General features: G+C 60.8%; 53 protein-coding genes and 1 pseudogene (1 of these 54 running past the window's edge). 21 read left to right on the top strand and 33 right to left on the bottom strand.

The annotated features are described in order from the left end of the window. The 5 genes from AC5E6N_RS02310 to AC5E6N_RS02330 all read right to left on the bottom strand — a co-directional run. Positions 1–286, bottom strand: a 286-nt coding sequence (locus tag AC5E6N_RS02310; protein ID WP_491746295.1) for an integration host factor subunit alpha, incomplete at its 3' end; no start/stop codon positions are given. A 144-nt stretch (positions 287–430) separates the two neighbouring features. Further along, the gene (locus AC5E6N_RS02315; RefSeq protein WP_491746296.1) at positions 431–1,402 is read right to left on the bottom strand and encodes a beta-ketoacyl-ACP synthase III; all 972 of its coding nucleotides are present in this window, start codon (positions 1,400–1,402) and stop codon (positions 431–433) included. 2 nt (positions 1,403–1,404) lie between these two features. Next, positions 1,405–2,460, bottom strand: a complete 1,056-nt coding sequence (gene plsX, locus AC5E6N_RS02320) for a phosphate acyltransferase PlsX (protein ID WP_491746297.1) — start codon at positions 2,458–2,460, stop codon at positions 1,405–1,407. Positions 2,461–2,633: 173 nt separating this feature from the next. Continuing rightward, positions 2,634–3,185: a YceD family protein gene (locus AC5E6N_RS02325; RefSeq protein WP_491746298.1), complete on the bottom strand. Its 552-nt coding sequence runs from the start codon at positions 3,183–3,185 to the stop codon at positions 2,634–2,636. After that, a complete protein-coding gene (locus AC5E6N_RS02330) occupies positions 3,178–3,765 on the bottom strand; it encodes a ubiquinol-cytochrome C chaperone family protein (protein ID WP_491746299.1) in 588 nt (195 codons plus the stop codon). The genes AC5E6N_RS02325 and AC5E6N_RS02330 overlap by 8 nt, the downstream gene beginning before the upstream one ends. A gap of 151 nt (positions 3,766–3,916) precedes the next feature. Here AC5E6N_RS02330 and AC5E6N_RS02335 point away from each other — a divergent pair, with 151 nt between their 5' ends. Beyond that, positions 3,917–4,426: an outer membrane protein assembly factor BamE gene (locus tag AC5E6N_RS02335; protein ID WP_491690975.1), complete on the top strand. Its 510-nt coding sequence runs from the start codon at positions 3,917–3,919 to the stop codon at positions 4,424–4,426. A gap of 120 nt (positions 4,427–4,546) precedes the next feature. Here the strand turns inward: AC5E6N_RS02335 and AC5E6N_RS02340 are convergent, their stop codons facing one another. From AC5E6N_RS02340 to AC5E6N_RS02350, 3 genes are all read right to left on the bottom strand, one after another. After that, positions 4,547–6,682, bottom strand: a complete 2,136-nt coding sequence (locus tag AC5E6N_RS02340) for a sodium-translocating pyrophosphatase (RefSeq protein ID WP_491690974.1) — start codon at positions 6,680–6,682, stop codon at positions 4,547–4,549. Positions 6,683–6,859: 177 nt separating this feature from the next. Next, on the bottom strand, positions 6,860–8,104 hold the full coding sequence (locus AC5E6N_RS02345) for an MFS transporter (RefSeq protein ID WP_491746300.1): 1,245 nt from the start codon (positions 8,102–8,104) through the stop codon (positions 6,860–6,862). 186 nt (positions 8,105–8,290) lie between these two features. Further along, the gene (locus AC5E6N_RS02350) at positions 8,291–10,840 is read right to left on the bottom strand and encodes a GcvT family protein (protein WP_491746301.1); all 2,550 of its coding nucleotides are present in this window, start codon (positions 10,838–10,840) and stop codon (positions 8,291–8,293) included. Positions 10,841–11,183: 343 nt separating this feature from the next. Here AC5E6N_RS02350 and AC5E6N_RS02355 point away from each other — a divergent pair, with 343 nt between their 5' ends. Beyond that, positions 11,184–12,059, top strand: coding sequence for a metallophosphoesterase (locus AC5E6N_RS02355; protein ID WP_491746302.1), 876 nt, complete (start codon positions 11,184–11,186; stop codon positions 12,057–12,059). A 6-nt stretch (positions 12,060–12,065) separates the two neighbouring features. On the opposite strand, the gene nusB is transcribed toward AC5E6N_RS02355, so the two are convergent. From nusB to AC5E6N_RS02405, 10 genes are all read right to left on the bottom strand, one after another. Continuing rightward, positions 12,066–12,539 carry a transcription antitermination factor NusB gene (gene nusB / locus AC5E6N_RS02360; RefSeq protein ID WP_491690970.1) on the bottom strand — a complete coding sequence of 158 codons (474 nt, stop codon included), beginning with the start codon at positions 12,537–12,539 and terminating at the stop codon, positions 12,066–12,068. Then, positions 12,536–13,006 (bottom strand): 6,7-dimethyl-8-ribityllumazine synthase, encoded by a 471-nt coding sequence (ribH, locus tag AC5E6N_RS02365; protein WP_491746303.1) that lies wholly within the window; start codon positions 13,004–13,006, stop codon positions 12,536–12,538. The genes nusB and ribH overlap by 4 nt, the downstream gene beginning before the upstream one ends. A 112-nt stretch (positions 13,007–13,118) precedes the next feature. After that, positions 13,119–13,724 carry a riboflavin synthase gene (locus AC5E6N_RS02370; protein ID WP_491746304.1) on the bottom strand — a complete coding sequence of 202 codons (606 nt, stop codon included), beginning with the start codon at positions 13,722–13,724 and terminating at the stop codon, positions 13,119–13,121. Then, positions 13,724–14,830: a bifunctional diaminohydroxyphosphoribosylaminopyrimidine deaminase/5-amino-6-(5-phosphoribosylamino)uracil reductase RibD gene (gene ribD / locus AC5E6N_RS02375; protein WP_491746305.1), complete on the bottom strand. Its 1,107-nt coding sequence runs from the start codon at positions 14,828–14,830 to the stop codon at positions 13,724–13,726. Before ribD ends, AC5E6N_RS02370 begins: the two co-directional genes overlap by 1 nt. A gap of 5 nt (positions 14,831–14,835) precedes the next feature. Continuing rightward, positions 14,836–15,312 carry a transcriptional regulator NrdR gene (gene nrdR / locus AC5E6N_RS02380; protein WP_491746306.1) on the bottom strand — a complete coding sequence of 159 codons (477 nt, stop codon included), beginning with the start codon at positions 15,310–15,312 and terminating at the stop codon, positions 14,836–14,838. Positions 15,313–15,438: 126 nt separating this feature from the next. Next, on the bottom strand, positions 15,439–16,752 hold the full coding sequence (glyA, locus tag AC5E6N_RS02385; RefSeq protein ID WP_491746307.1) for a serine hydroxymethyltransferase: 1,314 nt from the start codon (positions 16,750–16,752) through the stop codon (positions 15,439–15,441). A gap of 209 nt (positions 16,753–16,961) precedes the next feature. After that, positions 16,962–18,242, bottom strand: a complete 1,281-nt coding sequence (locus AC5E6N_RS02390; protein ID WP_491746308.1) for a L,D-transpeptidase family protein — start codon at positions 18,240–18,242, stop codon at positions 16,962–16,964. Positions 18,243–18,591: 349 nt separating this feature from the next. Then, a complete protein-coding gene (ldtR, locus tag AC5E6N_RS02395; RefSeq protein WP_491746309.1) occupies positions 18,592–19,101 on the bottom strand; it encodes a transcriptional regulator LdtR in 510 nt (169 codons plus the stop codon). Positions 19,102–19,242: 141 nt separating this feature from the next. Then, complete coding sequence (locus AC5E6N_RS02400; RefSeq protein WP_491746310.1) at positions 19,243–19,668, bottom strand: DUF6163 family protein; 426 nt, start codon at positions 19,666–19,668, stop codon at positions 19,243–19,245. Then, complete coding sequence (locus AC5E6N_RS02405) at positions 19,665–20,732, bottom strand: enoyl-CoA hydratase/isomerase family protein (protein ID WP_491746311.1); 1,068 nt, start codon at positions 20,730–20,732, stop codon at positions 19,665–19,667. Before AC5E6N_RS02405 ends, AC5E6N_RS02400 begins: the two co-directional genes overlap by 4 nt. A gap of 186 nt (positions 20,733–20,918) precedes the next feature. Here AC5E6N_RS02405 and hemB point away from each other — a divergent pair, with 186 nt between their 5' ends. The 5 genes from hemB to AC5E6N_RS02430 all read left to right on the top strand — a co-directional run bounded on the left by hemB (position 20,919) and on the right by AC5E6N_RS02430 (position 26,783). Next, positions 20,919–21,953, top strand: coding sequence for a porphobilinogen synthase (gene hemB / locus AC5E6N_RS02410; RefSeq protein ID WP_491746312.1), 1,035 nt, complete (start codon positions 20,919–20,921; stop codon positions 21,951–21,953). A 186-nt stretch (positions 21,954–22,139) separates the two neighbouring features. Then, positions 22,140–22,580 carry an RDD family protein gene (locus AC5E6N_RS02415; RefSeq protein ID WP_491746350.1) on the top strand — a complete coding sequence of 147 codons (441 nt, stop codon included), beginning with the start codon at positions 22,140–22,142 and terminating at the stop codon, positions 22,578–22,580. A gap of 199 nt (positions 22,581–22,779) precedes the next feature. After that, positions 22,780–24,597, top strand: coding sequence for an SLC13 family permease (locus tag AC5E6N_RS02420; RefSeq protein WP_491746313.1), 1,818 nt, complete (start codon positions 22,780–22,782; stop codon positions 24,595–24,597). Positions 24,598–24,624: 27 nt separating this feature from the next. Beyond that, complete coding sequence (locus AC5E6N_RS02425) at positions 24,625–25,374, top strand: arginyltransferase (protein WP_491746314.1); 750 nt, start codon at positions 24,625–24,627, stop codon at positions 25,372–25,374. A 233-nt stretch (positions 25,375–25,607) separates the two neighbouring features. Then, entirely contained in the window at positions 25,608–26,783 is a 1,176-nt protein-coding gene (locus AC5E6N_RS02430) for a Fic family protein (RefSeq protein ID WP_491746315.1), read from the top strand. 11 nt (positions 26,784–26,794) lie between these two features. Here AC5E6N_RS02430 and AC5E6N_RS02435 read toward each other — a convergent pair whose 3' ends face one another. The 3 genes from AC5E6N_RS02435 to parC all read right to left on the bottom strand — a co-directional run bounded on the left by AC5E6N_RS02435 (position 26,795) and on the right by parC (position 30,588). Beyond that, the gene (locus AC5E6N_RS02435) at positions 26,795–27,769 is read right to left on the bottom strand and encodes an NADPH:quinone reductase (protein WP_491746316.1); all 975 of its coding nucleotides are present in this window, start codon (positions 27,767–27,769) and stop codon (positions 26,795–26,797) included. 184 nt (positions 27,770–27,953) lie between these two features. Continuing rightward, positions 27,954–28,142 carry a hypothetical protein gene (locus tag AC5E6N_RS02440; protein ID WP_491746317.1) on the bottom strand — a complete coding sequence of 63 codons (189 nt, stop codon included), beginning with the start codon at positions 28,140–28,142 and terminating at the stop codon, positions 27,954–27,956. Positions 28,143–28,335: 193 nt separating this feature from the next. Beyond that, positions 28,336–30,588: a DNA topoisomerase IV subunit A gene (gene parC / locus AC5E6N_RS02445; protein ID WP_491746318.1), complete on the bottom strand. Its 2,253-nt coding sequence runs from the start codon at positions 30,586–30,588 to the stop codon at positions 28,336–28,338. Between the two features lie 224 nt (positions 30,589–30,812). Here parC and AC5E6N_RS02450 point away from each other — a divergent pair, with 224 nt between their 5' ends. Both AC5E6N_RS02450 and AC5E6N_RS02455 read left to right on the top strand, forming a co-directional pair. Continuing rightward, on the top strand, positions 30,813–32,003 hold the full coding sequence (locus AC5E6N_RS02450; RefSeq protein WP_491746319.1) for an aq_1923 C-terminal domain: 1,191 nt from the start codon (positions 30,813–30,815) through the stop codon (positions 32,001–32,003). Between the two features lie 70 nt (positions 32,004–32,073). Continuing rightward, on the top strand, positions 32,074–32,907 hold the full coding sequence (locus AC5E6N_RS02455; RefSeq protein WP_491746320.1) for a class I SAM-dependent methyltransferase: 834 nt from the start codon (positions 32,074–32,076) through the stop codon (positions 32,905–32,907). 189 nt (positions 32,908–33,096) lie between these two features. Here the strand turns inward: AC5E6N_RS02455 and aspS are convergent, their stop codons facing one another. Further along, entirely contained in the window at positions 33,097–34,887 is a 1,791-nt protein-coding gene (gene aspS, locus AC5E6N_RS02460) for an aspartate--tRNA ligase (RefSeq protein WP_491746321.1), read from the bottom strand. 199 nt (positions 34,888–35,086) lie between these two features. Here aspS and rnd point away from each other — a divergent pair, with 199 nt between their 5' ends. Continuing rightward, a complete protein-coding gene (rnd, locus tag AC5E6N_RS02465) occupies positions 35,087–36,238 on the top strand; it encodes a ribonuclease D (RefSeq protein WP_491746351.1) in 1,152 nt (383 codons plus the stop codon). Positions 36,239–36,300: 62 nt separating this feature from the next. Here the strand turns inward: rnd and ppx are convergent, their stop codons facing one another. The 5 genes from ppx to AC5E6N_RS02490 form a co-directional block, all read right to left on the bottom strand. Next, the gene (ppx, locus tag AC5E6N_RS02470; RefSeq protein ID WP_491746322.1) at positions 36,301–37,821 is read right to left on the bottom strand and encodes an exopolyphosphatase; all 1,521 of its coding nucleotides are present in this window, start codon (positions 37,819–37,821) and stop codon (positions 36,301–36,303) included. Positions 37,822–37,835: 14 nt separating this feature from the next. After that, a complete protein-coding gene (locus AC5E6N_RS02475) occupies positions 37,836–40,037 on the bottom strand; it encodes an RNA degradosome polyphosphate kinase (RefSeq protein WP_491746323.1) in 2,202 nt (733 codons plus the stop codon). A gap of 62 nt (positions 40,038–40,099) precedes the next feature. Further along, positions 40,100–40,819 (bottom strand): DnaA regulatory inactivator HdaA, encoded by a 720-nt coding sequence (gene hdaA / locus AC5E6N_RS02480; protein ID WP_491746324.1) that lies wholly within the window; start codon positions 40,817–40,819, stop codon positions 40,100–40,102. Next, positions 40,809–41,936: an AI-2E family transporter gene (locus AC5E6N_RS02485; RefSeq protein ID WP_491746325.1), complete on the bottom strand. Its 1,128-nt coding sequence runs from the start codon at positions 41,934–41,936 to the stop codon at positions 40,809–40,811. Before AC5E6N_RS02485 ends, hdaA begins: the two co-directional genes overlap by 11 nt. 47 nt (positions 41,937–41,983) lie before the next feature. Beyond that, positions 41,984–42,514 carry a CDP-alcohol phosphatidyltransferase family protein gene (locus AC5E6N_RS02490; RefSeq protein WP_491746326.1) on the bottom strand — a complete coding sequence of 177 codons (531 nt, stop codon included), beginning with the start codon at positions 42,512–42,514 and terminating at the stop codon, positions 41,984–41,986. A gap of 328 nt (positions 42,515–42,842) precedes the next feature. On the opposite strand from AC5E6N_RS02490, the gene purM reads away from it, so the two are divergent. Together purM and purN are read left to right on the top strand one after the other, a co-directional pair. After that, entirely contained in the window at positions 42,843–43,910 is a 1,068-nt protein-coding gene (gene purM, locus AC5E6N_RS02495) for a phosphoribosylformylglycinamidine cyclo-ligase (RefSeq protein WP_491746327.1), read from the top strand. Beyond that, positions 43,907–44,578 (top strand): phosphoribosylglycinamide formyltransferase, encoded by a 672-nt coding sequence (gene purN / locus AC5E6N_RS02500; protein ID WP_491746328.1) that lies wholly within the window; start codon positions 43,907–43,909, stop codon positions 44,576–44,578. Before purM ends, purN begins: the two co-directional genes overlap by 4 nt. On the opposite strand, the gene AC5E6N_RS02505 is transcribed toward purN, so the two are convergent. Continuing rightward, positions 44,575–46,677, bottom strand: coding sequence for a molybdopterin oxidoreductase family protein (locus tag AC5E6N_RS02505; RefSeq protein ID WP_491746329.1), 2,103 nt, complete (start codon positions 46,675–46,677; stop codon positions 44,575–44,577). The two genes, purN and AC5E6N_RS02505, sit on opposite strands and share 4 nt — an antisense overlap. Positions 46,678–46,765: 88 nt before the next feature. Between AC5E6N_RS02505 and AC5E6N_RS02510 the strand changes: the two genes are divergently transcribed. From AC5E6N_RS02510 to uvrC, 6 genes and pseudogenes are all read left to right on the top strand, one after another. Beyond that, a complete protein-coding gene (locus tag AC5E6N_RS02510) occupies positions 46,766–47,632 on the top strand; it encodes a 23S rRNA (adenine(2030)-N(6))-methyltransferase RlmJ (protein ID WP_491746330.1) in 867 nt (288 codons plus the stop codon). A 119-nt stretch (positions 47,633–47,751) separates the two neighbouring features. Further along, positions 47,752–48,183 carry a hypothetical protein gene (locus tag AC5E6N_RS02515; protein WP_491746331.1) on the top strand — a complete coding sequence of 144 codons (432 nt, stop codon included), beginning with the start codon at positions 47,752–47,754 and terminating at the stop codon, positions 48,181–48,183. Positions 48,184–48,194: 11 nt separating this feature from the next. Beyond that, complete coding sequence (locus AC5E6N_RS02520; protein WP_491746332.1) at positions 48,195–48,857, top strand: ribonuclease T2 family protein; 663 nt, start codon at positions 48,195–48,197, stop codon at positions 48,855–48,857. Positions 48,858–48,902: 45 nt separating this feature from the next. Next, entirely contained in the window at positions 48,903–49,496 is a 594-nt protein-coding gene (locus AC5E6N_RS02525) for a glutathione S-transferase family protein (RefSeq protein WP_491746333.1), read from the top strand. Positions 49,497–49,628: 132 nt separating this feature from the next. After that, entirely contained in the window at positions 49,629–50,573 is a 945-nt protein-coding gene (locus AC5E6N_RS02530; protein WP_491746334.1) for a calcium/sodium antiporter, read from the top strand. 237 nt (positions 50,574–50,810) lie between these two features. Beyond that, positions 50,811–52,706: pseudogene (uvrC, locus tag AC5E6N_RS02535) on the top strand (excinuclease ABC subunit UvrC); the annotation flags it as partial. 29 nt (positions 52,707–52,735) lie between these two features. On the opposite strand, the gene AC5E6N_RS02540 reads toward uvrC, so the two are convergent. After that, complete coding sequence (locus AC5E6N_RS02540) at positions 52,736–53,152, bottom strand: metallopeptidase family protein (protein WP_491746335.1); 417 nt, start codon at positions 53,150–53,152, stop codon at positions 52,736–52,738. Between the two features lie 176 nt (positions 53,153–53,328). Here AC5E6N_RS02540 and pgsA point away from each other — a divergent pair, with 176 nt between their 5' ends. The 3 genes from pgsA to AC5E6N_RS02555 are packed head-to-tail and all read left to right on the top strand — an operon-like array spanning position 53,329 to position 54,632. Beyond that, positions 53,329–53,913, top strand: coding sequence for a CDP-diacylglycerol--glycerol-3-phosphate 3-phosphatidyltransferase (pgsA, locus tag AC5E6N_RS02545; RefSeq protein WP_491746336.1), 585 nt, complete (start codon positions 53,329–53,331; stop codon positions 53,911–53,913). Continuing rightward, positions 53,913–54,167, top strand: coding sequence for a molybdopterin converting factor subunit 1 (gene moaD / locus AC5E6N_RS02550; RefSeq protein ID WP_491746337.1), 255 nt, complete (start codon positions 53,913–53,915; stop codon positions 54,165–54,167). Before pgsA ends, moaD begins: the two co-directional genes overlap by 1 nt. A gap of 3 nt (positions 54,168–54,170) precedes the next feature. Next, positions 54,171–54,632 carry a molybdenum cofactor biosynthesis protein MoaE gene (locus AC5E6N_RS02555; protein ID WP_491746338.1) on the top strand — a complete coding sequence of 154 codons (462 nt, stop codon included), beginning with the start codon at positions 54,171–54,173 and terminating at the stop codon, positions 54,630–54,632. A gap of 76 nt (positions 54,633–54,708) precedes the next feature. Here AC5E6N_RS02555 and AC5E6N_RS02560 read toward each other — a convergent pair whose 3' ends face one another. The 4 genes in view from AC5E6N_RS02560 to AC5E6N_RS02575 are tightly spaced (at most 4 nt apart) and all read right to left on the bottom strand, a layout consistent with a single transcriptional unit that may run on beyond the window. After that, positions 54,709–55,473, bottom strand: coding sequence for an IclR family transcriptional regulator domain-containing protein (locus tag AC5E6N_RS02560; RefSeq protein ID WP_491746339.1), 765 nt, complete (start codon positions 55,471–55,473; stop codon positions 54,709–54,711). 4 nt (positions 55,474–55,477) lie between these two features. After that, positions 55,478–55,876 (bottom strand): cupin domain-containing protein, encoded by a 399-nt coding sequence (locus AC5E6N_RS02565; protein WP_491746340.1) that lies wholly within the window; start codon positions 55,874–55,876, stop codon positions 55,478–55,480. Continuing rightward, positions 55,873–57,186 (bottom strand): TRAP transporter large permease, encoded by a 1,314-nt coding sequence (locus AC5E6N_RS02570; protein ID WP_491746341.1) that lies wholly within the window; start codon positions 57,184–57,186, stop codon positions 55,873–55,875. Before AC5E6N_RS02570 ends, AC5E6N_RS02565 begins: the two co-directional genes overlap by 4 nt. Next, a protein-coding gene (locus AC5E6N_RS02575; protein ID WP_491746342.1) for a TRAP transporter small permease subunit crosses the window boundary here: on the bottom strand, positions 57,183–57,671 show its 3' portion. The gene runs 39 nt beyond the window's last position; 489 of the gene's 528 nt are visible here — the last part of the coding sequence; its start codon lies off the right edge, out of view; it ends in the stop codon at positions 57,183–57,185. Before AC5E6N_RS02575 ends, AC5E6N_RS02570 begins: the two co-directional genes overlap by 4 nt.

Below are 57,671 nucleotides of genomic sequence, written 5' to 3' on the forward strand. Positions count from 1 at the left end.
CGAGAACCCGTTTCTTCAAAACATTCGAGGCTTTGAACGTCATCACCCGGCGCGGCGATATCGGAACCTCCTCACCCGTTTTCGGGTTACGGCCGATCCGCTCGTTCTTGTCCCTGATCTGAAAGGTCGCGAAGGAGGAAAGCTTGACGCTTTCACCGCGGACGATGGCGTTGCAGATTTCGTCAATCACCATCTCGACCAATGAAGCGGATTCGGTTCTTGAAAGCCCCACCTTGCGGAATACCGCTTCCGCCAGATCCGCTCTCGTGACCGTTTTTCCACTCATTGATTTACCGCCATTCCCGTATTTGCTGTCAGGCCTTGCCTGCGGGCTCACAAACACTATTGACCTATGGAGAGCGGGTCAAGACGTGATTATGTTGCAGCGCATCTATAAGCATATGAAAGTCGGGCTTTTTCCGCCTTTGGGCTACCAGCGCACCATGACGGCGCCCCAGGTGAAGCCACCGCCCATCGCCTCGAGCAGCACGACATCGTTCTGCTTGATGCGCCCGTCTTCCAGTGCATCGACGAGTGCAAGCGGGATCGAAGCGGCCGACGTATTGCCGTAGCGATCGACCGTGATCACGACTTTTTTCGGATCGATACCCAATTTGCGCGCCGAGGCGTCAATAATCCGCTTGTTGGCCTGATGCGGAACGAACCAGTCGATGTCGTCGGCGGTCATTCCGGTGGCATCGAACACGGATTCGATCACGTCCGTAATCATGCTGACGGCGTGCTTGAACACCTCGCGGCCCTCCATACGAAGATGACCGACCGTCTGTGTCGAAGACGGGCCGCCGTCCACGTAGAGCTTTTCCTTGTGACACCCGTCAGAGCGCAGCTTCGAGGCCAGCACGCCCCGGTCGGACAACTTGCCGGGCGATTCAACGGCCTCCAGAAGGAGCGCGCCGGCGCCGTCGCCGAAGAGCACGCAGGTTCCCCTGTCGCTCCAGTCGAGAATGCGGGAGAAGGTCTCCGAGCCGATCACGAGCGCCCGTTTGGCCAGCCCACCGCGCAGATAGGCATCCGCCGTCGTCACGGCGTAGACAAAGCCGGTGCATACGGCCTGGATGTCGAAGGCGGCGCCGTGACGCATGCCGAGCCGGTTCTGAATATCGACGGCGGCGGCGGGAAAGGTGTTGTCCGGCGTGGAGGTGGCGACGATGATCAGATCAATGTCCTGCGGGCCAAGGCCCGCATTGTCCAGAGCGGCTCTCGCAGCGCCTTCTCCAAGGGAACAGGTCGTCTCGCTTTCATCGGCGATGTAGCGCTGACGGATACCCGTACGCTGGACAATCCACTCGTCGGTCGTATCGACGACGCCTTCCATGTCCCGGTTGGTCATAGCCCGTTTCGGCAGACAAGAGCCGTAACCACGCACAACTGATCGGATCATACTCACCCCTGATTTTCCTCAACCAGCTCGCCGTTCGCCGGCATCCTCGCGTGGAAGAGTTTCAAATCGTCTTCAATCTTAGAGATAAGGTTGTTTCGCGCCATGTCATGGGCAACGTCGACAGCGGCGGCAAATCCGTCCGCATCGGTTCCGCCGTGGCTCTTGATCACAACCCCGTTCAGTCCGAGAAAAACACCGCCATTGACCTTGTTTGGGTCCATCCTCTCACGCAGCCGGTCGAACGCGCTTTTTGCCATCAGGTAACCGAGCCGGGCGAGCAATGTGCGGTTCATGGCGGCACGCAGATATTCGGCGATCTGCCGCGCCGTGCCCTCGGCGGCCTTCAGAGCGATGTTGCCGGAAAAACCCTCGGTCACGACCACGTCGACCGTTCCCTTGCCGAGATCGTCTCCCTCGACAAAGCCACGGTAGTCCATACCCGGAAGCTGGCTGTCACGCAGGATGCCTCCGGCCTCCTTGACTTCCTCCTGCCCCTTTATCTCTTCCACGCCGATATTGAGCAGGCCGACCGTCGGCCGGTCAATTTCGAACAATGCCCGCGCCATGGCCGCGCCCATCATCGAAAAATCGATAAGCTGCTGGGCATCGGCGCCGACCGTCGCGCCGACATCGAGGACGATGCTTTCGCCTCTCACAGTCGGCCATATGGCGGCAATCGCGGGACGTTCGATATTGGCCATCGTCCTGAGGCAGAAACGGGCCATGGCCATCAACGCGCCGGTATTGCCGGCGGACACGCAGACATCCGCCTCACCGTTCTTGACCGCCTCGATCGACCGCCACATCGAGGAGCGCCGGCGGCCCTGCCGAAGCGCCCTGCTCGGCTTGTCGTCCATACGCACCGCGACATCGCAATGGTGAAACTCGCTGGCGTCCTTGAGTTTCGGGAACTGTTCCAGGATCGGCAGGCACTTGTCCTCGATCCCAAAGAGCTGAAACCTGAGTTCGGGATAACGATCAAGAGACTTCGCCAGACCGGGGATGGCCACTTCCGGACCGAAATCGCCTCCCATTACATCCACTGCAACCGTAATCAATCTATCTTATCCCTCATCGCGCTTTCCGTTCCGGCCGCGGAAAGTCGTCCCTCCGGCTTGCAGTAAATAACTGTTTTGCGCCGGCATACAATATAATTGTCCATGGGTTCTACACCTGTCCGAGATTTCACGGTCAAATGTGCCCGGTTCGGAAGTGGAGGCAGGGTCTATGATCAGCCTTTGCTCCAGTGTTTCAGCCCGGCGAAGGGAGATGGCGGCCGGTCTTCTTCGGCCGGCGTGTCGTCGGCTGCCTCCAGGACAGCGCCCTCTTTACGCGGATAGGGGTCGATTGCCAACACGACAAATTCCGCACAGACCGCTCCCACGTCGATGGAATCGCCGGTGAACGTTTCGGGCAGGTCGGGTCCTTCCGCATCAAAAACCATTTCGCCGGTTTCATCGACCGGCATGCGCGCAAGCCGTGAACCCTCGGGCACGAAGAGCGCGTCAACGGCTTCATCGATATGCAAATGAACAGGCTCAAGCGTCACGACACATTCCTGTTCGATATCGGCCTTGACGCGGCCCCTGATGCGCACACCGTCACGCTTCCAGCGCATCAGTTCCAGCTCCGCTTCGAGGGCGTCGACCTTGAGCACGCCCCAGCGCTCCGCGAGTTCGACCCGCTCGCGCCCGTCGGTCGCCATCGTGACCGAAACCGGGTTTGCGGAAAGATGGCCCACATTCACGTTGTAACTGTACGATTCTTTATTTTTTTCAGCCATTTGCTTGTCTTTCCTGCACAATCGAACCATCGGGGAACGTCAGTTCACCGCCGAGGAGATCCGCCTCATCGCGGTTCGAGAACCAGCCGTCGAGCCGCATCACCTCACGCGCCAGTTCCGAGAGGCCTTCAGGCGACACCATGTCGGACATGTCCTCGCCGGCCCTGTCCTGCGGATAGATATTGCGGTGCAGGGCCGCGGACAACGTCTCCGCCGACCCCTCGTTGAGCGCTGTTCCATAAGACTTTGCCCGCCCGTAGAACATGCGCGCCAGCTTTTTCATCCGCTTTGGAACCGACTGGTCGCCGATCCCGAGTTCGCGCAGGGAATGATCCATGTCCTCGAAAAACGTATCAACGACGTCCTGGGCGAGGTGCTGCAGCGCCGGGTCCTTGCCATTGGTTCGGCGAAAGAACAGGACCATGACCACACAAAGCATCTCGAAGCGGCCCATCACGGTGTCGGGCACATGCAGGCGCGCGTAGAATGCCGGATTGCGTGCAATCGCCGTCAGTTGCCGGTAAAGCCGGTCGACAATTTCGCGATTCCTTCGCTTTCGGTTAAAATACCCGACGATCATCTTTTTCCTTGTATGCCATATTTTTGGCACCGGACTGCTTCATTGATAGCGCGCACAGGTACCGTACCCGGTTGCATCTGCGGCGCTGCTGGTTTACCGAAGCGGGCGGGAAAAGCAACGGTTGGGCTTTCGACTGACAGGGGAGATATTGTTGAGGCGGCGTTTATTCAACACAGATCGGCGCATTTCTTTCGCCGGTGTTATCGCACTCGGACTGTCCGCGGCCGTTCTGAGCGGCTGCAACACAAGCGAAACCTTTACCCAGGGATATGTGGTTGACAGCGAAACGCTGGAACTGGTTCCGCCCGGATCGAGCAAGGAGCAGGTGCTGCTTTCGCTCGGCACGCCCACGACGAAGGGCGATTACGGGCAGGAAACCTTCTACTACATCTCGCAAAAGCGCGTACGCAACGCCATGTTCATGAAGCCGAGGCTCGTGGACCAGTCCATTCTGGCCGTTTACTTCGACGACGAGGGGACGGTCAGCAACATCGCCAATTACACGATGGAAGACGGCAAGGTGTTCGACACGATCCACCGCACCACCCCGACCGGCGGCAAGGAAGAGACCTTCCTCAGCCGGGCCTTGTCCTCCGTCGGCTCCTCCGGCGAAGCGAGAGCCCGGGAGATTCTCGGCGGCGGCAACAATTCAGACTTCTGATCTTATCGGCAGCCGGACAAAAAACCCGCGCATAGCGAACCGTCCGACTTCAAGGGGGTCAGTTCATAGCGCGGGGTTTTTGCTGCCGGCGGCCCTGACCGGGCCGCCAAACGGTGGTCGTCAGTGGGCCAGAACCGCCAGAAGCAGAAGCGCCACAATGTTGGTGATCTTGATCGCCGGGTTCACGGCCGGACCCGCGGTATCCTTGTAAGGATCGCCGACGGTGTCACCCGTGACAGACGCCTTGTGCGCTTCACTACCCTTTTCGTGACGGACACCCTGGGCATCGACAAAACCATCCTCGAAGGATTTCTTGGCATTGTCCCAGGCGCCGCCGCCGGAGGTCATGGACACCGCGACGAAAAGGCCGTTGACGATCACACCGAGCAGCGATGCACCGAGCGCAGCGAAGGCGGAAGCCTTGGAGCCGGAGATGAAATAGACGCCGAAATAGACAACCAGCGGCGCCAGAACCGGCAGCAGCGACGGCACGATCATCTCCTTGATCGCCGCCTTGGTCAGCAGGTCCACCGCGCGGGCGTAATCGGGACGATCCTTGCCTTCAAGAATGCCGGGCTTTTCCTTGAACTGCCGGCGCACTTCCTGGACGACCGTGCCCCCTGCCCGGCCGACGGCCGTCATGGCGATGCCACCGAACAGATACGGGATCAGACCGCCGAAGATCAGACCGGCAACCACATAGGGGTTGGACAGAGCGAACGAGATATCTCCCACATCGGCGAAATACGGGAAATCCTGCGCATTGCTCGCGAAGAATGCCAGATCGTTCGAATAGGCCGCAAAGAGGACAAGAGCGCCGAGACCGGCGGAGCCGATCGCATAACCCTTGGTCACGGCCTTGGTGGTGTTGCCGACGGCGTCGAGCGCGTCGGTCGACTTGCGCACCTCGGCCGGCAGTCCGGACATTTCGGCGATGCCGCCGGCATTGTCCGTGACCGGACCGAAGGCATCCAGCGCCACGATCATGCCGGCAATGCCGAGCATGGCGGTCACGGCAATACCCATTCCGAAGAGCCCGCCGAGCTGGAACGTGGCAATGATACCGGCGATGATGACGATTGCCGGTAGAGCCGTCGCCTCGAGCGAGACGGCCAGACCCTGGATCACGTTCGTACCGTGACCGGTGACCGAAGCTTCGGCGATCGAATTCACCGGACGCTTGTCGGTGCCGGTATAGTATTCGGTGATCCAGACGATGAGACCGGTCACGATCAGACCGACCACACCACAGAAGAACAGGTTCGTTCCCGTCGTGCCGATCTCGCTGATCGGGCCCCAGCCGATTGTCAGTTGCGTTGCGATCGCCATTCCAACGATGGACAACAGTCCCGTTGCGACCAGACCCTTGTAGAGCGCGCCCATGATCGAACCGTTGGAGCCGAGCTTGACGAAGAACACGCCGGCAATCGAGGTCACGATGCAGGCCGCGCAGATCACGAGCGGATAGACCATGACCGATTCAAGCACGGCCGATCCCGCAAAGAAGATCGCGGCAAGCACCATGGTCGCGACCACGGTCACCGCATAGGTTTCGAAAAGGTCGGCGGCCATGCCAGCGCAGTCGCCGACATTGTCGCCGACATTGTCGGCAATGGTGGCGGGGTTGCGCGGATCGTCCTCCGGAATACCCGCCTCGACCTTGCCCACAAGGTCGCCGCCGACATCCGCACCCTTGGTGAAGATGCCGCCACCGAGACGGGCGAAGATGGAGATCAGCGAGGCGCCGAAGCCGAGCGCCACAAGGGCGTCGATGACGGTGCGATCGGCCACGTTGTAGCCCATCGGACCGGTCAGCACATAGTAGTAGATTGAGACGCCGAGGAGAGCCAGTCCGGCAACCAGCATGCCGGTGATGGCGCCGGATTTGAAGGCAATGTCAAGGCCCGCGGCCAGGCTGTTGGACGCTGCCTGCGCAGTGCGGACATTGGCCCGCACGGACACGTGCATCCCGATATAGCCGGCTGCGCCCGACAGGACCGCGCCGATCAGAAAACCGATCGCCGCCAGGGATGAAAGAAGAATCCAGGTGATAACGAATACGACTGCACCGACGATCGCAATGGTGGTGTACTGGCGATTCAGATATGCTTGCGCACCCTCCCGGATCGCGCCAGCGATCTCCTGCATCCGCTCATTGCCCTGATCGGCGGCAAGCACCGACTGCGTCGCCCAGACGGCGAAGACGATGGACAGCAGACCGCAGGCGATGACAGCAAATAAAATTGACAATGCCATTCCCTCCTGTTCGCCAGGCAGGATCCCCCAGACCCGGCTGTTAAGACACGCGGCTGGAGGCCGGAACGCAACCGGCCGCCGCATCGGCGCGGACAATGGCGACAGCACCTGCGTCCGTCAAGGACTTGTTGCCGAATCCCACCGGGTTTACGTCGAAAGTGCCAGATAAGAGGCGAATCAGGCCGCGACCGAGCGGTTTTTGCGATCGGCACGCACCTGGAGGCCAAGAAGCAGCAGACAAGCCAGGGCGATCGGCCACATGATCATGTTGATTCCATCCCAGCCGAGCGTGTTCAGGACCTTGCCGGCCATCAGCGAGCTGAAGGCGACGGTTGCGAACAGGATCACGTCATGAACGCCCTGCACCTTGTTTTTCTCCGAGGCGCGGTAGGTGGTCGTCACCATGGCGGTCGCACCGATGAAGCCGAAATTCCAGCCGACGCCGAGGAGCACGAGGGCCAGCCAGAAGTTCCAGAGCTCGATGCCCATGCTGCCGACGATGGCGCAGCCGATCAGGATGATCAGACCGGTCGCGACAATCGTCTCACGTCCGAATCTGGCGATCAGCTTGCCGGTGAAAAAACTCGGGCCGAACATTGCCAAAACGTGCCATTGAATGCCCAACGTGGCCAAATCGGTTGAGAAGCCGCAGCCGATCATGGCCAGCGGAGCGCCGGTCATCATGAAAGACATCAGCGCAAAGGAGCAGACGCCGCAGGCCAGCGCGGTCAGGAAACGCGGCTGGCTGATGATTTCCAGCAGCGGACGCGCCGGCTCCTCGCTCTCGTGCTCAAGAAGCACCGTGTTTTCATGGACGTGCAGAAAAGACAGGACGACGATGCCCATGAAGGAGAGACCGATCACCGACGCATAGGCACCGGCAAACTGGATCGGCGCGAAGAAATCACGCATGAAGATGACCGTCTGCGGCCCGATGATCGCGGCGAAAATACCGCCGATCAGCACCCAGGAAATGGCCTGTGCCTTGAAGCTGTCGGGCGCATTGTCCGCCGCGGCAAAACGGAACTGCTGGACGAAGGCGCCGCCCATGCCAAGCACCATGAGACCGGCGGCAAACAGCCAGAAATCGAGCCTGAAGAGGGCGATGGCCGAGATCAGCCCACCGAGCCCGCTGACAATGGCACCGCCCATGAACCCGTAGCGGCGGCCGATCAGGCGCATCAGCCACGCCGCCGGCAGGGCTCCCAGTGCGACGCCGATGTTGAAACCGGTGACCGGGGCCGTTGCCAGCGACTTGTCTTCGTCGAGAAGATACTCGCCGGCTATGCCGCCAAGGGAGATCGCGATCGGGGCACACGCGCCGATGAAGGCATTTGCCGCCGCCAACACAAAAGCATTGCGCTTGGCCAGGCCGAGCGCGTGATCATGGGCCGGGCTCACAACTGAGTCGCTGGCAGTCATCTGCTTTCCTGTCGTTCCTGACTGAGGCAAAGCCGGATGGCCGGTCGGAAAACCGGCCTTACGGTGGATTCGCACGCTGCAGGATCCGGTTCCGCCGGCAGGCGGCGATACGGTGATAAGGCGCCCATTGATATATTAGAGTTTTGTAAAATTCAATCGGCCAAATGACGCATGCCGATCACATCTTCAGGCGCGCATCCTCTCGCCCGTCGGATCGAAGGGCGGTTCGACCGCGATGCGGGCCGGACAGCGGCGGCCGAGAATTTCCACCTCGAAAAGCCCTGAATCCGGGAGCTCAGACAGTTCGGCGGGAACATAGCCCTGTGCCAGCGACATTTCGACATAGTGTCCGTAGCCGCCCGATGTCACCCAGCCGACAACACGCCATTCGCCGTCTTTCTGCGGGTCCGGCTTCGGCAGTTCATTCCCGTCGGGACCGAAACGCGGCGCGCCATGACCGTGCGGCGGGGCGACCAGCCCGTAGTCGCGCGATCCAACCCTTGCCCAGACGGGTTCATCCCCCATGACATCGGTGTCTTCGGCCTCGATGACCAGAGAGACGCGCCGCAGCCGCGGTCCCTCCTCGGCCTCGCGGGCAGCCGCACTGCGCCCGATGAAGTCGTTCTTCGACAGTTTGATAAAGCGGTCCATGGCGCCCTCATAGGGACCGTAGATCGGCCGCAGTTCCGCGAACCAGGTCGGGAAGTTCTTTTCAAGGCGCATGGACAGGAGCGCGCGCATGCCGAAATCGGCAATTCCATGATCCGCGCCGGCCGCCTTGATGGCGTGATACACCGTCCGCTCATAGGCCGGCTCCATCCAGATTTCATAGCCGAGATCGCCGGTGTAGCTGATGCGGTTGACGCGGCACGGGCAGCCGGCGACATCCATTTCACGGTAGTCCATGAAGCGGAACGCCTCGTTCGACACATCGATATCGGCAAGCGCCTCAAGCACCGCGCGCGATTTCGGGCCGGCGATCGACAGGCCGACGAGCGTCTGGCCAAATCGCCTGATCCGCACCGAGCCGTCCTGCGGCAGATGCTTTTCGAACCAGCGCATGTGATAGATTTGCGCGGCCGTCGACCCCCAGACCATGAAGCGTGAATCGTCCGCTTTCGCGATGGTGAAATCGCCGATCAGCTTTCCGTTTTCGTTCAACATGGGTGTCAGAACGATCCGCCCGGTTCCCGGCATGGTGTTGGTCATAAGCCTTGACAGCCAGGCTTCGGCCCCTTCCCCGGCAATCTCGTATTTGGCGAAATTGGCGATCTCCGTCACGCCGACCCGGTCACGCACCGCGCGCACCTCATTGCCGACATGCTCGAAATCATTCGACCGGTGGAAGGACAGGTCGTCCTTCGCCTCGGTTCCTTCCGGCGCGAACCAAAGCGGTGTCTCAAGCCCCCAGTTGTCGCCCATGACGGCATTGTTGTCCCGGACCATGATGTCGTAGAGCGGCGTTGTCTGCTGCGGCCTTGCCGCCGGCAGTTCCTCGTTGGGAAAACGGATGGAAAAGCGGCGCGCATAGTTCTCGCGCACCTTGGCGTTGGTGTAGCGCAGCGATGTGAAATCGCCGTATCGGGCGACATCCATCCCGAAGATGTCGTGGCCGGGATCCCCGTCCACCATCCAGTTCGCCAGGGCGAGCCCGACGCCGCCGCCTTGCGAAAACCCTGCCATGACCGCGCAGGCCGACCAGAAATTGGTCAGTCCCTGAACCGGCCCGACGAGCGGATTGCCGTCCGGCGCGAAGGTAAACGGGCCATTGATGACCTGTTTGATGCCGGCCTCCGCAAAAGCCGGGAAATGCCTGAAACCGATTTCCAGCGATGGTGCGATGCGGTCGAGATCCGGCTGCAGCAGCTCATGGCCGAAATCCCAGGGCGCCTTGACGGGAGACCAGGGAACGCACGCCTTCTCATAGGTGCCGAGGAGAAGGCCGTCGCGTTCCTGACGGGTGTAGATTTCGCCGCGGAAATCGATGACGCCGACGAGTTCGCGTCCCGACGACTGATTGAACTCCAGCACGTCCGGCATGGTCTCGGTCAACAGGTACATGTGCTCCATGGCCAGGACAGGCAGTTCGAGGCCGACCATCCTGCCGACCTCCCGCGCCCATAGCCCGCCGGCATTGACGACATGTTCGGCCCTCACCGTGCCGTTCTGCGTAACGACATTCCAGGTTCCGTCGGCATCCTGGGTTATCTCGGTCACCGGATTGCGCAATTCGATCCTGGCGCCGAGTTTCTGGGCGGCCCGCGCATAGGCATGCGTGGTGCCGGACGGGTCGAGGTGGCCTTCAACGGGATCCCAGAGCGCGCCGACAAAATTGCTCTCGTCCATCAGCGGAAACATTGCCTTGGCTTCGGACGGCGTAATGATCTCCGTTTCCATTCCGAGAGCCCGGCCGACGGCGTGGGTATAGCGCAGGAAATCCATGCGCTCCTCCGTGTCGGCCATCATCACCCCACCTGTCAGGTGCAGACCGCAGGATTGACCGGAAAGCTCTTCAAGTTCCTCGTAGAGCGAGACCGTGTAGGCCTGCAGTTTGGCAACGTTCGGATCGCCGTTCAGCGTGTGGAACCCGCCGGCGGCATGCCAGGACGAACCGGAGGTCAGTTCCGAGCGCTCGATGAGCAAGAGGTCTTTCCAGCCGGCCCTTGCCAGATGAAACAGCACCGAGCAACCGACGACACCGCCGCCGATGACCACAACCCGCGCATGTTTGTCCACGACGTTCTCCCGTTGCGTGATCTTCCAAAACTCCGTCGCCGATCTAGAGACAATAACCAGACACACACAAGGGGTCTTTGCGCATTGATCGAAAGATTTACGCCCGGCCGGTGGTGTATTCACCACATTTTTTCAGGCACGATCCGTCACGGTCGGGACATGTTTGCAGCTTAGAGCGTTCTCGATGATGACACGACGGCTTTGCCTCAAACTCCGGCGGGCGGCCGTGGATACTCCACACGTCCAGTGCGGCTTGCGCTTCACCGGACATCACAATGATTGACGCTGGTTAGCGTAAAGGACCGGGATAGGAGTTCGGCACCCGTGCAACCGCTGGAGCGACATGATCGGTGAAATTGTCGTCGGAAGCGGTCTCGTTGCGGCGGGCCTCGGGGTTTATGCGCTCGGGATTGAGCCCTTCCTGACGCCAAAGGTCCGGACCTACCGCGTTCACTCGGAACGGCTGTCCTACTTCAAGCACCGCAACGGACGCGGTCTGCGCATCGCGGCGCTCGCCGACCTCCACGCCAGCAGAATCTGGATGACGCCCGGCCGCATCAAAAAGATCGTCGCTCAGACCAACGCGCTCAAGCCGGATGTGATTGTTCTGCTCGGTGACTTTGTCAGCGGCTTTGAGCTGGCGCGCTGGACCGAGCTGCCGGCACCCGCCTGGTGTGCACCGCTGTCTCGGCTTTCCGCGCCCCTCGGCACCTTTGCCGTGCTTGGGAATCACGATTGCTGGCGCGGTGGCGAGACCATTCGCGATTCTCTTGAAAAGGCCGGAATTCCGGTCCTGCACAATGTGGCCGCCCGCTTCAGAACCGAGGCCGGCGCCCGGTTCTGGCTGGCCGGTCTCGGCGATCAGCACGCCAGGAGGCTGGGGCGGGGCCGGTTTGAAGGTCAGGACGACCTGGACGGCACGATGGAACAGATTGACGGCGAGATGGATCCGGTCATTCTGCTTGCCCACGAACCGGATATTTTTCCTCAAGTGCCGGACCGGGTCGACCTGACCCTGAGCGGCCATACCCATGGCGGACAGGTGCGGTTCCCGCTGGTCGGCGCGCCCTATGTGCCGTCGCGATACGGTCAGCGCTATGCTTACGGCCACAGGCAGGAAAGCGGCCGGCAGCTCATCGTTTCCGGTGGCCTCGGCTGCACGGGTCTTCCCTTGCGCTTCGGCGTCCCGCCGGAGATCGTCCTCGTTGAGGCAGGCTGAGACCGTCTACTTGCCGTCCTGGCGCACCCGTTTTGCTATCCGGTCGAGGACGGCATTGATCAGTTTCGGCTCTTCCTCGCCAAAAAAGGCCTGACCGATGTCGACATATTCGGTGACAATCACTGCGATCGGAACCTCGCGCCGGTTACAAAGCTCGAAGGCCCCTGCCCTCAGTATCGCGCGCAGGGTCGAATCGAGGCGCGACAGGGGCCAATCCTCCGTCAGCGATGTGCGGATCAGCGGATCGAGGGTCCGTTGCTGTTCAACCACACCGGAGACGATGGCGCGGAACCAGGCCGGATCCGCCTTGCGGTAAAGATCGCCGTCCAGTTCCTTGCCGAGGCGGTGCATCTCGTACTCGGAAAGCACCTCCAGGACACCGGTGCCCCCGATATCCATCTGATAGAGGGCCTGCACGGCGGCGAGGCGGGCCGCGCCGCGCTGATTGGCGGTTTTCGGGGATGGTGCGTCTTCGGTCACGTCGCACCCAGACGTTTTCTTACGTCAATCATCGTCAGCGCGGCGCGGGCGGCAAATCCTCCCTTGTCCTTTTCACCCGGGCCGTCGTGGTTGGTGGCCCGCTTCCAGGCCTGGTCCCGGTCCTCGACCGTCAGAATGCCGTTTCCGATGGCGATGGCTTCGTTGATCGACAGGTCCATCAGCGCACGGCTCGATTCATTGGCGACGATGTCGAAGTGATAGGTCTCGCCGCGAATGACGGTGCCGAGGGCGACAAACCCGTCATAATGGGTGCCACCCTCATCCATGCCGTCAAGCGCCATGGCGATGACGGCGGGAATTTCCAGCGCGCCGGGAACCGTTATGACGTCATGGCTTGCACCGGCCGCATCCAGCGCATCCTTGGCGCCCTGCAACAGCGCGTCCGACAGGTCGTCGTAAAACCGCGCCTCAATGATGAGAAGATGCGGAGAAGCGTTCGCATCCATGATGGCCATCCCTCGATGATTTAATGTGCGGGCGTCAAATCACGCCGCCGCCGACTTGGCAAGCGGTTTTCGCAACGGCTTGCGTTTTCAGGCCGGACACGGCCCCGATCTATTACCTGAACCCGATCAGGCGCTCGGCATATCGGGCCATCTGGTCGATTTCCAGATTAACATGGTCGCCTGTTTTCCGGTCGGCCCAGATGGTCACATCGAGTGAATGACGGATCAGGAGAACGTCGAAATCCGCCCCTTCGACCGCATTGACCGTCAGGGACGTGCCATCGAGCGCCACCGAGCCTTTCGGGGCGATGAAGCGGGCGAGATCCTGCGGCGCGCGCAGTGTGAAGCGACGGGCGTCGCCCTCATCTTCGACTGAAACCACACGCGCCAGCCCATCGACATGGCCGGAGACCAGATGGCCGCCGAGTTCATCGCCGATCCGAAGCGAGCGCTCAAGGTTGATGCGTGTGCCCGCGCGCCACGTGCCAATGGTGGTCAGACGCAGTGCTTCCTCCCAGGCCTCGACCTCAAACCAATGGCCGTTTTCATCCTCGGACGGCAGCGCGGTCACGGTCAGGCAGGTTCCCGAACACGCGATCGATGCTCCGATGTCGATTGTACGGGGGGCGTAAGAGGTGGTGATGCGCAAGCGGACGCCTTCGTTCATCGGCGTCACCGACGCCAAGGTTCCGACATCCGTTACAATACCTGTAAACATCACTGGTTTCTCTCATATTCGAAGCGCAAATCCGGACCGAAGCGGCTTGCGCCTGTCTTTACAAAGCCCGCGGGCATGTCCTCAGGGGTTAACGGCGCCGCCACCGCGTCTTCGCCAATCTCGTCGGGGCCGATGTAAAGATGTATGCGATCGACGAGGCCTGCATCGAGAAAGGAACGCGTGATCGCGGCCCCTCCTTCGATCATAACGTTCATGACGCCCTGTCCGCAAAGGTCCTCAAGCATTTCCGGCAGGGCGATACCGGTTTCGTTTTCCTCGCAGGCGAGCATTCTGCACCCGGCTTGCGTCAACTGACGATGTTTCTCGTCATCCGGCAGCCTGACGGTCGCCACCATGAGTGGAATTTCGTGCGCGGAGCGGACGAGCCTGCTGTCCATCGGCAGGCGTAACTGACGGTCCAGAACCAGGCGCAACGGTGAGCGGCCCTCAAGGCCCGGCAGCCGGCAGGTCAGCGACGGATCATCCTCGATTGCCGTATCAATTCCGATCAGAATGACGTCGTTCGTGGCGCGCAAAAGATGGTTGACCGCGTTGCTGAGCGGGCCGGTGATCGGCACCTGGCCGTCATCCTTGCGACCGATCTTGCCGTCCCTGGACAGGGCAAGTTTGAGCGTGACATGCGGGCGCGCAAGGCGGCGCTGGGTGAGATATCCGGCCATTGCACGCCTGGCGAGAGGCACCAGGACATCCGCCTCGACCTCGATCCCCCCATCCTCCAGGATGCGGTAACCGCGCCCGGACACGCGGCCGTCCGGATCGGTTGTCGCGGCGACGACCCGGCTGACACCGGCAGTCACAAGCGCCTCGGCGCAAGGGGGCGTGCTGCCGTGATGGGCGCAGGGTTCGAGCGTGACATAGGCCGTCGATCCGGCGGCACGATCGCCGGCTTCTTCAAGCGCCTCCGTTTCCGCGTGGGGCCTGCCGCCGATCGCGGTCAGCCCCCGTCCGACGATGACCGGCACGCCGTCGACATGCTGAACCAGAATGGTCGCGACGGAGGGATTCGTGCCTGTGCGGCCCAGATGGCGGTAGGTGTAACGGATCGCTGCCGCCATCATCCGCCTGTCAAATTCGGAGACGGCCATCGCGCCTATTCTTCCTGCGCACTGCCGCTGATCTGAGCGCTGAGCTCCTCAAGCACGTTCTCGAAATCTTTCGGGTCGCTGAAATCGCGATAGACGGAGGCGTAGCGCACAAAACCGACATCGTCGATCGCCTTCAAGGCCTCGATGACCATCAGGCCGATCTTGTCGGAGTGAACGTCTGTCTCGCCGGAACTTTCAAGACGGCGCACGATGCCTGATACGGCGCGCTCCACGCGGTCGCGTTCGACCGGCCGCTTGCGCAGAGCGATCTCGAAGGACCGCATCAGCTTGTCCCGGTCAAAGGGAACCTTTCTCCCGGTTTTCTTGATGACCTGGAGATCGCGCAATTGCACCCGTTCAAAAGTTGTGAACCGGCCGCCGCAATCCGGGCATACGCGCCGCCGCCGGATCGCGGTTGCATCCTCGGCCGGACGCGAGTCCTTCACCTGCGTATCTTCGGAATTGCAATAGGGACAGCGCATGGAACCCCACAATCGGATTTCGGTTTGGAGCCTTACGCGTAACGTATTCCTCCACGCGAATCTTCATAACAGATGCGTCAGAGCAAGTCTGGATTAAAGCACCGACGGAACCGGGAGCGTTGTTGCCTAAAGGCCCGGATAGATCGGGAACCGGCCGGTCAGGCGCAGGACCTTTTCCTTCACCGCCTGCTCCACGGCGCCGTTGCCCTCTTCAGAATTCGCGGCACGCAGACCGTCGAGAACCTCGATGATCAGCTTACCGATCTCGCGGAACTCCGCCGGCCCGAAGCCGCGCGTCGTGCCGGCCGGTGTGCCAAGGCGAATGCCGGAGGTGATGGTCGGCTTTTGCGGATCGTTCGGGACGCCATTCTTGTTGCAAGTGATAAAGGCGCGCTCAAGCGAGGCCTCGGAGTCCTTTCCGGTGAGATTCTTGGGCCGAAGGTCGACGAGGAAGAGATGTGTATCGGTTCCGCCGGAGACGATTTCAAGGCCGCCTTCAACGAGGGTCGACGCAAGCACCTTGGCGTTTTCAACGACCTGTTTCGCGTAGTCGGAGAATTGCGGAGACAGCGCTTCGCCGAAGGCAACGGCCTTGGCGGCGATGACATGCATGAGCGGGCCGCCCTGAAGACCCGGAAAAACAGCCGAATTGACCTTCTTTGCGATATCGGCGTCGTTTGTCAGCACCAGCCCGCCCCGCGGGCCGCGCAGGGTTTTGTGGGTGGTCGAGGATGCGACATGGGCGTGCGGGAACGGGCTTGGATGCACCCCGCCCGCCACAAGGCCGGCAAAATGGGCCATATCCACCCAGAACCAGGCGCCGACCTCATCGGCAATGGCACGGAAGCGGGCAAAATCGATCTCGCGCGAATAGGCCGATCCGCCGGCGATGATGAGCGCCGGCTTGTGCTCGCGGGCAAGCGCCTCAACCTGCTCATAGTCAATCCGCCCGGTCTCGGCATGCACGCCGTACTGGATGGCATTGAACCATTTTCCGGACATATTGGGACGCGCGCCATGGGTGAGATGGCCGCCGGCATCAAGGCTCATTCCGAGAATCGTGTCGCCCGGCTTGATCAGCGCCATCATCACGGCCTGATTGGCCTGGCTGCCGGAATTCGGCTGGACATTGGCAAAGTCGCAGCCGAAGAGCTTTGTCACGCGGTCAATCGCCAGTTGCTCGGCGATGTCGACATACTGACAGCCGCCATAGTAGCGCCGGCCCGGATAGCCCTCCGCATATTTGTTGGTCATGATCGAGCCCTGCGCCTCGAGCACGGCGCGCGAGACGATGTTCTCGGACGCGATCAGCTCGATCTCCTGGCGCTGGCGGCCGAGTTCCTTGACGATCGAACCGGAGAGTTCCGGATCGGCTTGGCTGAGCGGGCGATTGAAAAACGCGTCAGCGGGACGCTCCATGGAGGCGATAGGGTCGGACATTTGACGTCAATCCTGCAGTGGGGCAGCTTTCGGCAAGCTGGCGCTGTGTATCGGGCGATCACGGACGGACCTCGGCCATAGACCTCGGCGCGGCCACGAGCGTGTCATAATGCTGCGGGGTTCATTAGACAAGTTCCGCCATGCGCAATCGCCGGACAACGAACACAAAGCGACGATTTGCGCCAGCGGACGCCACGGGAAAGCCGGTTTTATTGCAGCGCCAGTTCCTCGACGCCATCACGGCGGTAGATATCGTCACGGAACTGGGTAATGCCGTCCGAGGTCGACCAGGCGGTCACATAGGTGAAGTAGACCGGCACGGGGTCGGACAGCTCAATCGGCGTGCTGACGCCGCTGGCGATGACCTGCTCCATCGTCTGGCGGTCCCAGCCCGCAGTGTCGCGCAGCAGCCATGTGGACAGATCGCGCACATTCTGAACGCGAACACAGCCGGAGCTTTCGAAACGCAGCAGCTTGCCGAACAGGCTCTGCTGCGGCGTGTCGTGCATGTAGACGGCATGCGGATTGTGGAAATTGATCTTCGTCGACGACATCGCGTTGATCTTGCCGGGGTCCTGCCGGAACATCAGCTTCGGCGCTTCGGCAGCGTTCCAGTCGATCGTCTCGGGCGCGACCTCGTTGCCGCGGCCGTCGAACAGGCGAATCGAATTGCGCGTCAGATAGGTCGGATCCTTGCGCATCAGCGGCATGATATCTTTTTCGATAATCGAGCGCGGCGCGGTCCAGTAGGGATTGAGGATCACCTCGTGGATTTTTGAATTGAGGATCGGCGTCTGCCTGCTGATCTTGCCGACAACGGCCGTGTGGCGCAGGACGACGCGCTCGCCCTCAACGGCCTCGATCTGTGCAGCCGGAATATTCACCACGACATAGCGATCGCCGAGGAAACCGGACATGGAACGCAGGCGGACCAGATTGGTCTCGAGTTGTCCGAGCCGGACGGCGGCGGACACATTGAGCGCGGCATAGGAATAACGGCCGAGCACGCCGTCGGCCGGCAGGCCGTGGCGGGCCTGGAAACGTTTCACCGCTCCGTCGACATAGGAATCGAAGGCCGTCGATGTGCCGGCGGACGGCGCCATGTCGCCCGAAACGATCAACCGTTTGCGCAACGTGGAAACCGCCGGATCGTCGACGCCGAGTTTCAGGCGCTTGCCTGACGGCACGATCGGCCAGCCGCCGTTCAGGACGACATTCTGGTAGGACGCGATCGCCGTCTCGACATAGTTGACGGTGTCCGGGCTGAGAATGGGAACGCTTGAGTTCACCCGTTCGGCGCTTCGCGATGCCTGCGCGTCGAACTGATCATCCCAGGTGCCGCGGCGCGGCGCGTTGATGATGTTTTCAATCGTCGTCTGCGTCAGCGTCTGAGCCGTCGCACCGCCGGCAGCCATGGTGGCGCCCGTCGCCAAAGCGCCTCTGACGAAAGCGCGACGCGAGACAGATTTACCAAATGTCTTTTCTGGCATTAGCAAGCACCGTTAAGCCGTTGGTCGATATCGCTCAATTGATATGTTGCCCGCACATCTGGATTACAACTATAGCAGCCGGATGGTTGCGCGGTTTTCACGATTTTGCGAGACCCCTGTCAAGACGCAAACGCTCACCTGCCCCTCGCGTCCCATGTCTTTTCGATTTCCACATCAATATGGCCGTTTCATGGTTAAGATTCGGTTGGCCGGATTCGCATATTGAAGCCCGGACCTCACGAAACCTCCGGAACGGTGGTGGCCTTGAATTTCGACATCAGATAGGGACCGGACAGAACCGGCAAAAGGGACGCCGGCGGCCCTTCAAGCCGTCTGCCAGGCTCTCGACCTAGAGGCGGTAGAGAATCTGATCGTTCCAGAACCGGTCAAGGCGCTGCAGGGCCTTGTTCATGTTCTGAAACTCTTCCACGTCGATGCCGCCGACCTGCTCGATCGATCCGATATGGCGTTCGTAAAGACCGGCGACGATATCGGCGACCTCGGTGCCCTGCTCCGTCAGGCTCACGCGCACGGAACGGCGGTCGACCCTGGAACGCTGGTGATTGATGAAACCCAGATCGACCAGCTTTTTCAGGTTGTAGGAAACGTTGGAGCCGAGATAATAGCCACGCGAACGCAGTTCGCCGGCCGTCAGTTCGGCGTTTCCGATATTAAAGAGAAGCAGCGCCTGAATCGCGTTGATATCACTGCGGCCGTTGCGCTCGAACTCGTCCTTGATGACGTCGAGCAGACGACGGTGCAACCGTTCAACCAGTTGCAGACACTCCATATACAAGGAACGCAACGCGTTCTTGTCCTGTGCTGGCGGAACGGCGTCCGCACGCATACCATGTACCATCACTATGCCTCACTGTCAGTTCTGACGGCTTTTTTCTGCCATCTTGAGGCACACCCTATCGAATACGTCTAAAATTGGACTTAAAATGCAATATTAATAATGGGTTACCGGCACAAACCGGATTTCAAAGTAAACCGATTATTACTCTGTCTGTTCCTCAGCCCGCTTTGCGATATAAAGCAGAAGCCGAAAGACGGCGTAAAGAACGGCGATGAGGAGATGGGCGAACAGCAGCATCCAGTTGCTGCCGTAGAGTTCCGGAAAGGCGCCGTGCATGACGGTTTCGATCGCGGCGGCCACGAGCCATACGACCGGGCCCCATGACACCACCATCCAAAGGCCGATGCCGGCGACGGGCCAAAGCACCGCCAGCGAGGCGGCGGCAATCTTCCAGTGCACCGGCAAGAGGTCGAAGCGCCAGGCCCCTTCGTCGGCGATGCCGATCAGCAGCGACCAGTAACGCAGACCGGCAATCAGGCAGAATACCGCGACGATCCGGTGAAAGACGTCGAACGCGGTCTGCGCGGTGCTGGGTCTGGGGGCTCCCGGTTCGCTGAAATCGCTCATCTGACCTCTGCAAGGCCGGTCATTTCGTCCTCGCTCAGAGGAGCAAAATAGGCATCGACGGCCTGCGCGGTCACATCCTCGAGCCGGGCCGGATCCCAGGTCGGATCATTGGTCTTGTCGACAATGACCGCGCGGATGCCCTCCAGGAATTCATGGCCTTGCAGCATCCTCACCAGGATCCGGTATTCCATGCGCATGCAGTCGGCAAGGCTGAGTGAGGCTCCCTCCTTGAGCTGACGGAAAGCGACCGACATGCTGGTCGGCGAATTCTTCCTCATCGCCGCGAGTGTCCTGGCGGCAAAATCACTGCCGGTTGCCGCTTCAAGATGTTCAACAATCGTGCTCACACTGTCGCCGGAAAACAGTCTGCCGATTTCCGTGTGATCGAGTTTTGCTCCGGGCAGCGCTTCGCGGTTGTCGTGCCGGTCAAGTACGGAGGCGGTGTCGGCGCTGGCGCAAAGGGCCTCTTCCAGCGCACCGAGACCATCGGCGGTCAATGCATGCGTCGCGATCCCGCAGGCAAGCGCGTCGCCGGCGCGGATGCGGGCGCCGCTGAACGCCAGGTAGCGGCCGAAATGTCCCGGCAGGCGGGAAAGAAAATGACTGCCGCCGACGTCCGGGAAAAAGCCGATCCCGACTTCGGGCATGGCAAACACCGCATTCTCGGTCATCACACGATAGGGGCCGTGAACGGCGACACCCACGCCGCCGCCCATGATGATGCCGTCGATCATCGGGATGACCGGTTTGGGGTACACCCCGAGGCGTGCATTGAGGCGGTACTCGTCGCGGAAAAAATCATAATGCGGCCGGCCGGATTTCGACATTTCATAGAGTTCGAGCAGATCGCCGCCGGCGCTGAACGCGCGGCCCTCGCCCTTGAGAACGATGTGGCTCACCCGGTCATCGGCTTCCCAGGCATCCAGAGCGTTATCCATCGCCTCGATCATCTTGTGGTTGATGGCGTTGAGCGCGTGGGCCCGCGTCATCGAGATGACACCGGCGTGGCCCTTGACCTCAAATGCGATATCGCCGTCCCCGCCAAAAACCATGATTGTGCTCATCCCGTTGATTCCGTTGCCTATGCTGTAAGCAGAGCCTCGCCTTTGGTCAATGGCGCTCCGGCCGAGCGCGGACCCGTCACAAGGTGATGTGACGCTCTGACCGCTTTGAAAGCCTGCGGAGAGCGTGATAAGTGTGGGCGCGAACAGGCTTGGAACTGGATTTCTTCGGGCGCGGACAAGGACAGCATGAACCGGCAAATCGACAAGACAGCGCTTAACCGCCGGACGGTTGACGAAATCACCGGCGGGCGGCGCATGCGGCGCAACCGGCGGGCCGACTGGACCCGCCGCCTGGTGCGCGAAAACACACTGAGCGCCGACGATCTGATCTGGCCTATATTTCTGATCCCCGGAGAGAACCGGTCGGAGGATATTGCCGCCATGCCCGGCGTGCAGCGCTTTACGCCCGACCTTGCGGTGAAGCAGGCCGAGGAAGCGGCGGAACTCGGCATACCGGCGATCGCCACCTTCCCGAACATCGCCGCCGAGCTGCGCGACGAGACCGGTTCGCATGTGCTCACAGCGGATAATCTGATCAACCGGACGACCCGCCTGATCAAGGAGCATGTCCCCCATATAGGCGTCATCACCGATGTCGCGCTCGATCCGTTCACAAGCCATGGCCACGACGGCATCCTGAGAGACGGCGTCATCGTCAATGACGAGACCGTCGCGCAACTCGCCGAGGCCGCTGTTCTGCAGGCCGACGCAGGCGCCGACATTATCGCGCCGTCAGACATGATGGACGGACGTATCGGCGCGATCCGCGACGCGCTGGATGCCAGCGGTCACAACGATGTCGCCATCATGTCCTATGCGACGAAGTTCGCTTCCGGATTCTACGGACCTTACCGCGAGGCGATCGGGACCCGGGACCTGCTGAAGGGCGACAAGAGCAGCTACTATATCGATCCGGCCAATACCGACGAGGCCGTGCGAGACGCGGCGCTCGACGTGGAGGAAGGCGCGGACATGCTGATGGTCAAGCCCGGCCTTCCCTATCTCGATATCGTCTGGAGACTGAAGCAACAATTCGCCATGCCGACCTTCGCCTATCAGGTGTCCGGCGAATACGCCATGATCAAGGCCGCGGCCCAGAACGGATGGCTCGACGGCGAGCGCGCCATGATGGAAAGTCTCGTTGCTTTCAAACGAGCGGGCTGCGACGGTATCCTGACCTATTTTGCACCCGAAGCGGCCCGGATCCTGCAACGGGGATAAGGGGCCGCCGGCCGTATGCCCTTGAACGGCGGCGCGGCGATCACCAAATCCAACGCATTGAAAGATGCCGCAAACCGGCTTTTGGCGAGTTGTCGACGGCAGCGGCCCTGCACATCAAAAGCTTGTCTTTGCAAACAGGATGGTGCAATGACGCAAACACATGTAACGGCACATTCGGAACCCGCCATGGACGAAGCCCTCGACACATGGAGGAGTTATAACGGCGTACGATCGCGGCGCATCATGGCGTTCTTTATCGACTATGCGCTGGTGCTGGCGCTGTGCGTGCCGGTTGCCATTTTGATCTTCTTTATCGGCGTTTTCAGCCTTGGCCTCGGCTGGATTCTCTATTCTGTGCTGTTCGCGATCGTTGCCCTGCCCTATGTCGGCCTCACGCTTGGCGGCATGAGGCAAGCAACGCCCGGCATGCAAATCATGGGCGTCCGCATGGTGCGGACCGACGGCATGAGCGTCGATCCGATGCTGGCGATGGTTCACGCGGTTCTTTTCTGGCTGGGCAATGTCATTTTTACACCGCTGATCCTTCTGGTCAGCCTGATCGCCAATCGCAAGCGCTGCCTGCATGACCTGCTGCTCGGCGTTGTCGTGATCCGCGACGATCTTTAGGGACAGCGCGCGGCGCAACCGGCCTGCACGCTGCGGACCGGATTGCGCAACGCCGTTCCGGACAAGTCCCCCGGCAAGAAACAACTGCGTGTAATTTCGCGGTAAAAAGGCAAGATGCCACTTTGAAGGCGGCACATCGCCGGATAAAATTGCAACCCTGGCGCAATCTTTAAGGCAGGGTATGCAGGATTTTCACCTATTGGCGACTTTCGCAATCATAGGCGCGACCATCGTTGCCTATGCGTCGGAACGGCTTTCCATGGAGGCGGTTTCCCTGGCCAGCCTTTCCGTGCTCCTGCTGCTGTTCGGCTTTTTTCCCTATGTCGATGCCGGCGGTGTGGAACTCACGCCCGGGCGCCTGCTCGCCGGGTTTTCCGACCCGGCGCTTGCAACGGTGATCGCACTCCTGATTGTCGGCCAGGGGCTTTTTGCCACCGATGCCATCGACGGCCCGGCACGCAGCATCGGAAGGCTCGGCGGGGCAAGCGGCCAGCGCGCCATTTTCCTCGTCGTGATAACCGCGGGCCTGCTCAGCGCGTTTTTGAACAACACACCCGTCGTCGTGATCTTCATCCCGATCCTGACGGTGATTGCGGCGCAGCGCAGCTATCCAGGCTCGCGGGTGTTCATGCCCCTGTCATTCATGTGCATTCTCGGCGGCATGACGACATTGCTCGGCTCATCGACCAATCTCATCGCCGCCGGCGTCGCCAAAGACAACGGCGTCATCATTTCCTTCTTCGACCTGACGGGCATGGGGTCCATGCTGGCGGTCGTCGGCGGTCTTTATGTCCTGTTCCTCATGCCCTCGATGATGCGCGAGCGCTCGTCGAAGATCAGGACGCACTCCACGCAGGGCGCGCAGTTCATCGGCGAGATACCCGTGACCGCCGGACATCCCTTTATCGGCATCGAATCAAAAGCCGGCATGTTTCCCGGCATTGTCGATCTGACGCCCCGATTGATGCACCGGCGCCACGTCCCGATCCTGCCGCCCTTCGAAGGCATTACGTTGTCGGAGGGCGACACGCTCGTCGTCACCGGCACACGGCGCGCATTTTCCAGGGCACTGGCGCTCGGCAGCGCCGTCGCCGAGCCGGATGACGGCCAGGACGGGGCGGAACCGCGTGACGACAGCACCGAAGGCCAGCGCCCGGGACCGGATTACCATCTGGTCGAGGCGGTGGTGGCGCCGGGCTCGCGTTTTGCCGGCCGTACGATCCAGCTTTCCGGCATCCGGGCCCGGCACGGCGTTTCCGTCTTCGGCGTCCAGCGCAAGAGCCGCATGGCGCGCATGCCGCTCTCCGAAATCCGCCTCGAGCCGGGCGACACCCTGCTGCTCGGCGGAAACTACGAACAGATCATGCAATTGCGCGGCGATCACGATTTGCTCCTTCTGGAGCATTCCGCCGAACCGGTCCCGCAAAGCCGCAAAGCGGTCTTCGCCTTCTCGATCTTCATCGGCATCATCGTGTTGTCGGCCTTCGATATTCTGCCGATCGTGGTCAGCGCCATCACCGGCGCGGTGCTGATGCTTGCCCTCGGGTGCCTGACCATCTACCAGGCGGCCCGCGCCTTCGACCGCCAGGTTTTCCTGCTGGTCGGCTCGTCGATCGGGCTGGCGACAGCGCTACAGGCGACCGGCGGCGCTTCGCTGATTGCCGATTCCACAGTGACAGCGCTTATGGGTGCGCCGGTTCCGGTGGTTCTTTCCGTTATGTTCATTGTGATGGCCGTGGTGACAAATATCCTCAGCAACAACGCCACCGCCGTTCTGTTCCTGCCGATTGCGCTGGGCGTGGCGGACCGGTTGGGCGCCTCTCAGGAGGCCTTTGTGGCGGCGGTCATATTTGCAGCCAATGCCAGCTTCGCCACCCCCATCGGCTATCAGACCAACCTTCTTGTCATGGGCCCGGGACATTATGGCTTCCGGGATTATCTGCGCGCCGGCGTTCCCCTTGTTTTGATCATCTGGTTGACATTTTCGTTAATTGCGCCGTGGTATTATGGGCTATAGTTCCGGTATCAGGAGTTATTGCCATAGATGACGAATCAGCCTGTCAATTCTCCGCAGTTTTTTCTGACTGCTCCCTCACCCTGCCCCTATCTGGACGGGCAATTCGAGCGGAAGGTGTTCACGCATCTGGTCGGAGAAAGGGCAGCGGAACTCAACGATCTGCTGACGCAGGGCGGTTTCAGGCGGTCCCAGAACATCGCCTATCGCCCCGCCTGCGAGACATGCCGGGCCTGCATCTCGGTGCGGATCCTTGCCGGCGAATTCAAGCCCAACCGCTCCATGAAGCGTATCATCGCCCGCAATGCGGACCTTGTGGCACAGGAGTTTCCGGCCGAGCCCTCAAGCGAGCAGTATTCGCTGTTTCGCGGCTATCTGGATGCGCGCCACCAGGAAGGCGGCATGTCGGATATGACCGTGCTCGACTATGCGATGATGGTGGAGGACACACATGTGCCGACCCGTGTCATCGAGTACAGGATCGGGGCGGACAGGCCGGACGGCGATGACAGCGAGCACGGCAAGCTGATTGCAGTGGCGCTCAGCGATCTGATGGGCGACGGCCTGTCGATGGTCTATTCCTTCTTCGACCCCGACTATTCGGACCGCTCGCTGGGCACCTACATGATCCTCGATCATATTGTCAGGGCGCAGGACAGAGGCCTGCCGCATGTCTATCTCGGCTATTGGGTCGCCGGCTCCAGAAAGATGGACTACAAGACCCGCTTCCTGCCGCAGGAACACCTCATGGCCGGCGGCTGGGAACGCTACGAGGGCTGAGCACGGGCCTGACCGGAAGCATTCAAGGCCGCCGGACCTATTGCGGCGGGACCGCTCAATATCGGTCACGAAGGGCAGCGGATTAATGAGTTTCGAGCCAGACTCTAAGTTGATCACAAGAGTTAAGTAACGAAACGGTCGTAATTCGTTATTTAACTCTTGTAAGTTTCAAATGCGTTCGTTAGCGTGTGTTGACGTGTTTTAATGAATGAAATCCATTGAAAACGATATTTATGGCAAAGACGGATATCAAAGCCCGCGTCGGTGAATATGTCGAAAGGTCCGCCGCCGGCGTCTCCCATCGTGCGTATATACCAAAACCGCTGCCGCCGTCACCGGCACTCGATATGGAAAGGCTCTATCCAGCCCTCGACGCGGCCAGCCATGCGCTCGGTCGGCTTGACGGAATGAGCATGATCTTGCCGGATGTGTCGCTGTTTCTTTACATGTATGTGCGCAAAGAGGCAGTGCTTTCGTCACAAATCGAGGGCACGCAATCATCACTGTCAGACCTGCTTATATTCGAATCGGATGCTGTTCCTGGCGTCCCTCTCGACGATGTTTCGGAAGTCTCGTCGTATGTTTCGGCAATGGACTATGGCCTCGCTCGACTGCCGGACTTCCCGTTGTCGTTACGGCTTCTTCGGGAAATACACGGGATCCTGATGAACAATGCTCGGGGCGGGAACAAGATGCCTGGCGAGTTCAGGACTTCACAGAACTGGATTGGTGGCGCAAGCCCGGACAAGGCGGTATTCGTGCCGCCGCCACCGGAAATGCTTACTGAATGCCTGGGAAGCCTTGAGGCGTTTTTCCACGCCGTTGAGCCAAAGTATCCAACGCTGATCCGGGCGGCACTCGCGCATGCTCAGTTCGAAACGATCCATCCCTTTCTCGACGGCAACGGTCGGCTTGGCCGTCTGCTGATCACATTCATGCTATGCGCCGAAGGATTGCTTCAGCAACCGCTTCTCTATTTAAGCCTGTACCTGAAAACCAACCGCCAGACCTATTACGACCTGTTGCAGTCGGTCCGAGAGAATGGCGCATTCGAAGACTGGATAGCGTTTTTCCTTGCCGGTGTTGCCGAGACAGCGAACCAGGCCGCCACAACTGCGCAATCGACGCTGGCGCTATTCAAGCGGGACCAGGAGGCTATTCACGCTTCCGGCAGTTCCGCCGCTGCCGTTCTCGCAGTTCACTCATTCTTGCAGCGCCATCCGGTCGCAAATACGACAAAGATCCGCGAAGCCTGCGGCCTGTCGCCTCCAACGGTCCTGCGCAGCTTATCGACACTCGAAGATCTCGGCATCGTTCGCGAGATTTCCGGCAAGGAACGCTATCGTATTTATGCCTACAGCGAGTATGTGCAAATCCTGAACGAGGGGACAGAACCGCTCGAGCGCTAAAGCGTTTCTGTTCAGGGAACCAGCACGATCTTCCCGGCATTTCCCGATTCCAGAACGGCGATATGCGCGGCCGCTGCGTCCGCCAGGCTCATTTCCCTGCCGACGACCGGCTTGAGCGCGCCCTCCGCGACCCAGGCCGAAATGTCGTTCATTATGACCGAGACCTGCCCGGGCGAGACATTCCAGAGCATGACGCCCCGAATGTCGAGTTCCTTCATCATGGTCAGGCGCGGATTGATGGTTATCTCGCCGCGATTGCCGATCACGACGATCCTGCCGGACATGCCGGCCAGTTCCATATCCGCCGCCAGGTTCTCGTTGGCGAGCATTTCGAGGATCAGGTCCGGCCCGTCGCCACCCGTTGCCTTGCGCACCTCATCGAGATAGCCGTCCTCATTGTGGTTGACCGCAAGGTCGGCGCCTTCGTGCCGCACAAGCTCCATGCCTTCCGGCGAACCCGCGCTTCCGATCACGGTGAGGCCCGCGCGCTTGGCGACCTGGATGGAGGATGTTCCGACCGAACCGCTGGCGCCGTGGATAAAGACGGTTTCACCGGCCTTCGCCCCGCCGCGCTCGAACAGGGCATAGTGGGCCGTCGGATAGGACACGCCGAATGTGGCGGCCTGCGCGAACGACACGCCTTCGGGAAGCGCCAGCACATTGTCTTGCGGCCGCTTGACCTTTTCGGCGTAGCAGCCGGTAAAATCCAACCCCATCACCGTGCCGACAAACACCCTGTCGCCCACCGTGAATTTTTCAACGCCCGCGCCGACGGCGGACACGACCCCTGCGGCATCGCCGCCCGGAATGCACGGAAGATCCGGCTGCACCCGGTAGGTGCCGCTGCGCATATAGGTGTCGGCGGGGTTGACGCCGGCAGCACGCACATCGATCACCACCTCGCCGGGACCGGGGACCGGATCATCGACCTCATCGAGCTGAAGGACTTCCGGGCCACCAAACCGGTGCATTCGGATCGCTTTCATTTCGGACCTCTACTGACAACAACGCCGGCTGCGGGAACAGCCGTTTCCGACCGGCACCGTAAGGGTCCGGCATTCTGTGTCAACCGCGCATCCCGTCGGCGCGGCGAGCGTGCCTTTGCAATCGCGTTTCATGGTCGAAAATGCCGGGCTGGCATCGGCCTGAGGCGGGAACGCCACGATCGGCCTAACTCTCTCCCACCGGCTTTATGGCGCGGATATGCAGGAAGATCGGCGCAACTTGCGTATCCGCCACCAGCGGATATTGCCGCGCTATGTCATCGCCGGCGCGCGGTTCGCCGAATTGCCGGATAACGAGGCCGGCGGCGCAGATCATCGCGACCCAGCTTGTCAGCGTGCGGTGGAAACGCGGCATTGTTTTTCCAGTGGGCGGCAACATCGCGCGAATCCATGGCACCCGATCCCCGTTGGCGACAAGCATGACGATTGGTTTTTAAGTCAGGCAAATACGGCTGCTGTCATAACGGAAACCGCCGCCGCCCCGCAACAGGCATGTTCCCTGCCTCAGCCACAATGCGGGCGCCGGACCTGATGCCAACGCGGTCCGCTCAGCCCCCGAAACGCCCCGAACGCGGGAAGCCGCGTGGCGCGAGCCGGCCGGCCTGGGCGCGGTCGCCGATCCACTCGGCAAGCTCCCGCCTGGGTTTGGTATGGGTGCGACCGGCCGAATCCTGCCAGCTCAGACCTTCGTCCATGGTGAACGTCTTTACATCGGCGATGCCGCCATCCTTGTAGCGCTGCAGGCGCACGCCCTTGCCCCGGGTCATCTCCGGGAGCTGCAAGAGCGGGAAGATCAGCAGTTTCTTGTTTTCGCCGATCACAGCCACGCTGTCGCCGCTCACCGGCACGCACAGGGTTGCCTCGACCGGCAGTTTGACATTCATCACCTGCTTGCCCTTGCGGGTGTTGGCGGTGATTTCCGATTGCGGCACGACAAAGCCATTGCCGATCGTGGACGCAAGCAGCAGGCGCACATCGGGATCGTGGACGAATGCCGAGACGATATCCTGATCGTTGTCCATGTCGACCATGATGCGCACGGGCTCGCCATGACCGCGTCCGCCCGGCAGCCGGTCGCAGCCGAGCGTGTAGAACTTGCCGCCGGTGGTAAACAGGATGATCTTGTCGGTCGTATGGGCCGGAAAGGCGAATTTGAGCTTGTCGCCTTCCTTGAAGGTCAGGCTCGAATAGTCCGGCAGATGTCCTTTCATGGCCCGGATCCAGCCCTTCTGCGAGACGACCACCGTCACCGGTTCCTTCTCGATCATCGCCTGCTGGATGGCCTCGATATCGGTGTCGGGCGCATCGCCGAAACTGGAGCGGCGCCGGCCGAGTTCGGTGTCCTTGCCAAACTGTTTTTTGACCTCGCCGATCTCCCAGGCGACCGTCTTCCACTGCTTTTCGTCCGATGCGAGCAATGCCTCGATCTCGGCCTTCTCCGCCGTCAGCCCGTCGAACTCCTTGCGGATCTCGAACTCCTCGAGCTTGCGCAGGGAGCGCAGGCGCATGTTGAGGATGGATTCGGCCTGAAGGTCCGTCAACTCATAACGACGCATGAGTTCGGCCTTGGGATCGTCCTCCTCCCGGATGATGCGGATGACCTCGTCGATATTGAGGTAGGCGATCAGATAGCCGCCAAGAATCTCAAGACGCCGTTCGATCGCCGCGAGGCGATGGCGCGAGCGGCGCTGCAGGACTTCCTTGCGATGTTCCAGCCACTCCAGCAGCACGTCCGGCAGCGACATGACTTTCGGCACCTTGCCCTTCGACAGGACATTGAGGTTCAAGGAGACACGCGATTCCAGATCGGTCAGCTTGAACAGCGACTCCATCAGCAAGGTCGGGTCGACGCTGCGGTTCTTGGGCACGAGCACGAGACGAATGTCCTCGGCGGATTCATCGCGAATATCGTCGAGCAGCGGCAGTTTGCGGGCGAGAAGCAGTTCGGCGACCTTCTCGATCAAGCGCGATTTCTGCACCTGGTAGGGAATTTCGGTGACGACGATGACGTAACCGCCGCGGCCCGTGTCTTCCTTTTCCCAGCGGGCGCGGACGCGAAAGCCGCCTCGCCCGGTCCTGTAGGCTTCGAGGATCGACGCCCGGTCCTCGACAATGATGCCGCCGGTCGGAAAATCCGGGCCGGGCACAAAATCGACGATCTTTTCGATGCGCGCATTGGGGTGCTTGATGAGATGCAGCGCCGCTTCGCACAGTTCGGCCGCGTTGTGCGGCGGGATCGATGTCGCCATGCCGACGGCAATGCCCGTCGCACCGTTGGCAAGAAGGTTCGGAAAGGCGCCCGGCAGGACCACCGGCTCCTCATTCTCCTCGTCATAGGTCGAGCGGAAATCGACGGCGTCTTCGTCAATGCCGCGCAGCAGCAGCTCCGCAACGGACGTCATCTTGGATTCGGTGTAGCGCATGGCGGCGGCGTTATCGCCGTCGATATTGCCGAAATTGCCCTGACCGTTGACCAGCGGATAGCGCACTGCGAAATCCTGCGCCAGCCGCACCAGCGCGTCGTAGATCGCCTGGTCGCCATGGGGATGGAAATTACCCATGACCTCGCCGACGATCTTGGCGGATTTCTTGAAGCCGCCACTGGACCGCAGACCCATATCGCTCATGGCGTAGACGATGCGGCGGTGCACGGGCTTGAGCCCGTCGCGCACATCCGGCAGTGCCCGGTGCATGATGGTCGACAGCGCGTAGGCCAGGTAACGCTCTTCAAGCGCGGTTTTCAGGTCGACCGGTTCTGATCTGTCATCGCCGCCGCCGGGCGGAACAAGGCTTTTTCCCATGCCTTGCCCTTAGCCGATGCGCTGATTCGCGGCAAGGCTTGGTGTGTTTCACGGAAACGCCGCAGTGTTGAAGTATAACCTTCCGGCAACCATGTATTGTTCGCGAGGGGTTTAAAGTGCAGCAAAATACAGTATGGGCTGTTGTTCGACCCCGACCACGTTGTATGACAGCGCCACTTCAACCGTGCCTGTCCATTCAAGACCCGAAACAGGAAGGATACAACATGCGCGCCCCTTACCTTAGGACCGGCCTCGCAGCCGGCTTTGCTCTCCTGGCGTCGACGCAGTTGTCGTCCGCGCTCGACGCAGACGATTTCGCCAAGAAGTTTGCCGCTGCCTATGCCTCACAGGGCGCCAATATCACCTATGGCGGCGTGAGTGCCGACGGCGACACGGTCACGCTGAAGGATGTGGGCATCGAGGTGCCCGGCGAGGAAAACGGCCTCGCGCTGGGCGATCTGACCTTCAACGGTGTCGAAGAGGACGGGTCCGGCGGATATACGGCAAAATCCTTCACCGACGACGAGCTTGAGTTCTCGGAAGAGGACGTGAAGGTCACCGTCAGCGACCTGAAGGTCGAGAACCTGCGTATCCCGGGAAAGCCCGGTGCCGATTCCGTTGACGATCTTCTGTGGTACGACTCCGCGACGACCGGGCCGATCGCCCTGACCATCGAGGGGCGGGACGTTTTCAAGGCCTCGCGCTCGACGACGACAACGTCGAAGAGTTCGGACGGCTCGCGTATGGACTTCGACGCCCGCGTCGACGGGCTTGAAATAGACCTCAGCGACGTCGAGGGCGCACAGGCCCAGCAGGCCATCAACGGCATGGGCTACCAGTATCTGAACGGCGACGTCGTCCTTAATGGGCACTGGGCTCCGGAAACAGGGGAAGTCGCCCTGACCGAGTACGCCCTGACCCTTGACGATGTGGGCCGGTTCGGCATGAAGTTCTCTATTTCCGGCTACACGCTGGAGTTCATCAAGGGCCTGCAGCAGATGCAGGAGCGGATGGCCAATCAGGACGATGAGGGCAATTCGCAGCAGGCCATGGGCCTTGCGATGATGGGGATGATGCAGCAGCTCACCTTCAACAGCCTGTCGATCCGTTTTGACGACGCGTCGCTGACCAACAAGATCCTCGACATGGTCGCCAGCCGGCGGGGCATGAGCCGCGATCAGATGGTCCAGGGACTTCAGGGCATGCTGCCGCTGATGCTGGCACAGCTCCAGAACCCGGATTTCCAGAAGCAGGTGACCGAGGCGGTCAGCCTTTATTTGTCGGACCCGAAGAGCATTGAGATCAGCGCCCAGCCGGAGGCGCCGCTTCCGTTTGCATCGGTCGCGGGCTCGGCGATGGGTGCACCGCAGACCCTGCCGCAGGTGCTCAACGTCTCGGTCACCGCGAACCAGTAGGAGACCCAAAGGTGACATTCGAATAAGCGATCCTGCTGGGCTGCACCGTATCGAGAGGAGTCGATCTGCAGTGTATTCAGATCTGAATGAATTCAATCGGAAACCCGAGCCGTTTTCCCGTTACACAACCGATATGCTCTGGACCGATCCCTGGATCGCACAGCAAATGCTGAAAGTGCATCTGGACGAGAGCACTGACTTGGCTTCGCGCAGGAGTCAGACCATCGACGACATTGTGGGATGGTTTGACCGAAAGATCGGCCTGTCGGGCAAGAACGTCTGCGATCTGGGCTGTGGGCCGGGACTATACGCAAGGCGCATGGCGACAAGAGGCGCCAGGGTGATTGGCGTCGATTTCTCGGCCGTTTCACTCGACTATGCGCGGTCCGAAGCCGTCGCCCATAATCTGGATATCGAATACCGAAAAGCAGACTATCTGATCGACGATCTGCCCGACGGGCAAGATGTCGTCAGCCTGATCTGGTGTGATTTCTGCACGCTCCCACCCGAGAAGCGACGCACACTTCTGGAGCGGATTAAAGAAATGCTGAAGCCCGGCGGGACATTCGTTTTCGATGTGTCGACCACGCGGCAATTCAAGAAACGGCGTGAGGTCATGACCTACGGTCGCCGTCCCATGGGAGACTTCTGGTCATCGGATGACCACTTCGGTTTCCAGACCACCTTTCTCTACGATCAGGATAAGATCGCCCTGGACCGTTATCTGATCGTTGCGCCGGAACGCCGGTTCGAGATTTTCAACTGGATTCAGTATTTCGATCCCGAGACGATCTCAAGCGAAGTGCGCGAAGCCGGGCTGGCCGTAGAGGAAGTCCTCGATGTCACGACCGGAGAACCCTGGACGCCGGAAGCAGGAGAGCTTGCCGTTGTTTCACGGGTGTGAACTCTGCCTCTATCGCGGTTTGGAGCGTAAGTCCGCTTTCGTCCTTGTCCGCATACCGGCCGTCAGCCGGAGCCCACACGAGCAAATCCCATCTGGCCACGAACCGCCAGGCCGGCACGTTTCCCGGGCTGCCGCAGGCCTGCGGCACGTTTTCCATTCGTAGACGTCAGGAAATAGAGGCACCTCTGGCTACTCGTCCTTGGCCGGCGGAATGACCCTCAGGTTGAGATCGCGGAGCTGGGCCGGTTCCGCTTCCCCGGGCGAGCCCATCAGAAGGTCCTGCGCCTGCTGGTTCATCGGGAACATCGTCACCTCGCGCAGGTTTTTGGCGCCAACCAACAGCATGACGATCCGGTCGATGCCGGCGGCCATGCCGCCATGCGGCGGCGCGCCGTATTGGAACGCCCGGTAAAGGCCGCCAAAGCGTTCCTCAACCTCCCCGGCGTCGAAGCCGACAAGGCCGAAGGCCTTCACCATCAGTTCGGGGATGTGGTTGCGGATGCCGCCGGAGGCGATTTCAAATCCGTTGCAGACCATGTCGTACTGATAGGCAAGAATTGACTGCGGGTCCTCGCCATCCAGCGCCTCGACGCCGCCCTGCGGCATGGAGAACGGGTTGTGGGAGAAATCGAGCCGGTCGTCCTCGTCATTCCATTCATAGAACGGGTAGTCGACAATCCAGCACAGTTCGAACCGGCCGGTGTCGACAAGATCAAGTTCCTCGCCGACGCGTGTGCGTGCATCGCCGGCAAAGCCGGCGAACTTGCCCGGCTGGCCGGCCACGAAGAAACAGGCGTCGCCCGCTTCCAGACCAAGCTGCGTGCGGATCGCCTCGGTGCGCTCCGGCCCGATATTCTTGGCCAGCGGACCGGCACCGGCGACGGCGCCGTCCTCCTCGCGCCAGAAGATATAGCCGAGGCCCGGCTGTCCCTCGCCCTGCGCCCAGGAATTCATCCGGTCGCAAAAGGCGCGGCTGCCGCCGGTCTTTGCCGGGATCGCCCAGACCTCGACCTTGGGATCGCCGACGATCATGTTGGCGAAGACCTTGAAGCCCGAACCGGCAAAATGTCCGGTCACGGCCTGCATCTCGATCGGGTTTCTGAGATCGGGCTTGTCGCTTCCGTATGTGCGCATGGCGTCCGCATACCTGATCCGGCGGAATGTCTGCGAGACCGGCTTGCCGTCCGCAAAGCGCTCAAAAACACTGCGGATGACCGGCTCGATGGTCGAAAGAATATCCTCCTGCTCGACAAAGCTCATTTCGAGGTCAAGCTGGTAAAACTCGCCGGGCAGGCGGTCGGCGCGCGGATCCTCGTCGCGAAAGCACGGCGCGATCTGGAAGTAGCGGTCGAAGCCGGAGGCCATGATGAGCTGCTTGTACTGCTGCGGCGCCTGGGGAAGCGCATAGAACTTGCCCTGATGGATGCGGCTCGGCACCAGGAAGTCGCGTGCGCCTTCGGGCGAAGAGGCCGTGAGAATGGGTGTCGCGAATTCGGTAAAGCCCGCTCCGCCCATCAGTTCGCGCATCGCCGAGATGATCTCGGTGCGGCGGATGATGTTGCGGTGAAGCGTCTCCCGGCGCAGATCGAGAAAGCGGTATTTCAGGCGCACGTCCTCGGGATAGTCCGGCTCGCCGAATACCGGCAGCGGCAGTTCCTTCGCCGCCGACAGGACTTCGATCTCGCGGGCATAGACCTCGACCTCGCCGGTGGGAAGGTTCGGATTGACCGTGTCGTCGGAGCGCGCCTTCACATCGCCGTCGATGCGGATCACCCATTCGCCCCGAACCGTCTCGGCCAGCTTGAATGCAGGTGAATCGGGATCAGCCACGACCTGGGTGACGCCATAATGGTCCCTCAGGTCGATAAACAGAACGCCGCCATGGTCACGAACACGATGAACCCAGCCGGACAGCCTGACGGTTGATCCGACATCGGATTTGCGGAGGGCGGCGCAGTTATGGCTGCGATAGCGATGCATCGGTCTTTCCTGATTTGTTGTGCGTTTGATAAGGCATCGGACCGAATGTCCGGATGGTCACCTTGAAAACCGCGCGGACAAGCGCATGACAGGCGTGATTTGTCAAGCAGCGGCATGAAATAAGGCCGGCGCGATCGCGACGGGCCGTGAGGTAAGACAAGACAAGGCGAGGATTATTGGGTAAAGAGCCTGCATGGATATAATCAGTACGACCGGTGATCTTGAAGCCGCATGTAACCGTCTTTCCCAAGCAGACTTCCTCACAATCGACACGGAATTCATTCGAGAAACCACGTTCTGGCCCGAGCTCTGCCTCATCCAGCTGGCGGCGGACGACATGGCATTCATTGTCGACCCGCTTGCAAACGGTGTTGATCTCAAGCCGTTCTTTTCCCTCATGGCGGACACTTCGGTCGTCAAGGTCTTCCACGCGGCGCGGCAGGACATCGAGATCATCTATCATCTGGGCGATCTCATCCCGCATCCGATCTTCGACACCCAGGTCGCGGCCATGGTTTGCGGTTTCGGCGATTCCGTTTCCTACGATCAGCTTGTCCAGAAGACGGTCGGTGCGCAGATCGACAAGACCTCGCGCTTCACCGACTGGCGCCGGCGGCCGCTCTCCGACAAGCAACTGCGCTATGCGCTTGCCGATGTCACGCATCTGAGGGACGTCTACAAGATGCTGAAATCACGGCTTGAAAAGGACAATCGCGTTCATTGGGTGAAGGAGGAGATGGATGTGCTCGAAGCGGCATCCACCTATGATCTGCATCCGGACGATGCCTGGAAGCGGCTGCGCATGCGGGTAAGGAAGCCGCAGGAACTTGAGGTGATGAAGAAGGTCGCCGCATGGCGCGAGCGGGAAGCGCGCCAGCGCAATATCCCTCGGCGGCGGGTTCTGAAGGACGAGGCGATCTACGAGATCGCGCAGCAACAGCCCCGCGATGCGAACGCGCTCGGCCGGCTGCGCTCGATACCGAAAGGCTGGGAGCGTTCGCAGTCCGCGGGCGCGATCATTGCCGCCGTTGAAGAAGCCCTGGCGATACCGAAGGAACGACTGCCGCGTATCGCGCGCCCGTCTCAGTTGCCGGAAGGCGCGGCGGCGGCGAGCGAATTGCTCAAGGTCCTGCTGAAGCTGACAACCGAAAAGCACGGTGTCGCGCCGAAGGTCATCGCCAACACGGAAGACCTCGAGCGTATCGCCGCCGATGGCGAGGATGCCAATGTCGAGGCCCTGTCCGGCTGGAGGCGCGAGCTTTTTGGCGAAAAGGCGCTCAAGCTGCTGCGCGGCGAGATGGCGCTGCGCTTCGTCGACCGCAAGGTCGAAGTCATAGACATGGGCGAATGATCGCCGGGGACATGGGCGAATGATCGCCGGGGACATGGGTGAATGATCGCCGGGCGGCCCGGTCAGGATCCGATCTCCAGATGGATCGTCTTGTCTGTCAGTCTTGAGAGCTGCAGCAGACGACCTTCCAGGCGTTCGCCCGCAAAAGCGCGCAAATGGCCGGGGACATGCAGCACCAGTTCGTCCTGCCCGACCGGATCGAAACGGATCAGCGGCGTCACACCGGGCATTGATGCGGAGAACAGGTAACTGACCCGCAGCAGGCCGCCGAGCAGCTTGGCGAGTTCCTGAAAACGCGGCGTTGTGATGGCCGCGATCGTCTCGCTGTGCCCGCCGCCGCGCAGACCCTCGAAGCGGTAGTAATTGGCAAGGGCGATATAGACCCTGCCCGCATGGGTTATACCGCCGAATGTGCCGTTCGATATCAGATTGAGCGACTGCGGCCCGCGGTAGTCGGGATGCGCACGCCAGCTTATGTCGGCGAGAAGGCAGGCGGCGCGGCGATACCGCGCTTCGGCAACGGTCTCCTCAATGCCGAAGGCGCGAAACGCATCCTCGGTCCAGCGCGTCAGTTCGCGCGCGTGTTCGGGCGAGCGGGCGCGCAAGATCGCCAATTCGTTGGCGGCGCTGATCAGCGGATCCAGCGCCTTTTCCTCTTCGCTCAAAAGTGAATAGAGGAAACCCTCCCGCACGCCGAGCGCCGAAAAACTCACCTTCTCCGGCTTCATCGCCCGCAGGATTTCGGCCATCGCGGCCGCGCCGAACGGCAGCAATCCGCGACGGTTGCGCGAGACGGCGCGCATGGCCTTGCCCTTGGCATTATTATTGTCGTGTGCGACGCCCTGAAGGAACGCGGTCGCCTCCTTGGCCGGGATTTCATAGCCCTGGGTCATGTTAAGGGGATAGGACGTCATCTCCATATGAAGCTTGGCAAGGTTGCGCCAGGTGCCGCCAACCGCATAGAATGTCCTGTCCTGGCCCTTTTCAAGCAGGGTGGCTTCGGCAAGATTCTTGCGCGCGATCTTCCGCGCCTTGTCGACCGAGCCGCCGGCCGCCTCGGAAAGCCGCAATCCGCCAATCGGCAGGGTTATGCCGTCGCCGATGTCCTTTCCGCGAATATCGACGAGTTCAAGCGAGCCGCCGCCGAGGTCGCCGACAATTCCGTCGGGTTCGAAATAGCCGCTGATGACCCCAAGCGCCGAATAACGCGCCTCCTCCCGGCCGCTCAGCACGTGGATATCGCTGCTGAGAATCGCTTCAGCCTGCTCGATGAAATCGGGACCGTTCGCCGCTTCCCGCGCCGCGGCCGTCGCGATCACATGCAGATGCGTTGCGCGCGCCTGTTGCGAGAGGGCATGAAAGCGCCTCAGCGCCGCGAGTGCGCGGTGCACACCCTCGGTGTCCAAAAGACCCGTTGCGGCAATGCCCTTGCCGAGACCACACAGGACCTTTTCATTGAACAGCACGGTCGGTGTGCGGTTCAGTCCCTCATAGATAACAAGACGCACCGAGTTCGATCCAATGTCGACGACGGATACCGGCGCTATGCCGGGCAGACGGCCCTGGGCCTCCGATTCAACCATGCGGTATTACGTGCTCAACTCTGTTTTTTCTTCTGTGAAACCCGTCCCGCAATCAGTTTCGGCGCGCTTGATGCCAAGGCGCCGCCGCGGCCGGACAGGCTCGGATTGGTCATGAAATAATGTTGTGCGTTGAAGGGCTCCTCCCCCTTGCGCACGTCCATACGCCGTGACGTGCCATCCGCAAGGATTTCGTAGCTTTGCTGGTTGTCGATCAGATTGCCGAGCATGATTTGAGACTGGACCTGCTCTTTCACCGTCGGATTCTCAAGCGGCACCATTGTCTCGACCCGCCGGTCGAGATTGCGGGGCATGAGGTCCGCCGAGCCGATATAGACAATCGAATCGGCGCTCGGCAGGCCCTTGCCGTTGCCGAAGCAGAAGATGCGTGAGTGCTCCAGGAAGCGGCCGACGATCGATTTCACCCTGATATGGTCAGACAATCCCTCGACCTGCGGACGCAGACAACAGATCCCGCGCACCACGAGGTCGATCTCAACGCCTGCCTGACTGGCCCTGTAGAGCGCATCGATGGTCGCCGGATCGACGAGTGAATTGACCTTCATCCAGATGGCCGCAGGCCTGCCCTTGCGGGCATGCTCGACCTCGGCCTCGATATGCTCCAGCAAACGGCTGCGCAAGGTGCTTGGCGAGACCGCCAGCTTCATCTCCTCGGTCGGCTGGCCGTAACCGGTGATGAAATTGAAGACATGGGCGACATCGTGGGCAATGTCCGGATCGCAGGTGAAAAAGGACAAATCCGTATAAACCTTGGCGGTCACCGGGTGGTAGTTGCCGGTTCCCAGATGGCAGTAGGATGCCAGCTTGCCCTCTTCACGGCGCACGACCAGCGACATCTTGGCGTGGGTCTTGAGTTCGAGGAATCCGAACACGACCTGGACCCCCGCCCGCTCGAGATCGCGCGCCCAGCGGATATTCGCTTCCTCGTCGAAGCGCGCGCGCAGTTCGACGAGGGCCGTGACGGACTTGCCCTGCTCCGCGGCGTCGATCAGCGCGCGCACGATGGGGCTGTCGTTGGAGGTACGGTAGAGCGTCTGCTTGATGGCAAGAACATCCGGATCGCACGCCGCCTGACGCAGGAACTGAACCACGACATCGAAGGATTCATACGGATGATGAATGACGATGTCCTTCTCGTGGATGGCAGCCAGACAGTCGCCGGCATGCTCGCGGATGCGCTCCGGAAAACGGGCATTGTAAGGCTCGAACTTGAGATCGTCGCGCGGCGTATCGACAATTTCCGAAATCGTCGACAGGGCGAGCAGGCCGGGCAGAACCGCGACCCGGTCTTCAGGCACGTTGAGTTCGGACGTGACGAAATGCCGGAGCGCTTCGGGCATTTCGGAATCGAATTCGATGCGGATGACCGAACCGCGGCGGCGTCTCTTCAGGGCGCGCTCGAACAGGCGCACCAGATCCTCCGCCTCCTCCTCGACCTCGATATCGCTGTCGCGGATGATACGGAAGGTGCCGGATCCGTTGACGATGTAGCCGGGAAAGAGCGACCCGATGAACTGACCGACGACGTCTTCAAGCGTGATGAACCGGCAGCGGCCGTTCTCATCCGGCAAGCGCACAAACCGGTTGAGCGCCACCGGCAGACGCAGGAGCGCGGTCATGGATTCACGCTTCTTGCGGCTAAAGAGTTTCAGGACGATCGAGAAACCGAGATTGGGAATAAACGGAAACGGGTGCGCCGGATCGATCGACAGCGGCGTCAGCACCGGGAAAATCGAGGACAGGAACTCCTTCTTGAGCCATGTGAGGTCCTCCTTGTCCAGATCGCCGGGGCGCACGATGAGGATATCCTCCTCGGCGAGATACTGCTGCAGGACGGCCAGCGAAGCCTGCTGCTCAAGCTGAAGCTTGCCGATTTCGTCGAGTGCCTCATTGAGCTGGCGCAGGGGCGTGCGTCCGTCCGCCGAACGGCTGGTAATGCCCTCCCTGACTTGTCCTTCGAGACCCGCCACGCGGACCATGAAGAACTCATCGAGATTGGCGGCGGATATGGACAGGAACCGGATCCGTTCGAGCAGCGGATGGGCGCTGTTCTGCGTCTCCTCCAAAACCCGCCGGTTAAACTGGAGCCAGGAGAACTCGCGGTTGATGAAGCGCTCGGGACTGTCCATCAGCGCTTCGGGAGACTCGGGCTGCTCCGCCTGACCGGCCGCGGGGCTTATGGTTGTCTTGTCGTCCATTTGCGATGTTACCTCACGCCGATCATACACCCCGGCCAACAAAATGCCTATTCGACAAAGGCTTATGGTGAATCGGCGCGTTGACCGGCCTCGAGTTCCGCAAGAACCTCGGACGCGAGGGACCGGCTGATCTTGCCGCGGCGCGCAAGTGCCAGCCGATCCATGCGTTCCACAATGGTCTGCGCCGCGTCAAGTGACCGCTCCATGCGATGCACCAGAAAGAGAACAACCTTCGGATCGACGGCGATTTGCCTGTCCGCGAAGAGTTTTTCAATGACCTGGGCGAGAAGTTCGTCATCCGGCTCGCCGATTTCCACAATCGTCGCCGCCTTGAGCCGCGAGCGCAAATCGGCCAGTTCCACCGGCCAGGCGGCCGGCCAGATCCGCGTCGTGACCATCAGCCCGGTCGCATGCTGGCGCACCGTGTTGATCAGGTGGAAGAGCTGGGTGTCGTCGAAACCCTCACGATCGATGTCTTCTATCAGCACCGGACCTTCGCTCGCCGCCTGCAAAGCGCCACTGTTTCCGGCATGCGCCGATACGGCGACGGCGCCGGATTTTTCCTTCCAGATATTGGCAAGATGGGTTTTTCCCGCACCGGTCGGGCCCGCAAGAATCACGACGGGCGAGACCCAGTCGGGCCATATGTCGACGACGCCGATGGCCGCGCTTAACGGATCGGACACAACCAGATCGTCACGCGTTGTGTTGGGCCGGTGAGCGAATTCAAGGGGCAATTGCCCCTTTGTCCGCTCATGTCCCTTGCGGTTGTCAGGCGCCATTGTCCTTCTCAGCATCCTCCTGAACGGCAACCGGTACGGTGCCGTCATCATAGAGATTGCTTTCCAGATATCGCTTAAGGCCAAAGCGCACAAGCACTGCAAGGGCCGCCGATGCGGGCACGGCAATCAGCAGACCGACAAAGCCGAACAGCGAGCCGAAGGCGAACAGCGCGAACATCAGCCAGACCGGGTGCAGGCCGACACTGCGGCCGACAAGCTTCGGCTGGAGGATGTTGCCCTCAAAGAACTGCCCGGAGAAGAAAACGGCAAGCACGATGGCGATCGATATGTAATCCGGCCAGAACTGAACCAGCGCAACACCAGCCGCAAGCACCAGGCCGACCATCGAGCCCACATAGGGAATAAAGCTGATGAGCCCGGCAAACAGGCCGATCAGCAACCCGAAATTCAGGCCCGCAAGCGTCAGACCCGCGGCGTAATAGACACCGAGAATGAGGCAGACACTGCCCTGTCCGCGCACAAAACCGGCTATGGCGCTGTTCATGTCCTGCGAGATTTCCCTGACGGAGTTCAGATGGCTGCGCGGAATCCATCCATCGACCGTCTCGATCATGCGATCCCAGTCGAGCAAAAGATAAAACGCCACGACCGGCGTGACGATGAAAAGCGACGCGATGTCGGCCAGCGCCTTGCCGGAATTCCAGATCTGCAGGAACAACTGCCCGACGAGCCCGGCTCCCTGGGAAAGCAGATCGCCGAGCGCGGATTTCAGATCGGGCAGTTCGTCGCCGATCCACTTGCTCAGCCATTCCGTGTTCGTCGATGCGATCAGCGACTGAAGCTGCGAGGCGTATTCAGGCAGGTTGGAGATGAAGCCGCTCGCCTGTGTGGCAAGCACGGGAATCACGATCATCAGGGCGATGACAAAAAACAGCAGGAAGGCGATGAGAATCAACGACGTCGCCACCAGTCTCGATATCCTCCAGCTTTCCAGCTTGTCGGCAACGGGGTCGAGGAAATAGGCAAGCGCCATCCCGGCCACGAACGGCAGCAGGATACCCCTGAAAACATAAAGAAAAACGCCCAGGACCAGAAATGCGGCCAGCCAGAAGATCGCTTGTCGGCGCAGTGAAGCGGTATTGATCTGCGTTACCATCGCCGTCTCCGTGCGTAGAGCGGGTTGCGCGTCGTAAACATGCGGACTCACCCGGCCATATGATCGATCCAGACTTTCAGATAGGCCGCCGCGGAAAGAACGGTCAATACCGCGACGCCGTAGATCAGTATCAACCGCAGATCACCAAAGGTTATGCCGAAGGCCAGTTCGGCCAGAACAACGGCCGCCAGCGCGATCTGCAGCGCAGTGTTGGCCTTCGACACCAATATCGGGTTCATGTCGAACGGGCGCGCCATGACGCTGGACAGGATGACGGCAATAATGATGAGAATGTCGCGCGAGACAACCAAGACCACAAGCCAGTGCGGCAGATGGCCCAGTATGGCGAGCATGACGAAAACCGTCATCAGCAGCAGCTTGTCGGCGATGGGGTCCAGATAGGCACCGAGTTCCGTCTGCTGATGAAACTGCCGTGCGATGAAGCCGTCGACGCCATCCGATATGCCGGCGATGACAAAGATCACGAAGGCCGGGCCCATTGCCCCCACCAGCAGCGAATAAACGACCGCGGGCACCATGAGAAAGCGCAGTATGGTGATGATGTTCGGTATCGTCATGCGTCAGGTCGGTCCGGACAGCCTCTTCAAAAAATCGTCAATTTACGAGCCGGCGGCGCATGGAGGAATAGAAATACTCCACACCATGCCCGCTGACCGGGTTGTGCCGAATCTCCGCCGATCAGGCAAATACTGCCATGATCTCGTATCGCCACTCCACAATTTCAACGATTGAACAGTGCTTTATCGCGGTTCCCGGTCAATTTCGAGTCAGCAAGAGGCCGGGATAACACCGCTTTTTTCACCGTGGCACCGGCAGCGAGCCTTGCACAGGGAAGCAGGACATGCCATTTCGCCAGCATCGAGCGGCGACTCTTTAAGGACGCGCATGAGCGAGCGGGCCAACGGACTGAAATACAGCGATGCCGGTGTGGATATCGACGCAGGCAACAGCCTCGTGGACCGCATAAAGCCGCTGGTCAAATCGACAAAGCGCCCCGGCGCGGCATCGGAAATCGGCGGTTTCGGCGGCCTCTTCGATCTCAAGGCCGCAGGTTTCAAGGACCCCGTTCTCGTCGCCGCCAATGACGGTGTCGGCACAAAACTGAAAATCGCGATCGACTGGGGTCGCCATGACACGGTCGGTATCGATCTTGTCGCCATGTGCGTGAACGATCTGGTCGTACAGGGCGCGGAACCGCTTTTCTTCCTCGACTATCTCGCAACCGGAAAACTGGATGTCGATCAGGGCGAAGCGATCGTCGCCGGAATTGCCAGGGGCTGCATCGATGCGGGATGCGCGCTTATCGGCGGCGAGACCGCCGAGATGCCGGGCATGTATGGGGGCGCCGACTACGATCTCGCCGGCTTTGCCGTCGGCGCCGCCGAACGCGGCGCCCTGCTGCCGAGAGACGATATGACTTCCGGCGATGTGCTGATCGGCCTCGCGTCTTCGGGCGTTCATTCGAACGGCTATTCGCTCGTTCGCCGCGTGGTGGAGCTCTCGGGCCTCTCATGGGACGCCCCTGCCCCCTTCGACAAGGACACCTCGCTCGGCGAGGCATTGCTGGCGCCAACGCGCATCTACGTGAAGCCGGTCCTTGCCGCCGTGCGCGCCACACTTGCCGTCAAGGCGCTCGTGCATATCACCGGCGGCGGGTTCCGGGAGAATATTCCAAGGGTGCTTCCCGAGACCCTCGCCGCCGAAATCGATCTCGATGCGATAACGGTCCCTCCCGTCTTTTCGTGGCTTGCGCGATCCGGCGGCATTGAAGCGCGGGAAATGCTGCGCACGTTCAACTGCGGCATCGGCATGATTGCGGTTGTCGCCGAAGCGGGCGCCGACGATGTCATGGACATTCTTCATGAAAACGGAGAGACGGCCATTCCCATCGGCCGGCTTGCCGAGAATGATGATGGCCGCATGGTCCGCACCACCGGGACGCTCGGATTATGAGCGGTTCCGGCCACAAGCGCGTTGCGGTCATGATCTCAGGCCGGGGCTCCAATCTCGGCTCATTGATCTCGGCGTCGATGGCGGCCGGCTATCCCTGCCGCATCGTCGGCGTGATATCGGACAATCCGGACGCCGCCGGTCTGAAGCTGGCGGAAGACTACGATATCGAGACCCATGTCGTGGACCGTAAGGACTACGCGGGCCGTGAGGCGCACGAAGAAGCCGTCCATGCGGCGCTGCAGTCGCTCAATCCGGACATTGTCTGCCTTGCCGGTTACATGCGGCTGCTCTCGGGCGAATTCGTCGCCAAGTGGATGGGTTCGATGATCAATATCCATCCCTCACTGCTTCCGAGCTTCAGGGGCCTGGACACCCATCAACGTGTCCTGACCCATCAGGTCCGGCTGCATGGCTGCAGCGTCCATTTCGTCACCGAAGGGATGGATGAGGGACCGCTGATCGCCCAGGCGGCCGTGCCTGTGCTGCCGGGCGATGATGCGGAGAGCCTTGCGGCCCGGGTTCTGAAGGCCGAGCATGTCCTCTATCCGTCCGCGCTGAGGCTTGTCGCGGAAGGCAGGGTTCGCATTACCACCGCCGAAAAAGTGCTCTTCGACGCGTTTCCCGAGCCCGGACCGGACGACATCCTCTATTCCCACGAGATCGGCTAACAGCGCAGCCAGACGTGGTTGTCATGAAACGGCGCGCCGCCGAAGGGTGCGATGGAATCAGCGCCCGTCAGGACATTTATGCCTTCGCCGTCGACAAAGGCCTTGTTCGGCCACAATCCTTCCGAGATCAGGACACCCGGTTTCTGGCCGTCGACGATTTTTGCGTGAAGCCTGACGGAGCCGCGCCGGTTCCCGATTGTAACGAGATCACCGGCACTCACACCGCAGCGCTCCGCATCAGCACGTCCGATCATCAGTTCCGGGCGACCTTCCCGCTTTTTCGAAGATGCCGTTTCCGCAAATGTCGAATTCAGGAAATTACGCGCCGGGCTGGTCGCGAGGCGAAACGGGTGCTCCATATCAGCCTTTTCGATCAGATCGAAGTGATCGGGAAACTCAGGGAGCGTGCCATGCGGCCCCTGGGGCCCCATCGAGCGCGGCGGCCTGTTCGGCGCATGGGCATCCTGCCAGTTCAAGCGGAACCGGAACCTGCCGTCCGGCCAGGCGAAACCGTTGATGAAATGGGATGTGTCGAAATCCGGCTGGCAGTCGATCCATTTGTTGACGCGCAGTGCGTCGAGATCGCCATGCCCGCTCCTGTCCAGCAGATCGTCGATCAGCGACAGGGCGTCCGCTTCGAACACGGCGGGATCGGGGACGCCAAGACGTTTTGCAAGCTCGTTAACCACAAAGAGATTGGGCCGCGGCCCTTGCGGCGGCTCGATTAATTTCGGGCCCAGCATTATGTGCTGGTGACCGCCGCCGCGATAGATGTCGTCATGCTCCAGGAAAACCGTTGCCGGCAGGACCACGTCGGCCAGTGCCGCTGTTTCGGTCATGAACTGCTCGTGGACCACGGTAAAGAGATCCTCGCGCATCAGCCCCTTGATCACGTCGCGCTGTTCCGGTGCGATATTGGCCGGATTGGTGCTCTGGATCAGCATGGCGGTCACCGGCGGACCGCCCGCCAGCGCATCCTCGTCGCCGGTCAGGACCCGTCCGATCTTCGACTGATCGAGATGGCGCACATCCGGGTCACGCATGGAAAGCCCCATGATCCGGGAATGGTCGAACCCGAAAATCGATGCATTCGAGTGAAACGCCCCGCCGCCTTCGTACTGCCAGGCTCCGGTCACCGTAGGGATGCAGGAGGCGGCATGCATGTTGACCGTGCCGTTGCGCTGCCGTGTGAAACCGTAACCGAGCCGGAAATATGTTCGCTTCGTGGTTCCGATCAGGCACGCAAAGGCCTCGATTTCCTCGACCGAAAGACCGGTGATCTGCGAGGCCCAGGCGGGTCCGCGCGATTGCAGATGCCGTTCCAGTCCGGCGGGATCGTCCGAATAGCGGGCGAGATAGTCCCTGTCCGCGTGCCCGTCGCGAAACAGGATATGCATGACGGCGCAGGCCAGAGCGCCGTCCGTGCCCGGTTTGACGATCAGCTTGACGTCGGCCTGGGCCACCGTTGGGTTGTTGTAGATATCTATGACCACGATCTTTGCGCCGCGCTCCTTTCGCGCCCGCACCGCATGGGTCATTACATTGACCTGCGTGGAGACCGCGTTCGTTCCCCAGATGACGACACAGTCCGATTTGGCCATCTCGCGCGGGTCGGGACCGGCGAGCGTGCCGGCACCAAAGAAGAAACCGGACCACGCCGCATTCGTGCAGATGCTGTCGAACTGGCCGGAATATCGTTTTGCGTGGCGCAGCTTGTGAATGGAATCGCGCTGAACCAGCCCCATGGTGCCGGCATAATAGTAGGGCCAGACCGTCTCCGACCCCCATTGGCGCTCGGCAGCGAGAAACCGTTCCGCAACATGATCAAGCGCATCGCCCCACGACAGTTCCCGCCAGTTCCCCTCCCCCTTTGCGCCCCTGCGCAGAAGCGGTTTGAGAACGCGATCGGGGTGATGCACACGCTCGGCATAGCGCGCAACCTTGGCGCATATGACACCGGCGGTGTAGCTGTTGTCGCCGGCGCCGCGGACCCGGCCGACGCGATTGCCCTCCAACAGCTCCACCTCAAGGGCGCATGTTGACGGGCAATCATGCGGACAGGCCGTATAGCCTCGTCTGACGTGCACCGTTTCGCTCATTTCAAAACCCCAATGTTGACAGGATCGCATTGGATATAGAGCAAGGTCCTTGCGGCAGGAACCAAAAGTTACACAGGCTCAACCAGGCGTGAACTACAGACACATCTATCATGCGGGCAATTTTGCCGACGTTCTCAAACATGCGGTACTGGTGCGGATCCTGACCTATCTGCAACGCAAGGAGAAGGCATTTCGGGTTGTCGACACACACGCAGGCAGCGGCCTTTACGATCTTTCGTCCGAGGAGGCCGTGAAGACAGGCGAGTGGCATAACGGCATCGGCCGGCTCCTTGACGCCGACCTTCCGGATGGCGCCGAGGGCCTGCTGAAGCCCTATCTGGACGCGGTGCGCTCGATGAACCCCGGCTCCGGCGTCACCCTATATCCCGGCTCTCCGAAGCTTGTGCGCACGCTTTTGAGAAAACAGGACCGGCTGTCGGCCATTGAGCTTCACCCGGAAGACTGCCGCAATCTGAAGGCCCTTTTCGAGGGAGACTTCCAGACGCGGGTGACCGAACTCGACGGCTGGCTTGCACTCGGCGCCCAGCTTCCGCCGAAGGAGCGGCGCGGCCTGGTCCTTGTCGATCCGCCGTTTGAAAAGGAAGGAGAGTATGACCGCTTGGTCGACGGGCTGGCGAGGGCCTGCAGCCGCTGGCAATCGGGCCTTTACGTGCTGTGGTATCCGATCAAACAGGGCGCGCCCGTCGTCCAATTCCACCGGAAGCTGAAAGCTCTTGGCATTCCAAACATTCTGTGCGCGCAATTGCAGGTTTGCGGCATGCGGGAAACCACCGGACTGTGCGGCTCCGGTCTTATTCTGGTCAATCCGCCCTATACGCTCAAGGACGAGCTGGCAGTCCTGCTGCCGGCGCTTCAGGACCGCCTGGCGCAGACCGGCCGGGCCGGTCGTGACCTGTTCTGGATCGCCGGGGAACGGCGGACCGGCAAAAAATAGAATATCAAGGCGTTAGGCTTGACGCGGCGCCGCGGGTTGATCATCCTCGGGGCAAGCACGCGATTGTGCGAATCCGATTTGCTGAGCAACCAGATCGCAGACCATGGGGACCCATGTCCATGTTTCGCAAGATTACTCTGCATGCCGTCCTGTCAGCCGCCATCGCCGTTCCGACCCTGTTTGCGGGCCACATATCGTCCGCCGGCGCGTTCGGACTGAACCATTTTGCCGCCTGCGACAGCCCGGCCGTTTTCAGAACGATTTCACACCGTTTTCAGATTGCCGACCGGAACGTCATTCAGCGCGATCTTGCGATTGTCGATTATTTCGATGTCTATGAGCGCGATTACACGCCGACCACGGAGATGCATCTGATCGCACGGCGCTACTGTCAGGGCAAAGTGTCGATGAGCGACGGCCATACCCGCTCCATCTGGTACCTGATCGAAAGCGGCCAGGGTTTTGCCGGTATCGGCGACAATGTCGAGTTCTGTATCGACGGACTCGATCCCTGGCACGTCTACGGCGCCTATTGCCGGTCCGTTCGATAGCAGGACTGCCCTTGCCGCGTGCCCTTATTGTCCCGGTGGCTGCCGGGCTCCTGGCGCTGGCGGGATGTGACCCGTCCGGCAACGACGGATCAGCGCGCCCTTCCGGTTTTGACTTTTATGTGCTGGCGCTCTCCTGGTCGCCGAGCTACTGCGAAGCCGAGGGCGAGCGCGCCAATCCTCAACAATGCGATAGCGGCCGGCCTTACGCCTTCATCGTGCACGGGCTCTGGCCGCAATTCGAAAAAGGCTATCCGGAGTTCTGCGCCGGGGACGCGGGACATGTCGAACGCGGCATCGAGGACGACATGCTTGCCCTGATGCCGAGCCGCGGCCTCATTCGCCATCAATGGAAGAAGCACGGGACCTGCGCCGGCCTCAGCCAGGACGATTTTTTCGATACGGTGCGCAATGCCTATGCCAGCGTCTCGGTGCCCGATATCGGCTCTGCCGAGGGCACCTACAAGACCATGACACCGGGTGAAGTTGCGCAGGCGTTCATCGGAGCCAATCCGGGGCTTGAAGACGACCACTTCGCCGTCACCTGCGACAAACGCCGTTTGCGCGAGGTTCGCATTTGCATGACGACCGATTTGGAGTATCGCTCATGCCCGGAAGTGACCCGCCGCGCCTGCCGGCGGCCCTCCGTCGTTGTGCCGCCGGTGCGCGGCAACTAATGCAAATCTGAATTCAATCAGCTTTCAGCCAAAAGGACCCTTGCGATGAAGCTGCTCTATTCGCCCCCCTCCCCCTATTCAGCCAAAGTGCGCATGGCGGCGCGCCATGCCGGTATCGAGGCCGCCTCGGAGGTCGTCGACACCAGTGCCGACCCGGCCGAGCTCGTCTCAAGCAATCCGCTCGGAAAAATCCCGACCCTTATCAACGACGACGTCACCGTCTATGACAGCCGCGCGATCATGCAGTATCTCGACCGGGAAAGCGGCAAGAAGCTCTATCCGCGCAACGCCCAGAAGCGTACCGAGGCGGAGGTGCTGGAAGCGCTGTGCGACGGGGTGACCGACTGCCTGCTCGCCATGGTCTATGAGCGGCGTTTCCGTCCGGAGGAAAAAGTTCACCAGGCCTGGCTCGACCGGCAGTGGTCGAAGATCGAACGCGCGCTGGACCATCTGAACGACAATCTGCCCCGAACCACCAGGAAACTGCATGGCGGCCATTTCGCGCTCGCGGCCCTTTTGGGCTATCTCGCCCTGCGTTTCGAGGGCAAGTGGGAGCGCGGACGTCCAAAGCTGAAAAACTGGCCGGGAAAATTTGCCAGGTTCTTTCCGGAATACGATCAGTTCAAGCCAAAAGCCTGAATGGAAGCCTGCAGGGAAAAGGCGGGCATTTCTCGTGCTGCGCCATTGTGTTTTGCGCGCCTGTACCTATATGCAGTGGACCGCGCCGCACACCCAAAGACTACGCTTCCAAAGCCCGGAATCCGCCGTTTTATGATCAGCTTCCTTATATTGATTGCCGGGTTGGCCTTGCTGCTGTTTGCCGGAGACTATCTGGTCCGGGGCGCCGTGGCGCTGGCGGAGAAGCTCGGCATCAGCCCGCTGGTCATCGGCCTGACGATTGTCGCCTTCGGCACCTCCGCGCCGGAGCTCCTGGTCTCGCTCAAGGCGGCGTTCAACGGCGTCTACGGCATTGCGATCGGCAATGTGGTCGGCTCGAATATCGCAAATGTGCTTCTGGTCCTCGGTGCGCCCGCTCTGATCGTGCCTATCGCTTGCAAGGAAAAGGGCATCGGCTTCAGCCTTTTTGTCATGGCGCTGCTCACCGTCATTCTGCTGATCATGATGTGGACGAGCGTCCTCGATCAATTCGACGGGCTGATGCTCCTGCTCATCCTTTTGGTTTTTCTCGGCTGGCAGTTTGTTCGGGCGCGACGGGACCGGGCCGCATCCCCACTGGGCGGAGACTATCACGACGAGCTCGACGAACTGCCGGCGGAAAACTCACGCATTGCGGCCTATCTCCTTTTCGGCCTGATCGGACTGCCGATGGGTGCGTCCCTCACGGTCAACGGCGCCGTGGATATCGCCCGCTTTTTCGGCGTTTCCGAAACCGTCATCGGGTTGACCATCGTGGCGATCGGCACATCGCTGCCCGAACTCGTGACCACCGTCATGGCCGCCTGGCGCCGCAGCGGCGCCGTGGCAATCGGCAATGTCGTTGGCTCCAACATCTTCAATATCGCCGCGATCCTCGGCATCACCAGCCTCCTCCATCCGCTCTTCGTTCCCGCCCATATCGTCCATATCGATATGTGGATCATGGCGGCCACGAGTGCGCTGCTCATCGTCTGGTCATTGATGGCCCGGTCGATCACACGGCTTGACGGCCTGATCATGCTGACGCTTTACGTCGTCTACATCATCGCCGTTTTTTAAACGCGGCACGCGCAAGGCCCGCACGGACAAACCATGTGGATGGCAAAGCTATAGTCGCGCCCGCCGGTTTGACAGCCCGAGCCGTGCGCATCACATAATGCGGACAAACGCACGCGGAAGGATCCGATGGCCAGCGAGGACCGCTCAGCACACAGCGGCGCCAAAAAAGTCAGTCTGAAGAAGCCCGCCGCCCTGCCGTCTGAGCCGGATGGATGGGAGGACGGCGGGCGCGCGGGCAGCGGGTTGAAGGGCCCGGAACTGATCCAGGCCTTCGTCAGGATCCTGCCGAACGCGCCGGGCGTCTATCGGATGCTGAATGAAAACGGCGACGTGCTTTATGTCGGAAAAGCGCGCAGCCTGAAAAAGCGGGTCTCGAACTACGCCCGGGGGCGCGGCCACACGAACCGGATCGCCGGCATGGTGCGGCTGACGACCAATATGGAATTCATCACGACACGCACGGAAACCGAAGCCCTTCTGCTTGAGGCAAACCTGATCAAGCGCCTGCGGCCGCGCTTCAACGTCCTGATGCGGGACGACAAGTCGTTCCCCTATATCCTTTTGACGGAAGGCGATCTGGCGCCCGGCATTTACAAGCACCGGGGCGCGCGGGCCCGCAAGGGCAGCTATTTCGGGCCTTTCGCGTCGGCACAGGCCGTCGACCGGACGATCAACTCCCTGCAACGCGCCTTCCTGCTGCGGACCTGCACGGATTCGGTCTATGAGAGCCGCACCCGGCCCTGTCTTCTCTACCAGATCAAGCGATGCGCCGCGCCGTGCACCGGCGAAGTCACCGAGGAGGCCTATGCCGCGATGGTCGAGGAGGCCCGGGATTTCCTGTCGGGCCGGAGCCAGAAGGTCAAGGCGACCATGTCGAAGGCGATGCAGGAGGCATCGGAAGAACTCGATTTCGAACGCGCGGCGATCTATCGCGACCGGCTGGCGGCGCTGTCGCATGTCCAGAGCCACCAGGGCATCAATCCGCAGACGGTGGAGGAAGCCGACGTCTTCGCCATCCACCAGGAAGGCGGGATGAGCTGCATCCAGGTGTTCTTCTTCCGCACCGGCCAGAACTGGGGCAACAGGGCGTATTTTCCAAAGGCAGACGCGCAGCTGAGCGGCGGGGAAATCCTCGGCGCATTCCTTTCGCAGTTTTATGACGACAAGCCCTGCCCGCGTCAGATCCTCATTTCCGATGCGATCGAGGAGCAGTCGCTGTTGAGCGAAGCGCTGTCCATCCGCACCGGCCACAAGGTCGCCATCGGCGTGCCCCGGCGCGGGGAAAAGCGCGACCTGATAGATCACGCGCGCGCCAATGCAAAGGATGCGCACAACCGCAGGCTGGCGGAGACATCGACGCAGGCGAGTCTCCTCAAAGGCTTTGCGGACGTCTTCGGACTGGACAATCCGCCGCGTCGGATCGAGGTCTACGACAACTCGCACATCATGGGCACCAATGCGGTCGGCGGGATGATCGTCGCGGGGCCCGAAGGCTTCATCAAAAACCAGTACCGCAAGTTCAACATCAAATCCGAGGATCTGACGCCGGGCGACGATTTCGGCATGATGCGGGAGGTGATCCAGCGGCGGTTTTCACGGCTGGTCAAGGAACACGGGAAACCGGATCGGAACGCTTCGGGTTCGGCTGAGGATACGGACACAACGGCGCCGAACTGGCCGGACGTGCTGTTGATCGACGGCGGCCGGGGCCAACTGTCGGCGGTCAATGCGGTGCTCGAAGAGCTCGAACTTTCAGACAGTGTCGCGACGATCGGCGTCGCCAAGGGTCCGGACCGCGACGCCGGCCGCGAACGGTTCTTCACGGCCGGCAAGAAGGATTTCTCGCTGCCGCCGCGCGATCCTGTCCTCTACTTCATCCAGCGCATGCGCGATGAGGCGCACCGCTTCGCCATCGGCACCCACCGGGCCCGGCGCAAGAAGGAGATGACCCGCAATCCGCTGGACGAGATCGCCGGGATCGGACCGTCACGCAAACGGTCCCTGCTGCACCATTTCGGCACCGCCAAGGCGGTGTCGCGCGCCGGGATCGAGGATCTGAGAAGCGTCGACGGCATCTCCGAAGCCATGGCGCAGCTGATCTACGACCACTTTCACGAGGACGCCGGCAGCTAGAGCGAGTTTTTCGTTTGAAGCGGTCCGGCTCAGTCCGCCGCAGCCTCTATGGCCTCCATATCGTCGTCGGAGAGCCCGAAATGATGGCCGATTTCGTGGATCAGGACATGGCGTATGATCGCGTCGAGCGTTTCCTCCCGGTCGATCCAGTATTCGAGTATGGCGCGGCGGTAGAGCCAGATCCGGTTCGGCATCTGCCCGGTACGCACCTCGCTCGCGCCCTGCGCCAGACCGATGCCCTCGAACAGTCCGAGCAGGTCGTAGGGACTGGACAGGCCGAGCGACGTCAGGACATCCTTTTCCGCATAGTCGGCGACGGCGATCTGGATATCCTCGCAAAGGGCGCGAAAACTCTCCGGCAATGTCCCGAGCGCTTCGCGCCCGAGCCTTTCAAAATCATCCAGCGTGGGCGCATGACGGCCGGCCCATGGCGATACGGAACCCATCTGTTCTCGACCCCTTTCGCGATTGTGGCGCTGGCTGGCGCCGCTCTCCTGCTGTCATAGAAGCTCGGTGGCTGTCAGGCAATCGATGAGAGCGGCGGCCGGACCGTGTCGATTGATCATTGACGCCGGGGCGCTCGGCCTATTTGTATGGGTTCAAATCCAAGAAACGGACGCCCATGGCATCGCATACCTACAATATTCCGAACCTTCTGACTTACGGACGCATGGCGGCAGTGCCGCTGATCGTGCTGTGTTTCTTTATCGAGGGGCGTCTGCACGGCTCGGACCTGGCGCGCTGGAGCGCCCTGGCGCTCTATATCGTTGCCTCAATCACCGATTTCTTCGACGGCTATCTGGCGCGTATCTGGAACCAGACGTCGAATATCGGACGGATGCTCGATCCGATCGCCGACAAGCTGCTGGTCTCGTCCATCCTTCTGCTGCTGGCGGCCGACGGCACCATAGCAGGCTGGACGATCTGGGCGGCGATCATCATCCTTTGCCGGGAAATCCTGGTCTCGGGGCTACGCGAATATCTGGCGGAGCTGAAGGTCTCCGTTCCGGTGACCTGGATCGCCAAGTGGAAGACGACGATCCAGATGATCGCCATCGGCTTCCTTCTGGCGGGCCCGGCGGGCGATACCGTCATTCCCTATACGACGGAAATCGGCATCACGCTTTTGTGGATCGCCGCCGTCATCACGATATATACCGGATATGACTATTTCCGCGCCGGACTGAAGCACGTGGTGGAGAATTGATGGTCAAGCTTGTCTATTTCGCCTGGATCCGCGAGCGCATCGGCAAAAGCGAGGAAACGATCGATCTGCCCGATGACGTCGTGACGGTCGCCGACCTTATCGGTCATCTCAGGACACGCGGCGAGGAATATGCGCTTGCCCTTGAAACGCCCGAAGTCGTCCATGTGGCGATCAACCAGGAGCACTGCCGGCATGGCGATGCGATCGGCGATGCGCGCGAGGTGGCATTTTTTCCGCCGATGACGGGAGGCTAGGACGTGGGTGTCAAGCCGGTTATCCGGGTTCAGCAGGAGGATTTCGATATCCGACGGGAGACCGGTCTGATGACCGGCGGCAAAAGCGACATCGGCGCGGTCGTCACGTTTACCGGCCTGTGCCGCGATGAAAAGGGCGCGCTGGCGGCGCTTGAGCTCGAACACTATCCGGGCATGGCCGAAAGCGAGATGCTGCGGATCGCCGAAGAAGCCTGCGAGCGCTGGCCGCTTGACGCCGTGACCGCCATTCACCGCTACGGCAAAATCGCGCCGGGCGAAAACATCGTTGTCGTCATGACCGCTTCGCGCCATCGGCAGGCGGCGTTCGACGGGGCGGCCTTCCTGATGGATTTCATGAAATCCAGGGCACCGTTCTGGAAGCGTGAAATCAGGGCCGACGGCAGCACTGGCTCCTGGGTCGACGCCCGCGATACGGATGACGACGCGATGAAGCGCTGGCAATAGCCGCCTTCGGTTTATGGACGAACGACAGCGAAATGATCAAACCGGACAGACCACGCGGTGAGAGGAACAAAAAGTTCTACTGATCCGCGATTAGCGCTTGTTCGATTTTCCTGGCGACGCGTTGCAGGGCTGGAACGCATCTTTTGATGACGTCCTTCATACTCATTGCTTCGGTGAGAACGATGGAGTTGATGCAGGCGACAACCTCGTCATCCAGCTTGATGGGCACTCCGACGCCGCGTGTGCTGTTGGAGAGACTTTGGTCGTTCTCGGAAAACCCTTGTGCACGATAGCGTCGCAGCTTTCTCTCCAGGCTTGTGCGTGCTTCTGTATCCGGCACTATTCCAAAGGCGGCGTTCAGGATTTCATCCCGTCGCTCGGTATCAATATGCGCGAGATAGGCCCGGCCCAGAGCGGAATCGGTCACTGAAAGCCGCGAGCCGACTGGCCGGTTGAGTGCAAGTGTCCCGGGTGGCCGGCTCGTCTCCAGAATGACCATCGCTTCGCCGTCAAAGACGGCCAGGTCGGATGGCCAGGGCATCGATGTGCGAAACTCGTTCAGGATTGGTGTCGCCAGGGCAACCAGGCGCTTTCCGTAATCGAAGCCGGAACTGAGCGTCAGCACTTTGGCGGTGACGACATAGCCATCGGTCTTGTTATCGCGGGCAACGAAGCCAGTGTGCTCCAGCGTCTCAAGATTTCTCACAATGGTCGGTTTGGAGATGCTCGTGGTTTCATGCAGAGCACCCACGCTGGCAACCCCGAGGCGATTGATCTCGGTCAGGAGGTCCAAGCCTCTGATGAGGGCATTTATGGGCGGGTAGCTCTTCTTCTTTTCCAATTTCTCACGCGTCTTTCACAAATACGTCGTTTCGTTTCGGCAGGGGCGGACTGTAAACGATCATCAGCTTCAAGGTTTCTGGCCCAAGTGACAAGACGTGGTGGTCAAGCTTCGGGGGTAGCCGGATAATCGTCCCGGCTGGACAATCAATAGCGGGATCGTCGGCGAGTGTCACACGGGCGATGCCCTCAAGCACGTACATCGCCTGATACTCGACATCATGATGATGCTTATGAGCTTCACCGCCAGGGGCAATTTCCCCCAGGACCATCTCGAAATCTTCGCAGAAAGTCCTTTCGCAAAGGCGCACATTGACCGTTCCAGCGTGACCGGGTGGACCATATCTGGCGAGATCATCCATGTGTTCGATGAAAGGATACACGGCTGTGATTGTGGCGGTCATAGAAACACCTGCGTAAGTTTTGGGAACGCGACCATCAGCAGGACGATCGCGATCATGCCGAACACGAACGGCAAAGTGCCGAGGAAGATATCGGCAAGTGAGATGTTGGGATTGTCGAGGCTGGATTTGACCACATAGGCCGAGAGCCCCATGGGTGGTGTCAGAAGGCCGATCTCCGCCGCGATGACGGTCAACACGCCGAACCAGACGGGATCAGCCGCGGGAAAGGCACCAACCAATGGCAGGAAAATCGGGATCATGATGAGGATGATGGAGATCGCGTCGATCAAGGTGCCGAGCACGATGACGATGCCGATATAAATCAGGATCAGGACGAAGAACGACAGTTCCGCCGCAGAGACGTAATCGGCCAGGGCGTTCGGCAGCCCCATGATTGACACCATGCGGCTGTAGACGGTAGCGCCAATCACCAGGAGCGAGATTGAGGCCGTTATCTGCCCGGCTTGCAGAAGCGTTTCCCAAAAAGAGGGCCAGGTCAGGCGATGGCGCAAAAGCGCTATGACCAGAGCGCCGGCAACACCGGCGGCACCGGCCTCGGTCGGGGTGAAAAAGCCGCCATATATTCCGCCCAGGACAAGACCGATGAGAGTGACAAGCGGCAGAAGAAGCTGGACGGCTTCCCAGTTCGTGAGTTCCTCGTGCTCCTCCACCTCGGCTTGATTACAGAAGACACGGCGCGGGAAAAATCGTGCCATGCCAAAAATGATCGCACAAAAGACAGCGGCCAGCAGGAGACCGGGCACAATCCCGGCCAGGAACATCGCGCCAACGGATTGTTCCGCAACAAGGGCATAAACGATGAGCAGGAGGCTTGGCGGGATCAACATGCCCAAGACGGAACTGCCCGTGACCACACCGACGGCAAAGCGCGGCCGATAGCCAAGGCGGAGCATTTCGGGCACGGCGACACGGGTGAAAACCGCAGCAGAAGCGATGGAAATGCCCGTGACCGCGGCGAATGCGGTATTGGCAATGACCGTGGCAATGCCGAGTCCACCCAGAATGCGGTGTAAAAAATGGTTTGCCGCCCGGAATGTATCGCGGCCGATATCGGCCCTTCCCACAAGCAGGCCCATAAGTACAAAGAGTGGGACGACTCCAAAGACATAAGATGAGATCGACTCTGTCACCGCCTGCGTGAGGAGCGTGACCGAGAGCGCAAACTTGCCTTTGAAAATCCAAAGGCCAATGAAGGACACGGACGCCAGAACGATGGCCACATGCATCCCCATATAGATCAGCCCAACGATGGCCGCGACCGAGATCAGTCCCAGTTCCAACCCGCTCATTGGGCGTGGCCTTTGGATTTGATCGCACGGGAAAGATGCCCGATCATATGCGCGAGAAACTGGATGCCTGCCGCACAGCTGCCTAACGCGATGGTCGCGTAAACCGGCCACACAGGTGCAACGAAAAGGCCGTAGACGCCTGCATGTTCATCCGAGGTCCAGGCATCGACCAGTTTGAACCAGACGCCATAGACGAGCACCGCAAAGAACAGCGCGCCAATCAAGCTGTAGACGGCTTGCAAAGACGCTTCGACGCGCGGTGACCTTGTTTTCAGCGTGTTGGCAAGCAGTTCGGTGCGCGCCAGTGCATTCGCGCGCACCGCCTGACCGATTTGCAAAAACACAACCGCGACAATGGAGAGCCGGATCATTTCGGCTACCCCGGCGATCGGCTTGCCGAGGAAACTGCGGCCGATGATATCGGCGCAGATAAGCATGGCCATGGCAAGGATCAGGACTGCGCCCACGCCGTTCAGACCGGCCAC

The sequence above is a fragment of the Hoeflea sp. genome (genome assembly GCF_984452065.1).

What these genes read in the sequence shown, in the direction of transcription:
- AC5E6N_RS02315 (WP_491746296.1), bottom strand. Translation starts at nt 1,402, where the DNA reads ATGATCCGATCAGTTGTGCGTGGTTACGGCTCTTGTCTGCCGAAACGG.
- AC5E6N_RS02325 (WP_491746298.1), bottom strand. Translation starts at nt 3,185, where the DNA reads ATGGCTGAAAAAAATAAAGAATCGTACAGTTACAACGTGAATGTGGGC.
- AC5E6N_RS02330 (WP_491746299.1), bottom strand. Translation starts at nt 3,765, where the DNA reads ATGATCGTCGGGTATTTTAACCGAAAGCGAAGGAATCGCGAAATTGTC.
- AC5E6N_RS02340 (WP_491690974.1), bottom strand. Translation starts at nt 6,682, where the DNA reads ATGGCATTGTCAATTTTATTTGCTGTCATCGCCTGCGGTCTGCTGTCC.
- AC5E6N_RS02345 (WP_491746300.1), bottom strand. Translation starts at nt 8,104, where the DNA reads ATGACTGCCAGCGACTCAGTTGTGAGCCCGGCCCATGATCACGCGCTC.
- AC5E6N_RS02355 (WP_491746302.1), top strand. Translation starts at nt 11,184, where the DNA reads ATGATCGGTGAAATTGTCGTCGGAAGCGGTCTCGTTGCGGCGGGCCTC.
- ribH (WP_491746303.1), bottom strand. Translation starts at nt 13,006, where the DNA reads ATGGATGCGAACGCTTCTCCGCATCTTCTCATCATTGAGGCGCGGTTT.
- AC5E6N_RS02370 (WP_491746304.1), bottom strand. Translation starts at nt 13,724, where the DNA reads ATGTTTACAGGTATTGTAACGGATGTCGGAACCTTGGCGTCGGTGACG.
- ribD (WP_491746305.1), bottom strand. Translation starts at nt 14,830, where the DNA reads ATGGCCGTCTCCGAATTTGACAGGCGGATGATGGCGGCAGCGATCCGT.
- nrdR (WP_491746306.1), bottom strand. Translation starts at nt 15,312, where the DNA reads ATGCGCTGTCCCTATTGCAATTCCGAAGATACGCAGGTGAAGGACTCG.
- glyA (WP_491746307.1), bottom strand. Translation starts at nt 16,752, where the DNA reads ATGTCCGACCCTATCGCCTCCATGGAGCGTCCCGCTGACGCGTTTTTC.
- AC5E6N_RS02390 (WP_491746308.1), bottom strand. Translation starts at nt 18,242, where the DNA reads ATGCCAGAAAAGACATTTGGTAAATCTGTCTCGCGTCGCGCTTTCGTC.
- ldtR (WP_491746309.1), bottom strand. Translation starts at nt 19,101, where the DNA reads ATGGTACATGGTATGCGTGCGGACGCCGTTCCGCCAGCACAGGACAAG.
- AC5E6N_RS02400 (WP_491746310.1), bottom strand. Translation starts at nt 19,668, where the DNA reads ATGAGCGATTTCAGCGAACCGGGAGCCCCCAGACCCAGCACCGCGCAG.
- AC5E6N_RS02405 (WP_491746311.1), bottom strand. Translation starts at nt 20,732, where the DNA reads ATGAGCACAATCATGGTTTTTGGCGGGGACGGCGATATCGCATTTGAG.
- hemB (WP_491746312.1), top strand. Translation starts at nt 20,919, where the DNA reads ATGAACCGGCAAATCGACAAGACAGCGCTTAACCGCCGGACGGTTGAC.
- AC5E6N_RS02415 (WP_491746350.1), top strand. Translation starts at nt 22,140, where the DNA reads ATGGACGAAGCCCTCGACACATGGAGGAGTTATAACGGCGTACGATCG.
- AC5E6N_RS02425 (WP_491746314.1), top strand. Translation starts at nt 24,625, where the DNA reads ATGACGAATCAGCCTGTCAATTCTCCGCAGTTTTTTCTGACTGCTCCC.
- AC5E6N_RS02430 (WP_491746315.1), top strand. Translation starts at nt 25,608, where the DNA reads ATGGCAAAGACGGATATCAAAGCCCGCGTCGGTGAATATGTCGAAAGG.
- AC5E6N_RS02435 (WP_491746316.1), bottom strand. Translation starts at nt 27,769, where the DNA reads ATGAAAGCGATCCGAATGCACCGGTTTGGTGGCCCGGAAGTCCTTCAG.
- AC5E6N_RS02440 (WP_491746317.1), bottom strand. Translation starts at nt 28,142, where the DNA reads ATGCCGCGTTTCCACCGCACGCTGACAAGCTGGGTCGCGATGATCTGC.
- parC (WP_491746318.1), bottom strand. Translation starts at nt 30,588, where the DNA reads ATGGGAAAAAGCCTTGTTCCGCCCGGCGGCGGCGATGACAGATCAGAA.
- AC5E6N_RS02450 (WP_491746319.1), top strand. Translation starts at nt 30,813, where the DNA reads ATGCGCGCCCCTTACCTTAGGACCGGCCTCGCAGCCGGCTTTGCTCTC.
- aspS (WP_491746321.1), bottom strand. Translation starts at nt 34,887, where the DNA reads ATGCATCGCTATCGCAGCCATAACTGCGCCGCCCTCCGCAAATCCGAT.
- ppx (WP_491746322.1), bottom strand. Translation starts at nt 37,821, where the DNA reads ATGGTTGAATCGGAGGCCCAGGGCCGTCTGCCCGGCATAGCGCCGGTA.
- AC5E6N_RS02475 (WP_491746323.1), bottom strand. Translation starts at nt 40,037, where the DNA reads ATGGACGACAAGACAACCATAAGCCCCGCGGCCGGTCAGGCGGAGCAG.
- hdaA (WP_491746324.1), bottom strand. Translation starts at nt 40,819, where the DNA reads ATGGCGCCTGACAACCGCAAGGGACATGAGCGGACAAAGGGGCAATTG.
- AC5E6N_RS02485 (WP_491746325.1), bottom strand. Translation starts at nt 41,936, where the DNA reads ATGGTAACGCAGATCAATACCGCTTCACTGCGCCGACAAGCGATCTTC.
- AC5E6N_RS02490 (WP_491746326.1), bottom strand. Translation starts at nt 42,514, where the DNA reads ATGACGATACCGAACATCATCACCATACTGCGCTTTCTCATGGTGCCC.
- purM (WP_491746327.1), top strand. Translation starts at nt 42,843, where the DNA reads ATGAGCGAGCGGGCCAACGGACTGAAATACAGCGATGCCGGTGTGGAT.
- purN (WP_491746328.1), top strand. Translation starts at nt 43,907, where the DNA reads ATGAGCGGTTCCGGCCACAAGCGCGTTGCGGTCATGATCTCAGGCCGG.
- AC5E6N_RS02505 (WP_491746329.1), bottom strand. Translation starts at nt 46,677, where the DNA reads ATGAGCGAAACGGTGCACGTCAGACGAGGCTATACGGCCTGTCCGCAT.
- AC5E6N_RS02515 (WP_491746331.1), top strand. Translation starts at nt 47,752, where the DNA reads ATGTTTCGCAAGATTACTCTGCATGCCGTCCTGTCAGCCGCCATCGCC.
- AC5E6N_RS02525 (WP_491746333.1), top strand. Translation starts at nt 48,903, where the DNA reads ATGAAGCTGCTCTATTCGCCCCCCTCCCCCTATTCAGCCAAAGTGCGC.
- AC5E6N_RS02530 (WP_491746334.1), top strand. Translation starts at nt 49,629, where the DNA reads ATGATCAGCTTCCTTATATTGATTGCCGGGTTGGCCTTGCTGCTGTTT.
- AC5E6N_RS02540 (WP_491746335.1), bottom strand. Translation starts at nt 53,152, where the DNA reads ATGGGTTCCGTATCGCCATGGGCCGGCCGTCATGCGCCCACGCTGGAT.
- pgsA (WP_491746336.1), top strand. Translation starts at nt 53,329, where the DNA reads ATGGCATCGCATACCTACAATATTCCGAACCTTCTGACTTACGGACGC.
- moaD (WP_491746337.1), top strand. Translation starts at nt 53,913, where the DNA reads ATGGTCAAGCTTGTCTATTTCGCCTGGATCCGCGAGCGCATCGGCAAA.
- AC5E6N_RS02565 (WP_491746340.1), bottom strand. Translation starts at nt 55,876, where the DNA reads ATGACCGCCACAATCACAGCCGTGTATCCTTTCATCGAACACATGGAT.
- AC5E6N_RS02570 (WP_491746341.1), bottom strand. Translation starts at nt 57,186, where the DNA reads ATGAGCGGGTTGGAACTGGGACTGATCTCGGTCGCGGCCATCGTTGGG.